Source organism: Pseudoalteromonas sp. 0303 (assembly GCF_013349995.1).
Classification (GTDB): Bacteria; Pseudomonadota; Gammaproteobacteria; order Enterobacterales; family Alteromonadaceae; genus Pseudoalteromonas.
This window is the reverse complement of record NZ_JABVXF010000025.1, coordinates 1-57,671: the sequence shown is the minus strand read 5'-3', so window position 1 is coordinate 57,671 and position 57,671 is coordinate 1. Positions and strand designations below refer to the sequence as shown.

The 57,671-nt window shown below is 42.1% G+C and carries 53 protein-coding genes (1 of these 53 running past the window's edge); 18 read left to right on the top strand and 35 right to left on the bottom strand.

Annotated elements, in window-relative coordinates:
- The 10 genes from HUS62_RS15770 to glyA form a co-directional block, all read right to left on the bottom strand.
- On the bottom strand, positions 1-890 hold the beginning of the coding sequence (locus tag HUS62_RS15770) for a ligand-binding sensor domain-containing diguanylate cyclase (RefSeq protein WP_175080284.1). It extends 2,197 nt beyond the left edge of the window; the window shows 890 of its 3,087 coding nt (coding positions 1-890); the start codon lies at positions 888-890; its stop codon lies off the left edge, out of view.
- Positions 891-923: 33 nt separating this feature from the next.
- On the bottom strand, positions 924-1,409 hold the full coding sequence (locus HUS62_RS15765) for a phosphatidylglycerophosphatase A (RefSeq protein ID WP_054562659.1): 486 nt from the start codon (positions 1,407-1,409) through the stop codon (positions 924-926).
- Positions 1,406-2,380, bottom strand: coding sequence for a thiamine-phosphate kinase (gene thiL, locus HUS62_RS15760; protein ID WP_175080283.1), 975 nt, complete (start codon positions 2,378-2,380; stop codon positions 1,406-1,408). Before thiL ends, HUS62_RS15765 begins: the two co-directional genes overlap by 4 nt.
- Before the next feature lie 44 nt (positions 2,381-2,424).
- A complete protein-coding gene (gene nusB / locus HUS62_RS15755; RefSeq protein ID WP_054552571.1) occupies positions 2,425-2,835 on the bottom strand; it encodes a transcription antitermination factor NusB in 411 nt (136 codons plus the stop codon).
- Between the two features lie 15 nt (positions 2,836-2,850).
- Positions 2,851-3,315 (bottom strand): 6,7-dimethyl-8-ribityllumazine synthase, encoded by a 465-nt coding sequence (gene ribE, locus HUS62_RS15750; RefSeq protein ID WP_054562661.1) that lies wholly within the window; start codon positions 3,313-3,315, stop codon positions 2,851-2,853.
- Positions 3,316-3,420: 105 nt separating this feature from the next.
- A complete protein-coding gene (gene ribBA, locus HUS62_RS15745; RefSeq protein WP_175080281.1) occupies positions 3,421-4,536 on the bottom strand; it encodes a bifunctional 3,4-dihydroxy-2-butanone-4-phosphate synthase/GTP cyclohydrolase II in 1,116 nt (371 codons plus the stop codon).
- Positions 4,537-4,578: 42 nt separating this feature from the next.
- Positions 4,579-5,232: a riboflavin synthase gene (locus HUS62_RS15740; protein ID WP_054562663.1), complete on the bottom strand. Its 654-nt coding sequence runs from the start codon at positions 5,230-5,232 to the stop codon at positions 4,579-4,581.
- A gap of 4 nt (positions 5,233-5,236) precedes the next feature.
- A complete protein-coding gene (gene ribD, locus HUS62_RS15735) occupies positions 5,237-6,376 on the bottom strand; it encodes a bifunctional diaminohydroxyphosphoribosylaminopyrimidine deaminase/5-amino-6-(5-phosphoribosylamino)uracil reductase RibD (protein WP_175080279.1) in 1,140 nt (379 codons plus the stop codon).
- 2 nt (positions 6,377-6,378) lie between these two features.
- The gene (gene nrdR / locus HUS62_RS15730) at positions 6,379-6,828 is read right to left on the bottom strand and encodes a transcriptional regulator NrdR (protein ID WP_054552576.1); all 450 of its coding nucleotides are present in this window, start codon (positions 6,826-6,828) and stop codon (positions 6,379-6,381) included.
- A gap of 107 nt (positions 6,829-6,935) precedes the next feature.
- The gene (glyA, locus tag HUS62_RS15725; protein ID WP_054562665.1) at positions 6,936-8,192 is read right to left on the bottom strand and encodes a serine hydroxymethyltransferase; all 1,257 of its coding nucleotides are present in this window, start codon (positions 8,190-8,192) and stop codon (positions 6,936-6,938) included.
- Between the two features lie 291 nt (positions 8,193-8,483).
- Between glyA and HUS62_RS15720 the strand changes: the two genes are divergently transcribed.
- Positions 8,484-8,852: a hypothetical protein gene (locus HUS62_RS15720; protein ID WP_175080277.1), complete on the top strand. Its 369-nt coding sequence runs from the start codon at positions 8,484-8,486 to the stop codon at positions 8,850-8,852.
- Between the two features lie 56 nt (positions 8,853-8,908).
- Here HUS62_RS15720 and thrC read toward each other — a convergent pair whose 3' ends face one another.
- The 4 genes from thrC to HUS62_RS15700 all read right to left on the bottom strand — a co-directional run bounded on the left by thrC (position 8,909) and on the right by HUS62_RS15700 (position 14,166).
- Positions 8,909-10,192 (bottom strand): threonine synthase, encoded by a 1,284-nt coding sequence (thrC, locus tag HUS62_RS15715; protein WP_175080275.1) that lies wholly within the window; start codon positions 10,190-10,192, stop codon positions 8,909-8,911.
- 18 nt (positions 10,193-10,210) lie between these two features.
- The gene (gene thrB / locus HUS62_RS15710; protein WP_058586208.1) at positions 10,211-11,137 is read right to left on the bottom strand and encodes a homoserine kinase; all 927 of its coding nucleotides are present in this window, start codon (positions 11,135-11,137) and stop codon (positions 10,211-10,213) included.
- 9 nt (positions 11,138-11,146) lie between these two features.
- Entirely contained in the window at positions 11,147-13,564 is a 2,418-nt protein-coding gene (gene thrA, locus HUS62_RS15705; protein WP_175080274.1) for a bifunctional aspartate kinase/homoserine dehydrogenase I, read from the bottom strand.
- Between the two features lie 227 nt (positions 13,565-13,791).
- Positions 13,792-14,166 (bottom strand): response regulator, encoded by a 375-nt coding sequence (locus tag HUS62_RS15700; protein WP_054562669.1) that lies wholly within the window; start codon positions 14,164-14,166, stop codon positions 13,792-13,794.
- Positions 14,167-14,403: 237 nt separating this feature from the next.
- On the opposite strand from HUS62_RS15700, the gene HUS62_RS15695 reads away from it, so the two are divergent.
- Complete coding sequence (locus tag HUS62_RS15695) at positions 14,404-16,167, top strand: sensor histidine kinase (protein WP_054562670.1); 1,764 nt, start codon at positions 14,404-14,406, stop codon at positions 16,165-16,167.
- A gap of 90 nt (positions 16,168-16,257) precedes the next feature.
- Positions 16,258-17,166 carry a recombination-associated protein RdgC gene (gene rdgC / locus HUS62_RS15690; protein WP_175080272.1) on the top strand — a complete coding sequence of 303 codons (909 nt, stop codon included), beginning with the start codon at positions 16,258-16,260 and terminating at the stop codon, positions 17,164-17,166.
- Positions 17,167-17,224: 58 nt separating this feature from the next.
- On the opposite strand, the gene HUS62_RS15685 is transcribed toward rdgC, so the two are convergent.
- Positions 17,225-18,067, bottom strand: coding sequence for an HDOD domain-containing protein (locus HUS62_RS15685; RefSeq protein WP_175080270.1), 843 nt, complete (start codon positions 18,065-18,067; stop codon positions 17,225-17,227).
- A gap of 532 nt (positions 18,068-18,599) precedes the next feature.
- Here HUS62_RS15685 and HUS62_RS15680 point away from each other — a divergent pair.
- A complete protein-coding gene (locus HUS62_RS15680) occupies positions 18,600-20,300 on the top strand; it encodes a dipeptidyl-peptidase 3 family protein (RefSeq protein WP_175080268.1) in 1,701 nt (566 codons plus the stop codon).
- Positions 20,301-20,372: 72 nt separating this feature from the next.
- Here the strand turns inward: HUS62_RS15680 and HUS62_RS15675 are convergent, their stop codons facing one another.
- Entirely contained in the window at positions 20,373-21,122 is a 750-nt protein-coding gene (locus tag HUS62_RS15675; RefSeq protein WP_175080266.1) for an ABC transporter substrate-binding protein, read from the bottom strand.
- Positions 21,123-21,185: 63 nt separating this feature from the next.
- A complete protein-coding gene (locus HUS62_RS15670; RefSeq protein ID WP_175080265.1) occupies positions 21,186-21,590 on the bottom strand; it encodes an HIT domain-containing protein in 405 nt (134 codons plus the stop codon).
- Between the two features lie 112 nt (positions 21,591-21,702).
- Here HUS62_RS15670 and HUS62_RS15665 point away from each other — a divergent pair, with 112 nt between their 5' ends.
- Entirely contained in the window at positions 21,703-23,928 is a 2,226-nt protein-coding gene (locus HUS62_RS15665; RefSeq protein WP_175080264.1) for a S9 family peptidase, read from the top strand.
- A 149-nt stretch (positions 23,929-24,077) separates the two neighbouring features.
- The gene (locus HUS62_RS15660; RefSeq protein ID WP_175080263.1) at positions 24,078-25,712 is read left to right on the top strand and encodes a methyl-accepting chemotaxis protein; all 1,635 of its coding nucleotides are present in this window, start codon (positions 24,078-24,080) and stop codon (positions 25,710-25,712) included.
- A gap of 63 nt (positions 25,713-25,775) precedes the next feature.
- On the opposite strand, the gene HUS62_RS15655 is transcribed toward HUS62_RS15660, so the two are convergent.
- From HUS62_RS15655 to HUS62_RS15640, 4 genes are all read right to left on the bottom strand, one after another.
- A complete protein-coding gene (locus HUS62_RS15655) occupies positions 25,776-27,299 on the bottom strand; it encodes a leucyl aminopeptidase family protein (RefSeq protein ID WP_175080262.1) in 1,524 nt (507 codons plus the stop codon).
- Between the two features lie 103 nt (positions 27,300-27,402).
- Positions 27,403-29,085 carry a carbon starvation protein A gene (locus HUS62_RS15650; protein ID WP_063529047.1) on the bottom strand — a complete coding sequence of 561 codons (1,683 nt, stop codon included), beginning with the start codon at positions 29,083-29,085 and terminating at the stop codon, positions 27,403-27,405.
- A 106-nt stretch (positions 29,086-29,191) separates the two neighbouring features.
- Positions 29,192-30,244: a DNA polymerase IV gene (gene dinB, locus HUS62_RS15645; protein WP_054552593.1), complete on the bottom strand. Its 1,053-nt coding sequence runs from the start codon at positions 30,242-30,244 to the stop codon at positions 29,192-29,194.
- Positions 30,245-30,305: 61 nt separating this feature from the next.
- Complete coding sequence (locus tag HUS62_RS15640) at positions 30,306-30,512, bottom strand: hypothetical protein (protein ID WP_054562678.1); 207 nt, start codon at positions 30,510-30,512, stop codon at positions 30,306-30,308.
- A 153-nt stretch (positions 30,513-30,665) separates the two neighbouring features.
- Between HUS62_RS15640 and HUS62_RS15635 the strand changes: the two genes are divergently transcribed.
- The 3 genes from HUS62_RS15635 (at position 30,666) to HUS62_RS15625 (ending at position 33,222) form a co-directional block, all read left to right on the top strand.
- Complete coding sequence (locus HUS62_RS15635) at positions 30,666-31,094, top strand: thioesterase family protein (protein WP_175080260.1); 429 nt, start codon at positions 30,666-30,668, stop codon at positions 31,092-31,094.
- A 12-nt stretch (positions 31,095-31,106) separates the two neighbouring features.
- Entirely contained in the window at positions 31,107-32,159 is a 1,053-nt protein-coding gene (locus tag HUS62_RS15630) for an aldo/keto reductase (protein ID WP_175080259.1), read from the top strand.
- Positions 32,160-32,295: 136 nt separating this feature from the next.
- The gene (locus HUS62_RS15625) at positions 32,296-33,222 is read left to right on the top strand and encodes an ABC transporter substrate-binding protein (RefSeq protein WP_175080257.1); all 927 of its coding nucleotides are present in this window, start codon (positions 32,296-32,298) and stop codon (positions 33,220-33,222) included.
- Here the strand turns inward: HUS62_RS15625 and HUS62_RS15620 are convergent.
- From HUS62_RS15620 to HUS62_RS15610, 3 genes are all read right to left on the bottom strand, one after another.
- A complete protein-coding gene (locus tag HUS62_RS15620; RefSeq protein ID WP_175080255.1) occupies positions 33,173-33,784 on the bottom strand; it encodes a fumarylacetoacetate hydrolase family protein in 612 nt (203 codons plus the stop codon). The two genes, HUS62_RS15625 and HUS62_RS15620, sit on opposite strands and share 50 nt — an antisense overlap.
- Before the next feature lie 105 nt (positions 33,785-33,889).
- Complete coding sequence (locus tag HUS62_RS15615) at positions 33,890-36,406, bottom strand: exo 1,3/1,4-beta-D-glucan glucohydrolase (RefSeq protein ID WP_175080254.1); 2,517 nt, start codon at positions 36,404-36,406, stop codon at positions 33,890-33,892.
- Between the two features lie 8 nt (positions 36,407-36,414).
- Positions 36,415-37,683 (bottom strand): sugar MFS transporter, encoded by a 1,269-nt coding sequence (locus HUS62_RS15610; RefSeq protein WP_175080252.1) that lies wholly within the window; start codon positions 37,681-37,683, stop codon positions 36,415-36,417.
- Between the two features lie 230 nt (positions 37,684-37,913).
- On the opposite strand from HUS62_RS15610, the gene HUS62_RS15605 reads away from it, so the two are divergent.
- The 3 genes from HUS62_RS15605 to HUS62_RS15595 are packed head-to-tail and all read left to right on the top strand — an operon-like array spanning position 37,914 to position 41,642.
- A complete protein-coding gene (locus HUS62_RS15605) occupies positions 37,914-39,242 on the top strand; it encodes a GH1 family beta-glucosidase (RefSeq protein WP_175080251.1) in 1,329 nt (442 codons plus the stop codon).
- A gap of 24 nt (positions 39,243-39,266) precedes the next feature.
- Positions 39,267-40,598, top strand: a complete 1,332-nt coding sequence (locus tag HUS62_RS15600) for a glycoside-pentoside-hexuronide (GPH):cation symporter (protein WP_175080250.1) — start codon at positions 39,267-39,269, stop codon at positions 40,596-40,598.
- 21 nt (positions 40,599-40,619) lie between these two features.
- Positions 40,620-41,642 carry a LacI family DNA-binding transcriptional regulator gene (locus tag HUS62_RS15595; RefSeq protein WP_175080249.1) on the top strand — a complete coding sequence of 341 codons (1,023 nt, stop codon included), beginning with the start codon at positions 40,620-40,622 and terminating at the stop codon, positions 41,640-41,642.
- Here HUS62_RS15595 and HUS62_RS15590 read toward each other — a convergent pair.
- Genes HUS62_RS15590 through HUS62_RS15570 form a run of 5 tightly spaced genes read right to left on the bottom strand, consistent with a single transcriptional unit; the run spans position 41,605 to position 47,145 of the window.
- Positions 41,605-43,572, bottom strand: a complete 1,968-nt coding sequence (locus HUS62_RS15590) for a response regulator (protein WP_175080248.1) — start codon at positions 43,570-43,572, stop codon at positions 41,605-41,607. The genes HUS62_RS15595 and HUS62_RS15590 overlap by 38 nt on opposite strands.
- Before the next feature lie 50 nt (positions 43,573-43,622).
- The gene (locus HUS62_RS15585; RefSeq protein ID WP_062566100.1) at positions 43,623-44,084 is read right to left on the bottom strand and encodes a response regulator; all 462 of its coding nucleotides are present in this window, start codon (positions 44,082-44,084) and stop codon (positions 43,623-43,625) included.
- Positions 44,084-45,562 (bottom strand): ATP-binding protein, encoded by a 1,479-nt coding sequence (locus HUS62_RS15580; protein WP_175080247.1) that lies wholly within the window; start codon positions 45,560-45,562, stop codon positions 44,084-44,086. Before HUS62_RS15580 ends, HUS62_RS15585 begins: the two co-directional genes overlap by 1 nt.
- A gap of 22 nt (positions 45,563-45,584) precedes the next feature.
- Positions 45,585-45,794, bottom strand: a complete 210-nt coding sequence (locus HUS62_RS15575; RefSeq protein ID WP_175080246.1) for a histidine kinase — start codon at positions 45,792-45,794, stop codon at positions 45,585-45,587.
- Between the two features lie 10 nt (positions 45,795-45,804).
- Positions 45,805-47,145: a sigma-54 dependent transcriptional regulator gene (locus tag HUS62_RS15570; RefSeq protein ID WP_175080245.1), complete on the bottom strand. Its 1,341-nt coding sequence runs from the start codon at positions 47,143-47,145 to the stop codon at positions 45,805-45,807.
- 216 nt (positions 47,146-47,361) lie between these two features.
- Between HUS62_RS15570 and HUS62_RS15565 the strand changes: the two genes are divergently transcribed.
- Both HUS62_RS15565 and HUS62_RS15560 read left to right on the top strand, forming a co-directional pair.
- Positions 47,362-47,874 carry an NUDIX hydrolase gene (locus tag HUS62_RS15565; RefSeq protein WP_175080244.1) on the top strand — a complete coding sequence of 171 codons (513 nt, stop codon included), beginning with the start codon at positions 47,362-47,364 and terminating at the stop codon, positions 47,872-47,874.
- Complete coding sequence (locus HUS62_RS15560; protein WP_258536793.1) at positions 47,871-48,248, top strand: cytochrome b; 378 nt, start codon at positions 47,871-47,873, stop codon at positions 48,246-48,248. The genes HUS62_RS15565 and HUS62_RS15560 overlap by 4 nt, the downstream gene beginning before the upstream one ends.
- A gap of 7 nt (positions 48,249-48,255) precedes the next feature.
- On the opposite strand, the gene HUS62_RS15555 is transcribed toward HUS62_RS15560, so the two are convergent.
- From HUS62_RS15555 to HUS62_RS15545, 3 genes are read right to left on the bottom strand one after another with little or no spacing between them, the layout of a single operon-like run.
- The gene (locus HUS62_RS15555; RefSeq protein WP_175080242.1) at positions 48,256-48,750 is read right to left on the bottom strand and encodes a YgjV family protein; all 495 of its coding nucleotides are present in this window, start codon (positions 48,748-48,750) and stop codon (positions 48,256-48,258) included.
- A 49-nt stretch (positions 48,751-48,799) separates the two neighbouring features.
- Complete coding sequence (locus HUS62_RS15550) at positions 48,800-49,366, bottom strand: Crp/Fnr family transcriptional regulator (RefSeq protein ID WP_175080241.1); 567 nt, start codon at positions 49,364-49,366, stop codon at positions 48,800-48,802.
- Positions 49,363-50,400 carry a nitronate monooxygenase family protein gene (locus tag HUS62_RS15545; protein WP_175080239.1) on the bottom strand — a complete coding sequence of 346 codons (1,038 nt, stop codon included), beginning with the start codon at positions 50,398-50,400 and terminating at the stop codon, positions 49,363-49,365. Before HUS62_RS15545 ends, HUS62_RS15550 begins: the two co-directional genes overlap by 4 nt.
- Positions 50,401-50,566: 166 nt before the next feature.
- Here HUS62_RS15545 and HUS62_RS15540 point away from each other — a divergent pair, with 166 nt between their 5' ends.
- Entirely contained in the window at positions 50,567-51,943 is a 1,377-nt protein-coding gene (locus HUS62_RS15540) for an NAD-dependent succinate-semialdehyde dehydrogenase (RefSeq protein WP_175080237.1), read from the top strand.
- Positions 51,944-52,005: 62 nt separating this feature from the next.
- Here HUS62_RS15540 and HUS62_RS15535 read toward each other — a convergent pair whose 3' ends face one another.
- The 3 genes from HUS62_RS15535 to HUS62_RS15525 all read right to left on the bottom strand — a co-directional run bounded on the left by HUS62_RS15535 (position 52,006) and on the right by HUS62_RS15525 (position 53,950).
- Positions 52,006-53,079: an endonuclease/exonuclease/phosphatase family protein gene (locus tag HUS62_RS15535; RefSeq protein ID WP_175080289.1), complete on the bottom strand. Its 1,074-nt coding sequence runs from the start codon at positions 53,077-53,079 to the stop codon at positions 52,006-52,008.
- Between the two features lie 17 nt (positions 53,080-53,096).
- Entirely contained in the window at positions 53,097-53,417 is a 321-nt protein-coding gene (locus HUS62_RS15530; RefSeq protein ID WP_062566111.1) for a hypothetical protein, read from the bottom strand.
- Positions 53,418-53,515: 98 nt separating this feature from the next.
- On the bottom strand, positions 53,516-53,950 hold the full coding sequence (locus tag HUS62_RS15525) for a hypothetical protein (protein WP_175080235.1): 435 nt from the start codon (positions 53,948-53,950) through the stop codon (positions 53,516-53,518).
- Positions 53,951-54,091: 141 nt separating this feature from the next.
- Between HUS62_RS15525 and HUS62_RS15520 the strand changes: the two genes are divergently transcribed.
- The 3 genes from HUS62_RS15520 (at position 54,092) to HUS62_RS15510 (ending at position 57,611) form a co-directional block, all read left to right on the top strand.
- Positions 54,092-54,229 carry a hypothetical protein gene (locus tag HUS62_RS15520; protein WP_175080233.1) on the top strand — a complete coding sequence of 46 codons (138 nt, stop codon included), beginning with the start codon at positions 54,092-54,094 and terminating at the stop codon, positions 54,227-54,229.
- A gap of 88 nt (positions 54,230-54,317) precedes the next feature.
- Complete coding sequence (locus HUS62_RS15515; protein ID WP_175080231.1) at positions 54,318-56,375, top strand: TonB-dependent receptor; 2,058 nt, start codon at positions 54,318-54,320, stop codon at positions 56,373-56,375.
- A gap of 96 nt (positions 56,376-56,471) precedes the next feature.
- Positions 56,472-57,611, top strand: a complete 1,140-nt coding sequence (locus HUS62_RS15510; protein WP_175080230.1) for an MFS transporter — start codon at positions 56,472-56,474, stop codon at positions 57,609-57,611.
- Positions 57,612-57,671 lie beyond the last annotated feature (60 nt).

Here is a 57,671-nt window from a genome sequence, read left to right as displayed (position 1 = left end):
TGGCTTGGCTCAACCCATTGCCAATCTCCTGAGTTATCACGAAATAACAGCCGGCCATAGGTCGAAATCCAAAGCGCACCATCTGAGTCGCTCATAAACTTATAAACGGCAGAATTACTGGCATTTGGCAGTGGGAATGGACGCAGCTCGTCATCTAAATCAAGAAAGTAAGCACCCAGCTCTGAAGCAAGGTATAAATTCCCTTCAAGCCAAGCCATGTCATGAATAATGGTTTGTGCTAAACGCTCAGGTAATGAAACTTTGGCAGTCAGCTCTAATCGTAACTTTGCAAAGTCAGAAGAGGTATTGGTTAAACGCAATAAGTGACGCTCATTGACCAGCCAAATGCCTTCTGGCGACAACGCCATTTGGCTCACTGAACCCACAATTTGCGTAATAGCAGTGGCATTAGATACCGGTACAATTAACGCGGAGTTTTGGTTTAGTGTGACTTGATTTCGAGCAACATAATAAAGACCATTCGCTGCAATCCAAATACTGCCTTTGGAATCTTCAAGAATATCGCGAACCGGACCTTTAACGTTAAAGGTTTGCGACATCATGGTTTTAGGGTCAAGTGTTACCAATCCATTTTTGGTACCAACCCAAAGTAACCCAGTACTATCAACTAATAGCTTATTAATACCATTACTTGGTAGGAAATCGCTGTTTTGCGTATTGAAGTTAGTGAAGGTGTTACCATCAAAGCGGCTTAAGCCAAACTGAGTGCCCAGCCACATATAGCCTTGCTCATCTTGAGCAATGCTTTTTAAAGATTGCGATGGCAAGCCATTTTGGATGTTCCACTGTTTGACGACATAGTCAGTAATAGATGCAAACGCAGGCGTACTGCAAAGCATCAACAAACAGACAACTAGAAATCGCATCATATACTTGCCACCAAGTAACACTTAACTCATCGTTTAAAAAGGCAAATAGCCTGCTTTAAACAAGGCTTGAACACAAATTAATGAAAATATACCAGCTAAAATATCATCAGCCATGATGCCCAAGCCACCGTGTAAACGTCTATCGAGAATTCGGATAGGGCCTGGTTTAGCGATATCAAAAAAGCGGAACAATAAAAAACCAACCAACAGTGACTGCCAACTCAGTGCAGCACCAATCATGGTGATATAATAACCAGCAACTTCATCCCAAACAATGGCTGGATGATCATGTACCCCTAAGTCATCTGCTGTTTTACCACATGCCCAAATACCAAATACACTGATCACGATGGCAAACACAATCTGTAACCACAGTGGAAAGTACATAGTAGTAAAAATAAATGGCAAGGCAGCAAAGGTACCAAAGGTGCCAGGTGCTTTAGGGGCAAGGCCTAAGCCAAAACCCAAACCAAAAAATTGGTGTGGGCGTTTTAAATTGAATAATCGGTTACTGCTCAAACCGGCTCCTTCGTAAAGTGCTGAAAGCCCTTACCTTGATAATTAAATTGCTCACCATCAAGTAATAGCTCAATCTCACCTTCACCACTTTTAATTTGACCCACACAACTTGCTTCAACACCATATTGGCGTAGCTTCATATCAACCATGCTTTTATTGCTTTCTGGCACGATAAACAGCAGCTCGTAGTCGTCACCATAATTTAAAATGTAGTCAAATTGCTCTGCACGTGGAATCGACGAATTTAATGCATCTGAAACAGGCACTTTATCAACATTGATCACCGCACTAACTTGCGATAGCGCTAAAATATGGCCCAAGTCAGCTAATAAGCCATCGGAAATATCAATTGCTGCAGAGGCAGCGCCTCGCAAAACCTGACCAGCTGCAACACGTGGAGTCGGATAATCAAAACGATTATTTAAATAGCTTAAGTGTTCTGGGGCGATATCGAGGCCTTGTTTACGAGCTTCAATGGCTACACCAGCATCACCTAACGGACCTGTTACATAAATCCAATCGCCAACTTTAGCACCGCTACGGCGCAGTGCTTTGCCTTCAGGCACGATGCCTTTAGCGCAAATCGTAATAGTTAAAGGGCCTTGAGTGGTATCACCACCAATGATTTGCACATTGAAGTACTCTGCAATTTCATGCATGCCTTCAGTGAACTCTTCAAGCCACTCTATATTTGCTTCAGGCAAAGTTAGGCCTACCGAAATCCACGTAGGTTCAGCACCCATTGCCGCAAGATCACTTAAGTTAACAGCTAAAGCTCGATGCCCAAGGGCACGCGCAGAGATGTCATCAAAAAAGTGTACGCCCGCAACTAAGGTGTCTGTTGTTACCGCCAATTGACAGTTTTCAGGCACAGTTACTAAGGCACAATCGTCACCAATACCTAGGTTCACATCACGGCGAATAATGCCACGCCCCTTAAAGTAACGATTGATTAGTTCAAATTCCTTCATACACAAAAAAGCCGGCCCAAGCCGGCTCTCCTTTACGGGGTTACTTACTTACGCAGTTCTTTCACTGCTTTATCAAGTACACCGTTGACAAACTTATGGCTGTCTTCAGCACCAAACATCTTAGCAAGCTCAATGCCTTCATTGATTGCCACTTTGTAAGGTACGTCTTCACGGAATTTCAGCTCATAGCCAGACAGACGTAAAATTGCTTTTTCGACCATGTCTAACTCATCAGCTGGGCGTGCTAAATGTGGTGCAACGATTTCATCTAATTGCTTACAGTTAACAACAACACCGCGTGCTAGGTCTTTGAAATATTCGACGTCGATCTTAGTCACATCATTTTCAATTAACATTTGCTGTTCAATATCAGCAATTGGGTTACCGCTTAACTGCCAAGAGTATACGGCTTGAAGTGCTAAGATACGTGCTTTACGTCTTGCTGCTGGTTTCACAGAGATTCCTTAAACTTAAATTTTGTCTAACACATTAACCATTTCAAGCGCACCTAAAGCAGCTTCGCCGCCTTTGTTACCCATTTTGGTACCTGCGCGCTCAATTGCTTGCTCAATGCTTTCAGTGGTTAATACGCCAAATGCAACCGGGATATCATACTCAAGAGATACTTGCGCAAGACCTTTGTTTGATTCGCCAGCGACTAAATCAAAGTGTGGTGTACCACCTCTGATCACTACGCCTAAAGCGATGATTGCATCGTGTTCTTTCTTTGCCGCAACGCGTTTCGCTGCTAAAGGTAATTCAACGGCACCTGGTACGTAAACAACTGTAATGTCGTCTTCAGATACGCCACCTGTGCGCTTAAGCTCATCAACAGCACCTGCTAATAGGCTGCTACCAATAAAGTCATTAAAGCGAGAAATGACAATGGCAAATTTTTTGCCCGGTGCGTATTTGTTACCTTCAATAATTTTCATTTAATAACCCTAAAAAATAAGTTTAAGCGGTTGCGATTGCGCAAAAATTACGGCGCATAATACCACAAAAATATAAAAGTAGCCTAGTAAATCTGTTTTCCCTAACTAAGACTGTGGCTCAACATAGTCAACCACTTCTAAGTGGAAACCAGATAACGCATGGTACTTCTTAGGACGGCTCATTAAGCGCATCTTTTCAATACCTAAATCAGCCAAAATTTGCGAGCCCACACCCACAGTACGCGATGTACCTTGGAATTTACGATGACTCACATTTTCGCCAGCATCTTCAGCGGCAAAGGCTTTAACGGTTGCTTCTAGGTCTTCAGTTGACTCTTGTTTACCCAAGATAACCAGCACACCGTTGTGCTCAGCGATATAAGCCATAGCATCTGATAAGCCCCAGCTACGATCAGCACTTCTATCTGATAATAGAATATCGTTAAAGGTACTTTGTAAGTGAACACGTACTAACGTTGGTTCATCTTTCGATACTTCACCTTTTTGTAAAACATAGTGAAGCTGACCATCAATGGTGTCTTTGTAGGTCACTAAATCAAACTCACCGTGATCTGTTGGCAGTTTACATTTAGCAACGCGCTCAATGGTGGTTTCGTTTAGGTTTCGGTATTCGATTAAATCTGCAATGGTGCCAATCTTTAAGTCATGCTCTTTAGCAAATACTTCAAGATCAGGGCGACGCGCCATGGTGCCATCTGGGTTTAAGATTTCAACAATCACAGATGAAGGCTCAAGACCTGCTAAACGCGCTAAATCACAACCTGCTTCAGTATGACCTGCACGTGTTAAAACGCCACCAGGCTGCGCCATAATTGGAAAAATATGCCCTGGCTGTACGATATCGCTCGGCACGGCACCTTTAGCGATTGCAGCTTGAACGGTACGGGCGCGGTCGGCCGCTGAAATACCTGTAGTTACACCTTTCGCCGCTTCAATTGACATTGTGAAGTTAGTTGAAAAAGCAGCACCGTTATTTTTCACCATAAGTGGTAATTCTAACTGCTGACAACGCTCTTGTGTCATTGTTAAACAAATTAAACCACGGCCATGTGTTGCCATAAAGTTGATAGCATCAGCACTAATGTGCTCTGCTGCGATGATTAAATCGCCTTCGTTTTCTCGGTCTTCATCGTCCATTAAAATAACCATTTTACCGGCTTTAATGTCATCGATAATTTCTTGCGCGCTGTGTAAATTCATAATGTGCCCATGAGAGTATGATTAATAGTGACGTATCTGTGCTTATTTAATAAAGCCAGCTTGTGCTAGCAAGCTCATTGATATGTCTGAACGGGAAGGTTGTTCAGCCCCTTTAATTAGGCGCTCTAAATAGCGAGCAATCTGGTCAACTTCTAAGTTCACCTGAGTCCCCACCTGAAATTCTGCAATCGTTGTTTGCTCTGCAGTATGCGGAACAATCGTCAGCTTAAAGCGATTTTGCTCAACCTCGTTAACGGTTAAGCTAATGCCATCAATACACACCGAACCTTTGTACGGAATGTACTTCATTAAATCATTGTCTGTGCTTAACCAGTACTCAGTTGCACGAGCATTAGGACTAATACTTTCGACAGTCGCAATACCATCAACATGCCCTGACACTAAGTGCCCACCTAAGCGAGAAACCGGTTGCATGGCTTTTTCAAGGTTAACTGTTTGACCTTTTTTATAATGTGCAAACCCAGTTAAGCTAATTGTTTCGTTTGATAAGTCAGCACTAAAACCATCGCTATGTTTAGCGACAACCGTTAAACACACACCATTGGTGGCAATACTGTCACCGAGCTTGACGTCTTTCATATCCAAATTAGGGCTTTGAATACGAATAGCTAGATCACCTTGCTTTTGTGTTAGTTCAACAATTTTACCTGTTGCTTCAATAATTCCAGTAAACATAGTGCTACTCTTTATTTTCAATGTCTGTGGCTTGCTTTGCTTTTATCGCTGTTAAGCGAATATCATCGCCAATCATCACTGTATCAGTAAAGGTCAGTTCAGTGATATCACTCATCATGGTGACTTCTGCAAAGTTTAGTAAGCTTTTGCCCATATCACCTATTAACTTAGGGGCAATATAAACAATGTATTCGTCAATTAAATCTTGCTCTGCGAACACCCCAGCAAGGGTTGCACCCGCTTCGAGCCAAATATGATTAAATTGTAGTTCAGCAAGACGCTTTAAAACCGCCGATAAATCAACTTTATTGTTAATTGCTGGTACTACTTCGTGTTTAACAAAGTGAGGCCATTTGGTGTGATTATCAAGCGAAGTGGTAAAAATTATCACCGGGCTCTCGATGCTGAATAACGCAAGCTCAGGCGTTAACCTGTTTTGTGAGTCAATAATGATTCGGGTTGGTTGGCGCAAAGGCAACGATGTTGGCATGGTAAATGGCAACTCATCAACACGAACATTAAGTTTGGCATTATCAGTAATAACGGTGTCTGCACCGGTTAAGATAGCACAGCTTTCGGCACGAAATGCTTGCACATCTTGGCGCGCTTTAGGGCCTGTTATCCATTTACTTTGGCCGTTATTTAGCGCGGTTTTACCATCTAAACTACATGCCATTTTACAAGTCACATATGGCAATCCAGATTCCATACGCTTTAAAAAACCTTTATTTAAATCGCGCGCTTGTTGTTCAAGTAAACCAGATGCAACGCTAATACCGGCGTCGGCTAAAATTTGTAGGCCGCGTCCACTCACCGCAGGGTTTGAGTCAACCATAGCGGCAATCACCTTGCTTACACCCGCGGCTTTTAAACCTTCGGCACAAGGTGGAGTGCGTCCATAATGACTACAAGGCTCTAAAGTCACATATGCAGTGGCGCCTTTCGCGTTGTCGCCAGCTACAGCCAAGGCATTCACTTCAGCATGGCCCTGCCCTGCTAATTGATGAAACCCTTCACCGACTATTTCGCCATCTTTAACCAAAACACAGCCAACATTCGGGTTTGGTGTCGTAGTAAAACGACCTAGTTTAGCAAGCTCAATGGCACGCGCCATATAAGCCGTATCAAGCTCTGTAAACGACATGATTAATCACCTAAACGAGCGATTTCTTCACCAAACTCGCGAATATCTTCAAATGAACGATAAACCGATGCAAAGCGCACATAGGCTACTTTGTCGAGTTTCTTTAGTGACTCCATGATGCATTCGCCAATTAAATGGCTAGAGATTTCACGCTCACCCGTAGCACGAAGTTGAGATTTAATGATGTTAACGACTTCGTCGACCTGCTCAGTGCTCACTGGGCGTTTCTCTAAAGCGCGATGCAAGCCATTCAGTAACTTGTCTTCATTGAATGGTTCACGGCTACCGTCTTGCTTGATGACTCTTGGCATCACAAGTTCAGCGCCTTCAAAGGTGGTAAAGCGCTCATGGCATTCGTTACATTCACGTCGACGTCTCACTTGGTGACCACCGCCAACAAGTCGAGAATCAATTACTTTAGTATCTTTTGCGGTGCAAAAAGGGCAATGCATAGGGTTCAACTTCCGTTTATAAAAACAAAAAAAGGCCGCTTAGTAAGCGGCCTTTATAATAGCAAAAAACAACGCTATTGTTATCTTAATTACGGTTTAACTAGTAATTAAGCGTAAACTGGTAATTTTTTACAGATAGCTTTAACTTTCTCTTTTACTTCTGCTTGTACAGACTCATCGTTGATGTTGTCTAGTACGTCACAGATCCAGCCAGCAAGCTCTTTTGACTCAGCTTCTTTGAAACCACGGCGAGTAATAGCCGGAGAACCAATACGAAGACCAGACGTTACAAACGGTGAACGTGGATCGTTTGGTACTGAGTTTTTGTTTACAGTGATGTTTGCGTTACCTAGTGCAGCGTCAGCATCTTTACCTGTGATATCTTTATCGATTAGGTCAAGAAGGAATAAGTGGTTGTCTGTTTTACCAGAAACAACTTTATAGCCACGCTCTTGCAGTACTTCAACCATTGCTTGTGCGTTCTTAACAACTTGTGCTTGGTACGCTTTGAATTCTGGTTGTAATGCTTCTTTGAAAGCAACCGCTTTAGCAGCGATGATGTGGCATAAAGGACCACCTTGACCGCCAGGGAAAACAGCGCTGTTTAGCTTTTTGTAGATCTCTTCATCACCACATGCAGAAACGATTAGACCGCCACGAGGACCTGCTAATGTTTTGTGAGTTGTTGTTGTAACAACGTGTGCGTGAGGGATTGGGCTTGGGTATACACCAGCCGCGATAAGACCAGCAACGTGAGCCATATCTACGAATAAGTATGCACCTACTTTATCAGCGATTTCACGGAATTTAGCCCAGTCAACAACGCCTGAGTATGCAGAGAAACCAGCGATGATCATTTTTGGCTTGTGCTCTAATGCAAGTGCTTCAACTTGAGCGTAATCAATTTCGCCTGTTTCGTCGTTTAGGCCGTATTGAATTGCATTGTACGTTTTACCAGAAAAGTTAACGTGTGAGCCGTGAGTTAAGTGACCACCATGAGCTAAGCTCATACCTAGTACTGTATCGTGTGGCTGAAGAAGTGCTTGGAAAACAGCTGCGTTTGCTTGTGAACCCGCATGTGGTTGAACGTTAGCGTAATCTGTGCCGAATAATTCGTTTGCACGGTCAATTGCTAATTGCTCAACAACGTCAACATGCTCACAACCGCCATAGTAACGTTTGCCTGGGTAACCTTCAGCATATTTGTTGGTAAGCTGAGAACCCTGCGCTTCAAGTACGCGTGGGCTACAGTAGTTTTCAGACGCGATCAGTTCGATGTGCTCTTCTTGACGAGCCGTCTCTTTATTGATGGCTGCAAATAACTCTGGATCGAAATCCGAAATATTCATGCTACGTTCTAACATGGGGTCTCCTAAGGCAACGTGTATGGTGTTTTTTAAAGGCTGTATTGTACGCTTAAAACGCACTTTTGCCTATCTTGTAAAGATGAACATATTTAAACAGGGATTGAATTTATTTCACAGTGTTTTAATAATGATATTTTTTTATTGATACATAATAAAAATTTATAAATTTAAAATATTACATAGATTTTTAAAATGTCACTCTTCATGAAATTGTTTACGATTTATTGCGTTTTCATTGAGGCGAACTAAGCTTATAGAATTGCTCAATATCAAGGATGGTATAACTTCATGCTAGCTAAACCAATATACGAATTAGTCCCCTACGCATACTTCTCTCTTGGTATCAGCTGTATCACTTTAGCCAATGATTATGTGCCAACTTTGATCGGCGTGGTCTTATTCTTATTAGGCGCTAACATTTGGCGGATGCGCTCAGAAGCCAGAAGAACCGATCATTCAAGCCAGCGTGTTAAACAAAAAAAACGTCGCTATTACTATGAATTTAAACCCTTTATTATTTTTATTTCGGCATTCACTTTGATGCAATGGACGCAAAATGAACTCATCTCGGTGATCAGCATTTTGCTGTGTATCTCGGCAGGGGTCATTCTAAGCATGCGGATTTTAAACCGTCATAGCCATTCGTTACTTCATTGAGAGCTTTATTAAAAGACAGCATAAAAAAGAGCGGCTTAGCCGCTCTATAATCAGGGTTATGCTAATTTATTTAACAGCTCAGTTCGAAGCAATTGATAATCAAACTTAATATCTTCAGCCAAACACTCATTTGCTAGCGCATCAGCGAGCGGTTTCGGCATAGGTAGTTCGATGTCTAAAATTTCTTCTACACTGTCTTTAAATTTAGCTGGGTGTGCAGTCGCTAAAAAGATACCTGCACTGCCATCAGCTAGATTTTCTTTCAAGCCTTGATAAGCAATTGCAGTATGAGGCTCTGCGATGTAACCCGTTTGATGAATTATTTTCATCACCTCTTTTGTTTCTTCTTCACCAACACAGCTTGAATAAAAGTCATCATAGCTAAACCATTTGTTATCCAACATAAACTGAACACGTGGCCAGTTATTCGGTTTACTCACATCCATAGCGTTCGATAACGATTCAAGCGTGTCATTCGGTGCCCACTCTTTGCTTTGTAAGAAACGTGGCACAGTGTCGTTTTGGTTAGTTGTAGCACTTAGTTTCGCTACTGGCATACCAAGCACAGCACCGATCATCGCAGCGCACACATTACCAAAGTTACCACTTGGTACTGAGATATGCGCTTTACTACGCTGCTCTTTAGGTAATTGAGCAATGGCTTCAAAGTAATAGCAAACCTGTGCAACTAAACGACTGATGTTGATTGAATTAGCAGAATTTAGACCTAGCTTTTGTTTAACTTCATCGTCTAAGAAAGCTTGCTTTACCATGCTTTGGCAATCATCAAAGCTACCATCAACAGCATAGCAATGAATGTTATTGCCTAACGTTGTAAATAGCTTTTGCTGCGCTAGTGAAATTTTACCTTTCGGGTATAAAATCACGACATCGATATTTGGCTTATTATAAAATGCATGAGCAACTGCAGCCCCTGTGTCGCCTGATGTTGCTGTTAAAATAGTGACTTTTTCGCCTTGGTTAAATTGTGCAAGACACTCAGCCATAAAACGGCCACCAAAGTCTTTAAACGCAAGTGTTGGACCATGAAATAGCTCTAAACAATAAATATCTTTTTCTACTTCAACCAGTTTCACATCAAAGTTAAAGGCATTTTGTACCATCTGTGCAACGGTATCGGCAGGTAGTTCATCGCCAATTAGGTGCGATAAAATCTTGCTGCTACGACTAACAAAGTCTAAATCAAGTAACGCATCAATGTCTTGAATTGGCGTTAGGCTTTCAGGGAAGAACACCCCTTGGTTGCGCCCTAACCCTGTTTTTACCGCTTCAACAAACGACACCTGTTGTGTTTCATCTTTTAAATTATGTAATTGCATGTTTATTCCTTAAAATCTTTAAAGCTGTCGTGTGCCAAGCTGATCAAGTTTACAGATATGGCTGAAACCTTGTTCATTTACGTAATTATCATTAAGCCAAGCTGCACACTTTTGAGCAGCTTCAAGACTCTTACACACGGTAAATAATGTTGGGCCAGCACCAGAAATACTGACAATCTCTGCGCCAAGCTCTGGCAAGGCACTTTTAGCTTCGGCAAAACCTTGGATTAATGGTGCGCGATGTGGCTCAGCGATTTCATCTGTCATAATTGATAACGCAGCATCAAAACGACCTGTTAGCAATAAGCTGCTAAATGCAGACAGTCGCTGTGCAAACTCAACACTGTCGTGCATTGATAATTGCGTTGGCAATACCGAACGCGCTTTTGCAGTATTCAGTGAAAAACCTGGAAAAGCCGCTACGTAATACCATTGATTATCAACGGGTAACGAAATTGACTTGTTCGGAATCAGTTCACCAGTTAATTGCAAACCACCTAAATAACAGGGTGTGATGTTATCGTAATGACGGCCGCCACTAACAATGGCTTCAAAATCAGCCATCAACTCGATAAGTTGCTCTTGAGATAAGTTGGTTTCGGCAAATTTATCAAGGGCAGCAAATGCTGCCACCACAGAACAAGCACTTGAACCTAAACCTGAGCCAATTGGTAGGTTCTTTTTAAGCTCAAGTTTTACCGCTGGCATAGCTGGCGCAACGTGTTCTTTAAAATGAATTAAACATTGATAAGCCAAGTTTTCTTCAGCATTAGCAGGCAGTTTATGGGCATAGTCGCCAGAGCATACAAAAGTATCTTGCTCAGCGGCACTCACCTCTACAACATCACCTAATAACGTACCATCGATAGGTGCCAGCGCGGCACCTAGCGCATCAAAGCCGACAGCAAAATTCCCGATTGAAGCGGGTGCATATACACGGATCATCACCAGCTCCTAACGTGTTAACGTTTTTAAGATATCAGCAAATACGCCTGCAGCCGTTACTTCAGCACCTGCGCCATAACCACGAATCACAAACGGACGTGGTTGATAATATTGACTTAAGATTGCCAATGCATTTTCACCGTCACGGATATCGTAAAGAGCATGGCTACTATCTACGGCTTCAATGCCTACTTTACATTGACCGTTTTCAATAGTGCCCACATAACGAAGTACTTTACCTTCACTTGCAGCGCTTTGAATGCGGTCGTTAAACTGTGCATCAAGAGATGGTAGTTTTGCCATGAAATCTGCTACAGAATCATCTTCTGCAAACCCTTTTGGTAAAACTGATTCAACTTCAATATCGCTAAGTTCTAACTCAAGACCCGACTCACGAGCAATGATCAGTAGTTTTCGGGCAACATCAGTGCCTGATAAATCATCACGCGGATCTGGTTCTGTAAATCCACTTTCTTTTGCTTTTAATGTTGCTTCGCTAAGTGATAAACCATCTTGCAGTGCACCAAACATATACGATAATGAACCCGATAAGATACCGCTGAACTTAATAAGCTCATCACCGGCACCAAATAATGATTTCAAGTTATCAAGAACCGGCAGGCCTGCACCTACGTTTGTTTCGTATAAAAACTTACGGTTATTCTTTTGTGTTGCTGCTACTAAATCTTGGTAGTAAGCATACGAGCTAGTATTGGCTTTTTTGTTTGCCGCAACCACATGGAAACCGGCATTCAAGAAATCAACATATTGCGCAGCAAGCTTATCGGCTGAGCTACAATCTACAATCACAGGGTTAATTAAATGGTTTTGTTTAACAAATTGCTCAACCAGATTTAAATCAAATGCCTGCTCTGACTCGGCTAGCTTGTCTTGCCAGCCATCAAAAGCAATACCTTCACTATCTAGATAAAGCTGTCTTGAGTTAGCAACACCGTACAAGTTCAGCTTGATGTTACGTTTTTCAAGCCATGCTTGCTGACGCTTTAACTGCTGGATAAGTTCTTGGCCCACTAAGCCACAGCCAAGCAAAAACACATCGATTGAAGGAATGTGAGTAAAGAAGTTCTCATGGCACACTTTTACTGCGTCGTTGCACAGTTCACCGTCGATAACCGCTGAAATGGCGCTTTCAGTCGAATCTTGTGCAATAGCAACAATGTTAACCTGCGCTTGAGCTAATGAAGCAAAGAACTTAGCCGCTAAACCTTTGTGCGCACGCATGTTATCGCCAACTAGAGTAACAATCGCAAGGTTACGCTGTACTTGTACTGGTTCGATTAAACCGGCTTGTGATTCTAATTCGAAAGCAGTTTGTAATGCTTCTAAAGCAAGAGATAGGTCACTCTCATGCACACAGAAACTGATGCTAAATTCACACGAAGATTGAGTGATCAGCACAATTGAAACATTGTCGTGCGCCAGTGCATTAAATACTTTTGACGCCATGCCAACTTTACCTTTCATGCCTGGGCCAGACACCGTTAACATAGCGAGGTTTTGTAAACTTGATAACGCTTTAACTGGATCATTCGACACACTGTCGTTACTGATCACTGAGCCTTCTGCACGTGGGTTATGAGTATTTTTGATCTCGCACGGCACGCCTGCTTTAGCACAAGGTAAAATCGTTTTCGGGTGCAATACTTTCGCACCAAAGTAAGAAAGCTCCATTGCTTCTTTATAAGATAACGAATCAACCTTAGATGCTTTTTTGATATAACGCGGGTCAGCATTGTAAACACCGTCAACATCAGTCCAGATCTGGCATACATCAGCTTCTAGGCATGCTGCTGCAATGGCTGCTGAGTAATCTGAACCATTACGACCAAGTGTTGTTAGCTCACCTTGCTCATTGGCAGCAGTGAAACCCGGCATGATATAAATTGTGCTCGGTGCCGCTTTTAATGCTGCTTGAAAACGTAACTTACTTGCATTCAAGTCAGCTTCAGCATCAATGTAGCCACCCACTGAAGCTATACAATCTGTCGCTTCTAAATAACGAGCATTACTGTCTTTAAGCATACACTCCATCAAGGCAACACTTACGCGCTCACCAAAACTGATTGCATAAGCACGTACTTGGTCTGGGCAACACTTTAAAAGTGCAACACCATCTAGTTTATTCTTAAGCTCGCTCAGATCAGGCCAATTTGCTGTCTGACCAAAGTCAGCTTCGACAGCAGCTTTTAGTTGTTCACAGCGTGCAACCAAAGCTTGCCATAACTCACTAAAATCTTGCCCCTGCTCAGCAGCGCTTGCTAATGCTACTAATGAATCTGTCATGCCACCCGGCGCTGACAGCACTAACAACATTTCATCGCGTAATTCTTCTTTGACTAACTGAGCTACCTGTTGCAAACATGCGTAGTCGGCCAAGGACGACCCACCAAATTTTAATACTCGCATTATTTATGTTTCCTCATTCCATAAACGAAAAAGGCCTGTGTTCTAGTGAACACAGGCCTATAATTTTGTTGCACCGACCTATGCCACTATCCCGTAAGGATGATGGTTGTAATAATAATGGTCGTTGTGTGATTAAATGTTTTCATAGACTGTAGACTGCCTTAAATGTAGCCAGCCTGTCAACCCTTAAAGAAAAGATAAATTATGCGTTTGTGTTATATAAAAGATTAGTGAATACCAAATTTATGCAAAGTAGCTTTTAGTCGCACAAGATCTATCGGTTTATCAATGAAGTCAATAGCACCCAATTTTACTACTCTTTGTTTCATTTCAGCCTGAATATCAGCCGAAATCACTATAACAAAGCACTCTATTTTCTCTGCTTTGATTGTTTCGAGCACTGCAACACCATCCAATTCTGGCATGGTTAAATCTAAGCACAATAGATCAAAGTTTTGCTCGCGCAATAAGGCAAGAGCTTCGCGGCCATTAGTGGCTTGTTGAACATCTGCATCCAAGCAATCCCCTAAACAGCGTACTACCTGCTTTCGGGCAATATTTGAATCATCACAGACCAGTACTGAAAAATTAGGATTATTCATGAAATAAAAATCTTCGCTGTAGCAAATACAACATCAAAAAAGGCTAAATTAAAGATGGAATAAATTTATAACACACTTTTTCAAGCGCAGTAAGGGCAAGTTTTTTTTAAAATTTACTAACAATTTATAAATGTTCCAGTAAAAAAGGATATATTTATTTCTTTTTAACCATTTATTAGCTAACTTTAGAACTAGCTGAATGTATTACAATTGTCACCAAGGAGCTATGGATATTCCATGCTACAAAAAAGCCTGTCTAAAGAATTATTAACAAATGTACTCTCAGTCTACTTTTTACTTACTTTTGTAGTGACCTGTGGACAAGTTATTGCTGAGTACGTTAATACCAAAGATTACATTCGCGACGAATTAACGACTTTACAAAAAACATTTAGCCGTAGTTTAACCCGCGCTATTTGGGAACTGAACGATAAACAAACCATCACTACGGCTGAAGGCTTGCTGGCAATCCCTATGATCGAGGGTATTATTGTGCGTGATGATAGCGGCGAGGTACTCTCTCAGTTAGGTCGTTCGTTAGATATTCACGAGCTATATAGTCAACAGTTAGTGCAAGAAGAAGCGATTATCGAAGATACGCCATCAGGCTTATTCGGTTACACATTCCCACTCATTTTTGAATTTTCAGGTAAAACAACCCAAGTAGGTGATGTAACCCTGTTTTCAAGTCGTGAAGTGGTATTTAGCCGCATCATGATTTCTATCTACTTTTTAATTGGTAATGCAATGATCAAAACCACCTTTTTGATCATTCTTTTCCTACTTGCATTTAGAAAGCGCTTAACCGAGCCATTGGCACAATTCACAGAACAAATTGAAGATCTTGAACTAAACGACCTAGAAGGCCGCCATATCGAGATCAAAACCGTTGAGCACAACGAATTAAAAGTAATGGAAGAGTCTTTCAACCGCTTAATTGATAAGGTAGTACTTTACCGTGAAGAGCTTGAACATACGCAAAAAGAGCTTTTAATAAGCAACGAAAAGCTCGACCAACATAACTTACAGTTAGAGCAAGAAGTAGCACGCAAAACATCAAACTTAAGCCAAGCGATGATGGACTTGCAGCAACAAAAATACGAGCTAGAAAAACAAAAGCTGACACTGACTGAAGAAATTGATTTACGTAAACAAACTGAACAAGAACTCATAACCAAGCAAACTGAGTTACAACGCTACCTTGATGAACTAAATATGGCGCAAGAGCGCTTAGTTGGCTCAGAAAAAATGGCTGCTTTAGGTGGCTTAGTGGCGGGTATTACTCATGATGTTAATACACCTATTGGGATTGGTGTTACCGCAACGTCATTTTTACAAGAACGCTTGGACCAAATTGAAGCGGCATATAAAGAAAAAACCCTATCGCCAAAAGCGCTTGAAGAGTTTATTAATGACGCCAAGCAAAGTACTAGCCTACTCACTAGTAACCTAGACCGAGCTTCTGAGCTGGTTGCAAGCTTTAAGCAAATTGCAGTAGACCAAGCCAGTGAAGCCGTACGTACCATTAACTTTAAAGAGTATTTAGGTGAGGTGATCCGCTCACTCCATCCAAAGCTTAAGAAAACATCGCATCATATTAATTTAGATTGCCCTGATGATTTAACACTTAACCTGCCTGCGGGTGCGATTAGTCAAATTTTCACAAACTTGATTATGAACTCACTCATTCATGGTTTCGAAGGGATTGAAAGTGGCATCATTGATATTGTTATTAAAGAAGAAGATGACGAAGTCGTTATCGACTTTAAAGACAATGGTAATGGCGTATCAAAAGAGCAGTTAGAAAAGCTATTCGACCCATTCTTTACAACCAAGCGCGACCAAGGCGGCAGTGGCTTAGGCACACATATTACTTTTAACCTCGTTAAACAAACCCTAAGTGGCGATATTGAGGTATCAAGCGAAGTCGGTAAAGGCTTGCACTACCATATTAGTTTTCCGAAAAACATGCCAAAACCACTTTCAATGTTTAACTCATAAGCAATTAGCGCTGATGCCGAAATGATTCATTTCGGCATCAGTTTTTTATTGCTATGATTGGGCAAATTTATTGAAAGGATTAGCCTAATTATGTGGTTTAGTAACCTTATCTGTTACCGTTTTAAACAAGACGTTTCATACTCTCAAGAAGACTTCGACAAAGCCCTAGAACAAGACTTGTTCCGCTCATGTACAGGCCAAGAGCTTTCAACTTTCGGTTGGACAAAAGCCTTTGGTAAACATGGTCAAACCCTATCTCATTTCTCTCAAGACAGCATTTTAGTCTGTGCTAAACGTGAAGAAAAAGTACTGCCAGCTGCCGTTATCAACGAATTGGTTGCAGAGAAAGTAGAGCAAATCGAAGCTGAAGAAAACCGCCCAGTAAAGAAAAAAGAAAAAGACGAACTAAAAGAAAATATTCTACACACTTTACTGCCACAAGCTTTCAAAAAATCGAGCCTACAGTTTGCGTTTATTGATCAAAAGAATGGCTGGGTTGTGGTTAACAGCGCAAGCTTTAATAAGGCAGAAGAGCTTTTAGCCCTATTACGTAAATCACTTGGCACGTTACCTGTCGTACCTGCATTTGCGAATTACGATTTAGATGTATTTTTAACTGACTGGTTAACTAATTTCAGTACCCCTGAAGGCTTTTCTATCGGTAATGATGCAGAGCTTGAAGAAGCCGATGACAGTGGCGCTCAGGTTAAATTAAAAGGCCATGATTTATCGTGCGACGAAGTAAAGTCACACTTAGAAAATGGGAAGCGCGTAACTAAGCTGGCTCTTGATTGGCAAGAACGCATTAAGTTCATGCTACAAAACGATGGTTCAATTAAGCGTTTAAGCTACTCAGAAACATTAAAAGAAGAAAACGCCGACATTCCAAAAGAAGATATGGCGGTCAAACTTGATGCTGACTTTATCTTAGCGTCAGAAGAAATTAAGCAATTGCTAGAAGAGCTGACTCAAGGCTTAGGCGACGCAGAAGATTTATAAAATTAATCTGAGAGTTAATTAATTTAAAAGCGCGACTAAGTCGCGCTTTTTGTTGCTGTTATTCAGTAAAAATTGCTTTTACTTCATTAAGCATATCGTTATATTCATCGTCACTGAACATATCTAGTGATTCAATCACGCCTTTGTCCATGTAAGTTTGCAATGCCGCAGACTTATCAGACACCTGTAAGATGCCTTCTAAAATCGCGCCAATACGAATAAAATCAACATAGCAAATATGCTCTGGACGATAGTTTGGATTTGCCCAGCTTTCAGCTACTTCTACAAACTCATCAGTAAAGCCCCAAGCACGCATAATTGCGCCACCTACTTTACCACCCAGCTTTTGAATGGCATGAGCAAGGAAACTTGGGTTTGCGAACACCTCAGGGTGCTTTTCAGCTTCTGTTAAAATGGGCAGTACGCCAATGTTATAAACTAATGCCGCTAAGGTAATTGTGTCGCGATTAAGCGAGGTTTGCTTATTTCTGCGTAAGAAGAAATCCATTAAGGTAATTGAGTGACACGCAACTTTAAGCGTTTTTTGCCATGCCTTGTCCATATAGCCCTTGATCAGCTCATTATGCGATACAAAAAGCTGCTCCATTGCCATTGCAGTTGCAATGTTCTTTATTTGACGCAGACCAATTCGTGTTACAGCTTGGTGTAGGTTTGTGACTTTAACTGAGCGCCCCATAAATGCACTATTAGCGACTTTGATCATCCGTGCCGACAATGCCGGATCATGAGAGATGACATCTGCCATATCCATCAAGTTTACCTCGGGGTTATCCGCGGCTTGCCTTACCTTCACTGCAACTTCTGGTAAGGTAGGTAACACTAAAGTGTCATTATTTATTCTGTCGACCAATATGGTCAGTAATGCATTTTCTGTTGACATATGCGCGCCATCCTCTTGGGTTAGCCCGCCCAAACAAAGACAGACTAATGACTGACATTATTAGATTAGTTATAGTTTTAGTATTGTCTAACTTAGCGCTAAAGTTAAGAAATTCACAGAAATTATCTATTTTTTATATTTTTTAACTAACTAGGGCGTGTTGACCTTTTGTGATTAATTTTGCAGCAGTGTGTTTGGTATTTAGGCAAGGCAGAGCCTATGTAGTGTGGTTGTTCCACATAAATAGGCGATAACGCAGCATCAATGCCAAACACGCGCTGCCCTTCAGGTTCTTCCTAGGGGCGATTAACTCTTTGTTGCTCGATTTTTACTTAGCCCACTAGGTTACAAATCTCGCGCCGCGATTAAATCGCCCCTAGAGTGAACAAATTTTAATCCACAAAGGTCAACACGCCCTAATAAATATTGCTTCTAGTGCTGTAAACTTGCCATATATATGTCAGGTTTGCTTTAATGCATAGACTTTTTGTTTTCTAAGCAATGACTCTCACTTTTTTTAACGGGCAAAAAAATGACATTAAATAAAATTAGCCAAGCACTTATCTTATCAGGTGCTGTTTTCCTTGGTGCATGTTCTGACGAGCAAGCCACCACTTCTCAAACTAAGCCTGCTGCAGAGCAAACAAAGCAAACTACTGAACAAAACAACCCACAACTTATCAATGCTGAGAAAAGTCGCTTAGACATTTACACTGACTTTACGCTTACTTCTGATCTTAGCCACTTAAGCGATAACCAGAAGCAAATGATTGGCAAGTTAATCGATGCCTCAAAAATCATGGATGAGCTATTTTGGCGCCAAGCATTTGGTGAGAGCAAAGACGCTTTCTTAGCAAAAATTAATGATGAAAAAGTTCAGAAGTTTGCAGATATTAACTATGGCCCTTGGGATCGCTTAAACGGTGACCAGGTTTTCTTATCGGGTTATGAAGAAAAGCCACTAGGCGCTGAGTTTTACCCAAGCGATATCACTAAAGAAGAATTAAACAACGCAGTCGTGGATGACAAAACCGGTCTTTACTCGGTGATCAAGCGCGATGAAAAAGGTCTTCTTTATAGCGTGGCTTACTCAGTTGAGTATGCACAAGAACTAGAAAAAGCAGCTAATTTATTACGCGAAGCAAGTAAACTGGCTGATGATAAAGAGTTTGCTAACTACCTAAGCATGCGCGCAGACGCACTAGTAAGTGATGACTTCCAACCATCTGATTTTGCATGGATGGATATGAAAAATAACCCTATTGACGTGGTTATTGGCCCTATCGAAACCTATGAAGATCAATTATTTGGTTATCGTGCAGCGTATGAATCTTATGTACTAATTAAAGATTTAGCATGGAGCGAGCGTTTAGCTAAATTTGCTGCTTTCTTACCTGAGCTACAAAAAGGTTTACCTGTAGACGAAAAGTACAAGCAAGAAGTTCCAGGCTCTGATGCTGACCTAAATGCTTACGATGTTGTTTATTACGCAGGTCACTCAAATGCAGGTAGTAAAACAATTGCTATCAACCTGCCAAATGATGAGCAAGTACAACTAGAAAAAGGCACTCGTCGTTTACAGCTTAAAAATGCAATGCGCGCTAAATTCGATAAAATCTTAGTGCCAATTTCAGAGCAGCTAATTGTTCCTGAGCAGCGTAAACACATTACCTTTGATGCTTTCTTCGCAAACACTATGTTCCACGAAGTAGCGCACGGTTTAGGTATTAAAAACACCATTACTGGTAAAGGAACTGTTCGCCAATCATTGCAAGAGCATGCAAGTGCCCTTGAAGAAGGTAAAGCGGATATCTTAGGCCTTTACATGGTTGAGCAATTACTTAAGAAAGGCGAGATCACTGACGGTACGTTAGAAGATTACTACATCACCTTTATGGCTGGTATCTTCCGCTCAGTGCGTTTTGGTGCATCAAGCGCACACGGTAAAGCGAACATGATCCGCTTTAACTTCTTCGCTGAAGAAGGTGCATTCTCTAAAAATGCTGACGGCTTATACAGCGTTAACATGGAGAAAATGAGCCAAGCAATGGAGAAACTATCTAACCTAATCCTTACTATTCAAGGTGACGGTGATTACCAAAAAGTTGATCAGCTAATCGCAACTCATGGCGAAATCAAAGCTGAACTAGCTAAAGACTTAGAAAAACTAAGCCAAGCTAATATCCCTGTTGATGTTACTTTCAAACAAGGTAAAGAAGTATTAGGCCTTTAAGCCTTATTCTCCTCTAATAAAAAACGCTGCAATTGCAGCGTTTTTTATTGCCTGAAATCGAGTAAAACACGACTAGTGTGCAACGAAGTTCAAACCATATTTGGAGTTTAGTTCTACAATATCCCCGTTGATCAGCATTTTTTGAAACTCGGCATTAAAAGCATCAATAAATTCATCGAGTTCGCGTTGTTTACTAAAGCCATAGTAGCCCTGATTAACCGTCACCGGCGGCGATAACATAATCACTTTATCTGCTATATCTAAACTGTCGATCACAGGCTTTGCAGCCCGAGGATGGGTAAGAATTAAGTCAACTCGGTTATGCATCAATTGTAAAAAGCTAGCCCGCACATTACCCACTTCAGATAGCGATAAATTTGCCTCGTTACGCTTAAATTCAGGACCATAGTTCCAACCTCGAATTGTACCAATAATATCTTTACGAAGGCTGGCAAAGTTTCCAACCCAAGTCACATCATTGTTCTTTTTGGTATATAAAACAATCGGGTCTTCGTAAAAGGGCAAGTCACTAAATTGCATATACTGCTGACGTATAATGGATTTGTAAGGACCAATAATGGCATCAGCCTGACCTTGCTCTACCATTTTTAGAGCGCGTTTTAGTGGCATGATATCAATTACCAACTCATGCCCAAAACGCCTGCAAATTTCGTGAGCAATATCGGCACCTAAGCCAACCGCAGTGCCTTGTTGATCTTGCTCTAAAATGGCAGGAAAGTGGCTACCAACAAAGTAATAGCTTTTTGCAAAACAAGAAAAAGAGCTCAGAATAAGCAACACGGCAAACACTGTGTGTTTCATTTATTCTGTCTCCCTTCGTGCATCATCCATTTAGCTTAGTCCAACCTTGCTAGAACAAACAGTTTAAAAGTGAGCTTTTAATGCGGCAATTTGTTCGTCGCTATAAGGTACTGCAGGTAACTTACCCCAAATTGGTGTTGGCCAAGCTGCATCAGTTGTGAAACGCGCGATATGATGAACATGTAGTTGCGGTACCATATTTCCCAGTGCTGCTACATTGAGTTTGTCTGGGTTGAACACCTGTTGTAATAGTTTACTCAGTTTGCCCGACTCTTGTAATAAGGTAATTTGTAGCTCTTCAGAAAGGTCGATAATCTCTTTAACACCAGCGACGCGTGGCACTAAAATAAACCAAGGGTATTGGCTATCATTCATCAGCAATACTTTACACAGTGGCCAATCCACAAGCTCTATGCAGTCGCGTTGTAGTTCTGGGGCCAGAGAAAACGGCGTATCAGTATTTTTCATCAATAAATCCTTTGATATTGGGTAAACATCCCCTACTTTATAGCATTTTGTTGCAGTTGCCTAAGCTTACCATTACCATCGTGGCAGTTTTTATTCGAGCGAAGGTACTCCTGTGCTAAAAAAAATTAAATCTCTCTCACTTGCTTTGCCAGTGGTGGCAACAGCATTCAGTGTGACCGCTGAACCACTCACTCTTGAGCGTATTTTTGACGATCCAAGCTTAGCAGGTAAAGCGCCTGTACAACTTAAATTCTCTCCAGACGGAAGTCGTGTAACTTACCTGCAAGGTAAAACCGATGATTACAATCGCTACGACTTATGGGAATACAACTTAAAAGATAACAAAAACCGCCTATTAGTTGACTCTGCTGCGCTATTTTCTGGTCCAGAAAACTTATCTGATGAAGAAAAAGCACGCCGTGAGCGCCAGCGTATTTTTGGTAAAGGGATTTTAGAATATAAATGGTCAAAAGACGGTAAAGCGCTTTTATTCCCACTTAATGGCGACCTTTACTATTATGAGCTTGCTTCAGCTAAAAGCCGTAAATTAACCGACACAGAAGCATTTGAAACCGATGCACGTTTCTCACCTAAAGGCCATTATGTGTCGTTTATTCGCGAGCAAAACCTATATGCACTTAACTTAAAAACGGGTCAAGAAATCCAATTAAGTAAAGATGGCGGCGGCGTTATTAAAAATGGCATGGCCGAGTTTGTTGCGCAAGAAGAAATGGGCCGTATGACTGGCTACTGGTGGTCTGGTGATGAATCTAAAATCGCTTATACCCGTGTTGATGAAAGCCCAGTAAAAGAAGCTATCCGTAATGAAATTTACGCCGATGAAGTAAAGCTATTTAATCAACGCTACCCGTTTACAGGTACCGACAACGTTAAAATTCAGTTAGGTGTTGTAAGCATCAACAATCAAAAAACTGACTGGGTTGATTTAGGCGACGATCAAGATATTTATATCGCTCGCGCAAAATGGTTAAAAGATAACAAAACACTTTCTTATCAGTGGCAAGACCGCTCGCAACATAACTTAGAGTTACGTTTTTATAATAGCGACACTAAAAAACAAACCGTTGCCCTAACAGAAACCAGTGATACTTGGATTAACCTGCACTTTGATTTGCAGTTCTTAAACGATAAAAAACATTTCGTTTGGGCATCTGAGCGCGACGGTTTTAAACACCTTTATTTATACCGCACAAACGGTGAAATGATCCGTCAAATCACCCAAGGTGAATGGGTTGTTGATAGCTTAAAAGGTATCGATGAGAAAAAAGGCATCGTTTATTTTGCAGGTCGCAAAGATACAGCACTTGAGAGCCACCTTTACAGCGTACCGCTATTCAAAAAAGGCGAAATTAAACGCGTAACTGAGCTAGGTGCTTACCATAATGTGGTGATTGCTAAAGATAACAAAACCTTTATCGATAACAGCTCATCAGTGAATAAGCCTGGCTCTGCAGCATTACGTAAAATTAATGGCGAATTTATCACTTGGCTTGAAGAAAACAAGTTAGATAAGTCACATCCATTAACGCCTTACCTAGCTGATTTGATCACGCCAGAATACGGCACGTTAAAGGCTGAAGACGGACAAACCATGCATTACCGTTTATTCAAGCCAACTAATTACCAAGATGGTAAAAAGCACCCAGTTATTGTTAACGTTTATGGCGGCCCTCATGCTCAGCGCGTAACGAACAGCTGGCGTAGTAAAAACTTATACTTCCAGTACATGGCACAACAAGGCTATGTTATTTTCCAACTTGATAACCGTGGTTCATACAACCGTGGTAAAAAGTTTGAAGACGTGATTTATAAGCACTTAGGTGTTGCTGAAGTAGCAGACCAAATCAAAGGTGTCGAGTTCTTACGTACCCTTGATTACGTTGACCCTGAACGTATTGGTATTTATGGCCACAGCTACGGTGGTTATATGGCGCTTATGACTATGTTTAAAGCGGGCGACTACTTCAAAGCTGGTGTTTCTGGTGCGCCAGTAACTGATTGGGCACTTTACGACACTCACTACACTGAGCGTTATGTAGGTCACCCTGCAACTAACGCGAAAGGTTACGAAGCAAGTGCAGTTTTCCCATATGCCGAAGGCTTAAAAGGCCCACTGATGATTTACCACGGTATGGCAGATGATAACGTGTTATTCACTCACGCCACTAAGTTATTCAAACAACTGCAAGATCAGGAAAAGCAGTTCGAAATGATGACTTACCCGGGTTCAAAACATAGTTTACGTGGCAAGAGCGTACAAACGCACCTACACCAAACCATCACAAGTTTCTTTAACCGACACTTTAACGTTGAGTAATCACGTTTAATTTCGGTAACTTAGACTAAAGGCTGATTGTTAAATCAGCCTTTTTTTTGTCTCAATGTATTCTACTATTTAACTAGATTTTCGACCTATTTTAGCTACGCTTAATACATTGCTCCTATGGGCATGACGAAGGAATACACATGAATTTACGCCGTTTTACAATTTTTCAGCGCCTCGCCATGTTAGTGAGTGTGGTCGTGATAGGGCTGATATTTTTGAGCGTCTCGAGTTTAACGCAGCAATACAGCTCGCTAAAGCAAGAGCAATACATAAAAACCCAAAACCTTGTTGAGTCTGCTTACTCTATTATTGAGCATAACTATGAATTGTTTGAGCAAGGTAAGATGAGTGAGCAACAAGCCAAACAAGCAGCCCTCGAAACAATTTCTGCACTACGTTATGACAACAGCAATTACTTTTGGATCAACGACTATCAACCCGTGATGGTCATGCACCCATTTAAGCCCGAATTAAATGGTAAATCGCTAGCGGGCAGTAAAGATCCAGATGGCGTGTTGTTATTTGTCGATATGGTTAATATCGTCAAAAAACAAGGTGAAGGCTTTATTCCCTACAAGTGGCCAAAGCCAGGTAAAGATAAGCCGGTTGATAAAATTGCCTACGTAAAAGGTTTTGATAAATGGCAATGGATTGTAGGCTCTGGTGTCTACATTGATACCATTGAAGAGGCATTCTCTTCGCTTCGTACTCATGTCATTATCACCGCAGTGGTGATCATTGCCCTACTGGTTGCGCTAAGCTACCTAATTGCTAATAGTATTCTTCGCCCGACCCAACTTGCCGCCGACATGATGAAAGACATCTCGCAAGGTGAAGGCGATTTGACCCAAAAGCTTGATGAAAATGGCAATGACGAAGTGTCTCGTTTGTCGCGCTACTTTAACTTGTACACCGCAAAAATGCGTGAGTCACTGAAACATGTTGCCCACAATGCCGAGCAAGTAAATCAGTTTGCCCATAGCGTTGATGATGCCAGTAAAACCAATCACTCCTTTATTGAGCTACAAAACGATAGCTCAACTCAAGTAGCAACCGCAATGGAACAAATGACTCATCAAATTCACGATGTTAGTCAAAATGCCGACCAAGCTGAACATGCCGCTAATGAAGCAGCGCAAAATGCTGAAGCGGGCAAGCAGGTTCTTAACAAGACTATCACCGCCATTGAAACCCTGTCGCATAATATTGAACAAGTGAGTAAGGTAACGGCGGATCTTGCTGCAGAGAGTAACAACATTGGCTCAGTACTTGATGTTATCCGAAGTATTGCTGAGCAAACCAACTTACTGGCTCTCAATGCTGCCATTGAAGCGGCCCGTGCTGGTGAACAAGGTCGAGGCTTTGCCGTAGTGGCTGACGAAGTGCGTACATTAGCAAGTCGCACAGGTAAAAGTACTGATGAAATTCAAGCCATGATCAGTAAACTACAAACAGGCGCACAAGCTGCTGTTGATGCAGTTTCGGCAAGCCAACAGTTATCAACTGAAACGGTTTCACAAGCAGGTGAAGCAAATAGTTCATTGAGTGAGATTGAGCGACTTGTCTCTATTATTAAAGATATGAACAGCCAAATCGCCCGCGCTACCGAGCAACAAACCAGCGCCGCAGATGAGGTTAATTTACGGATTAATGAGCTTTCACAATCAACCGAACAATCATTGTCGAATACCGAAGGACTCTCGAACGCCAGTGAAAACTTAAAGCAAAGCTCACAAGCGTTAAGTGATGTCGTTAACCGCTTCAAGCTCGACTAACACCAAAAAAAGCCCCGCACTGCAGTGCGGGGCTTTTAAAACTAAAAACTTATAGCTTTTAGCTTATAAACAATAACGAGCGAATAAGCTGCTTACTGTTGCTGCGGTAGGCTTACCATGTTGCCAATCACCGCCTTCTACGCCGCTACCTGCGATGTCCATATGAACATACGGTAATGGCTTTGCAGATTCAGTCCCATGTTTATCTAAACCACCAACAATCGCTAAGAATGCCATTGGGAACTGGTGACCACGAGCTGTCACTGCAGAAGCGGCATTGTTACTTGATAATACATCGTCAGCTAACGTGCGAGGACGAATAAAGTCATAATCTTCACGGCGGCTACGAGATACTTCGGCGCCATCTGCCCATAAATCGCCTAAGTCAGCAATTTGGCGTGAAATTTTCGCTGCGCGAGCTGGACCATTTTCAACATACGCACTGTAAGGACCCATCGCACGAGCTGCGTGGCCTGTTAGTGTTGCAACAGTGAATAGCTCTGGATTTACTTCGTTTAAAGCACGATCTTTCATTTCGCTTAATAGGTCACCCATTGCTAAACGGCCTTCAGCATCTGTGTTACCGATACGAACACGCACACCTTCACGGCTGGTAATGATTTCATCAGGAACAAAACAATCAGAACCAATTGAGTTACGAACTACGGCTAAGTAAGCAATCACTTTTACGCCTTTTGGTGCAAAGTCAGCCACTGATTTCATAAAGCCAGCAACCGAAGCTGCACCGCCTTTATCGCGGCTCATACCTGCCATAAAGCCACCCACTTTAAGGTCTGCACCACCGGTATCGTAAACTAAACCTTTACCAACAAACATTAAGGTACGCTCAACGTCGCCTTCAGGCACGTATTCTAGTTTTACAACACGTGGGTGATGACGCTCAACAGCGTAAGATGCGCGCGCTACGGTGCTCATCATTGGGTAATCTTTATCGATAGTGTTGATATCTGAAATCACTTCAACAGACACCTTACTATCAGCAAATAACTCAACGCAGTAATCAGCAAAACGTGGTGGTGCCATACGCTCAGGTTCTGTACCACATAAATCACGTGCAGCATATTGACCTGCAGCAATAGCATTAAGCGCTTTGCTCATTGTCTCGTCTGCACCCACTAGGCTAATTTGGCTAATTGGTTCAATCGCTTGGCCGTGAAACTCACGTGCCTCAAGTGGTTGCCAAAGCGCTTGGCAAGCACCTAAATAAGCCACTTCAAGGGCATGCTTGTAACGGCTATCTTGATTTACGTTAGCAAGTAAAATTGCAGGCTGAGTGCTACCCGATGCTTTCGCCTCTAGTACACCTTGCTTCGCTGCATCAAAGTAACGACGTACATCATCATAATCACGATTTAGAGGGCCTGTAGGCGCTAAAATAACGCGTTTAGAGTCAATAACAAGTAATGTCACTTGTTTGCCAATACGTGCGTCTACAGCTTGTTGAGCGCTAATAGCTTGGCTTAAGCTTGCATCTGCTAAAGAAGAAAAATCATCACCGATAATAATCAATGCATCGTGATTTGCATCCGCTAATTGCGGGGCTGCAACTGCATGAGGGTATGCCATAAAAAAGGTCCTGCTGTTAGAAACATAGGACCTTATTATCATTGATTTAGAGCGCTATTGCCAGCCAAGTAAGACAGCTTACGATATGGCTGGCAAGCTAAGTTTACTGCTCTGTAATGTGTGCTGAGTCTTTACGATGCTTAACAATTACAGACCAAGCTTCAAGCATAACCAGTACGCTCACAACCAGTACTAACAAATCAAGTGTCACTAGTAACCAGTTACCTTGTTGGTAGTACTCGCCCAGTTTAATAACCCCAGCAAAGAACGCCATAACTAGTACAAAGCTCATTGGGATCAAGGTGTATTTAGCCGGGCGATTCGCTTTAATAAGCATTACCGAGATAACCAGTAGGGTTAAGCTGGCTAAGATCTGGTTAGTCGAACCGAATAATGGCCAAATGATCATACCGCCGCTACCGTCAGCGCCACCAGCACCAAAAGCAAGCAGTAAACAGCTAAGTACTGCAATGAGTGTAGCTACAATACCATTACGAATGATGCTGATATTATAAATATCACCCCACTCTTGAATGATATAACGCTGCAGGCGCACGCCAGAGTCCATCGTAGTCCCCGCAAACAAGACCACCATTACGGCAAGTAAAGTTGATGCCACCTCTTGCGAGATACCCCAACCACTTTCAATTAAGTTTGCGCCACCATTAATAAAGGCACTCACACTACCGGCGCCTAAGTGACTGTAAATTTCGTGCCATTCTTCAGGTGATACTGCAAGTGCAACACCACTTACTGCAACTAGTGTAATAAGCGCAAGCATACCTTCGCCTACTGCACCTAAGTAACCCACAAAGCGACCATCGGTTTCTTTGTTCAACTGCTTAGAGCTGGTACCTGAAGACACAATACCGTGGAAACCCGATACCGCACCACAAGCTATGGTCACAAATAGCAATGGAATAATACTTGGTGTATCAACCGCCGTTTGAGTATTAAACGCAGGCGCTGTGATATCCGGCATTGACACAAAAACCGCACCATATAGTAATACTAAACCAACCAATAACTGCATACCGTTAATGAAGTCGCGTGGCTGTAAAAGCATCCATACTGGCAATAATGAAGCAATGGCTGCATAGATAAATAAGATGATGATCCAGTTCGCATTCGCACTTAAGCCAAACATTTCATCAGGTAATGAAATCGGCATGCCACTACCAAGGTAAATGGTGTAATAAAGAATTCCCACACCAATTAAACAAAGCGGAATTAACGACACTTTACGGCGTAGCAACTGACCAATAACTAAGGCCACGACAATCGCTGACCAAGCTGGGAATACCGCGTTGGGTTGCGATACAAATGACTTGGCAATCACCACACCAAATACCGCATTCACCATCAGTAGTACTAAGAACACCACAATCATAAATAATGCACGGGTGCGTTTACCAATTACGCTTTCAGATAAAGCGCCCATTGATTTGCCTTTGTTACGCGCACTGGCCCATAGAGCGCCCATGTCGTGAACACCAGCAAAAAAGATAGTACCAAATACTACCCACAGTACCGCAGGCACCCAGCCCCAGTATACGGCAATGGCAGGGCCAACAATTGGCGCAGCACCTGCGACAGAGGTGAAATGGTGGCCCCATAACACAACTTTGTTAGTTGGCACATAATCCACACCATCCTCAAGTTCATGAGCTGGTGTGACAAAATTATCATCCATTTTAAATATTTTTTCGGCGATGAATTTCGAATAAAAGAACCATCCGAACAACATACCGACTATTCCGAGCAGCACGATTACGACCGATTGCATAGTCATCTCTCTTATTAAGTTATAATGTTGTCTAAGGTGTTGAACTAGGCAGGCCTAGCACCCCAACTAGACACTAACAAACTTTCAAGCACCAAGGTGTTAACCTTTAGTCTAATATACTCAGCTGAAAATGCTCGTGAGCCTGACTCTTTATTCCGACACCTATTCCTAACAGGCGTACTGGCTGGTTGTTACCTCGCTCATAAGCTTTACTCATTAACTCAGCAAAAATGCGTTCGTCTAATTGATGGTGGCTTTGATCGGCACTGGTCACGACAAAATTGGCAAACTTGACCTTCACCGATAACTTATTGATGCGGTTGTTTAATTGTTGTTTATCAAGACGACGAGTTAATTCATCCATCAAGCGGGGTAACTGACTTAGACACTCATCTAAATTATTTTTGTTGTATTCATAGGTGTGCTCAACACTGAGCGACTTTCGTACTCGCTCAGTTGACACTTTGCCAACGTACTCGCCTGCACACTTTTGATATAAAGACACGCCAAAATTACCAATGTGCTGCTGCATCCAATTAACCCCTTTCGCGCGCACATCAGCCCCTGTGTAAAGCCCTTTAAGTTGCAGTTTTTCTAATGTCACCTTGCCTACGCCAGGGATTTTACCAAGCGGTAAACTCGCCAAAAAGTCATCAACTTGATCGGGCAATACCACAAACTGACCATTAGGCTTGTTTTCATCGCTGGCAATTTTGGCAATAAACTTAATTGGCGCGACGCCCGCTGAGGCCGTTAGTCCGGTGGTGTCATAGATTTCTTGGCGGATTTGCTGAGCCATGAGTGTTGCACTGCCTTTGCACGCAGTACTGTCGGTTACATCAAGGTAGGCTTCATCTAACGATAACGGCTCAATAAGGTCGGTGTACTTTGCAAAAATGGCGCGAATTTGCGTGGAGATTTCTTTATAAACCTGCATTCGTCCGGGCACGATAACCAGATCGGGGCACAGTTGTTTGGCGTGATAGTTCGACATCGCCGAGCGCACACCATATTTACGGGCAATATAATTAGCAGTTGAAAGCACCCCGCGACGACTATTACCACCTATAGCCAGTGGCACATTGGCAAGCGCGGGGTTATCACGCATCTCAACGGCTGCATAAAAGCAGTCCATATCGATGTGAATGAATTTTTTCATCAGGAATACAACAACTGTTTATATATACAGTTATTATATTTAAACTTCCTGAGAGTGCAAGCTAAGAGGTTTGGCTTGTTTGTTGGTTTGGTTTTTTACGGCTAATAAGCCGTGAACCAAATAACCAAAACGCGGCTTCTAATAACAAGCCCACGACAATTAAAGCGATAAATCCTGACATTGTGCCCATGCTATAACAGAGCAAAGCTAGAGCTAGCAAGATGAAAAGTGCAATCCACTTTATCACCCTCAAGGTTAGTTGCTGCATAATTAAGGTCCTTTAATGTGTGTTCATTTTGCTCACACTTTACGTAAGCGTGAACTTATAAATCTAGCACAATCTACTGAGTTTTCTAATTTCCTTGAGCTAAAAGCAGCATATTGCTAACCTAAGATTTCTCACAATCAACGAAGATTTACTATGCAGTCGTTTATAGAACAACACCCTATCAGAACAAAAATTAATGTTGCATGGGGCGAAATGGATGCCCTGCAGCACGTCAATAATGTGGTGTATTTTCGCTACTTTGAAACAGCCCGTATCGATTTTTTTACTCAACTCGGCTTTCTTAAAGATTTACAAGTAACAGGTGTAGGTCCGGTGATCAGCGAAAACAACGCCCGCTATAAACGCCCGGTGACATTTCCTGATACTGTGCATGTTGGTGTAAAGATTAGTGACATTGAACAAGATCGTTTTATGATGCATTACACTGTATTTAGTGAAAGCCAAGACGCAGTAACAACCATTGGCTCATCACAGGTGGTTATGTTTAATTTTAAAACGGGTAAAAAAGCGCAGTTAAATGATAAGTTATTAACTGCACTTAAAGCCCATTCTAGCGATTAACAAGGATCTATTATGCTTTATAGCCCACTTGGTCGAAGTGGTATTGATGTATCTCGTGTTTGCTTAGGTAGCATGACATGGGGTATGCAAAACAACCAAGCCGATGCCGATGAACAAATCGCCTATGCATTAGATAAAGGCGTTAACTTTATTGATACCGCCGAAATGTATGCCGTACCACCTTCTCCAGACACCTACGGTAAAACAGAAGAGATCATTGGTAATTGGTTAGCGCGTAATAAAGACAAACGCGATGATCTTGTCATTGCCACTAAAATTGCGGGTAACGGCTTACCTTGGGTACGCGATGCAGGCGATATTACTCGCCAAGCCATTGTTGAAGCCGTTGATGCATCTCTTAAACGCTTACAAACTGAGGTTATCGATTTATACCAATTACATTGGCCAAACCGTACATCACCGCACTTTGGTAAACAATGGCCAGGTAAAGTGTGCTTCTCAGAGGCTGACACTGAACAAAATATCGCGGGTATGTTAGATATTCTTGAAGGGCTGAATGACTGTATCAAGGCTGGTAAAATTAAGCACTGTGGTTTATCAGACGATACACCTTGGGGCATCAGCCAGTACTTACGCTTAAGTGAGCAGCATAACCTTCCGCGCATGGTATCGATTCAAAACGAATTTAGTTTATTGCACGCCAAAGATTGGCCGTATTTAATTGAACAATGTATTCATGAAGATATTGCTTACCTACCTTGGTCACCACTAGGTGGCGGCATGCTAAGTGGTAAGTACTTAAATGGTGCTCGCCCTGAAGGTAGTCGTTGGACGCTAGTGCAACGTAATGGCTTATTTAGAGACACAGCACAATCACGGGCTGCGATTGCTGAATATGTTGAAATTGCTAACGCCTTTAATTTAACTCCTTCACAACTTGCATTGGCTTGGTGTGATCAAGTGGATGGCGTAAGCTCAACGATTATAGGTGCAACATCAATGGCGCAGTTAAAAGAAAATATCGATGCTTTCTCGGTGCAATTAAGCGATGAAGCTAACGATAAAATCGCTGATGTATTTACCCGCTATCCTATGCCTTTCTAAGCAATTATTTGCATTAGTATAAGCCTGTTACCTGACAGGCTTATTAATACTTATTCATCATTTTTATACTCTACCTACAACTTTACCCATACTTTAGTGTATAGTTATTCATAGTGTTTCACTATGTAGGTTGTTAATGAGTAAATACATAAAACAAGTAGTATGCGTAGTTGCAGGGGTATTACTTGCTCCCATCACTCATGCCTCCGACAAGCTCTCTATTACCTGGCTTGAAACTGATAACAAACCTTTTTTTCTTGATAAATCAGAGCAATATCCTTTTGGTGGCTTATGTAACAATATAACCGACCAGCTGATTGAAGCGATGCCAAACTTTAAGCACCAAAAATCACTATTACCACCAAAACGTTTGAGCAAATATCTCGACGAAGGACATCTTGCCTGCTATGCCTGCATGATCCATCGTGATAAAAAAACCAACCGTGCTACTTACTCAATCCCAACCACAGTGTACCCACCCTTTAGTGTATTAAGTACCAAAGAAAAAGCACTAAAAATTAAGCAAAAACACGGTAACCCAGTGTCATTAATCTCATTATTGACTGATGCAAATTTTATGTTTGGGCAAAATGATGCGCGAAAGTTTGGCAGTAAGCTTGATACTATAGCGAAAAATACCAAGCTTTATGAAAGTGCAGCATTAAGTGGCACTGGCAGCCATGCAAACCAAGCGCTACTATCGCAGTTAGAACATGGCTACATTGATTACACGATTGATTACCCATTTGTTGCTGATTATTACAATCAACAAAACCAACAGAATATTCAAAAACTCAACATTGTTAATCCGGCTCAGAATGTGGTTTTTGGCGCCATTGGTTGCTCAACGAATGCACCTAATAATTATGCCGAAAAAGTGCTTACAGAAATTAATGAGGCACTGAAAAACAAGGTATTGCCAAGCGAGAGATATCAGCAAAGTCAACGAGTTTGGCTCGAACAAAGCTTTCCTGAGTTTTCAACATATTATCAGCGCTACATTATAGAACCGCTTAAAGAGCCTGCCACTGATGAGATAGCAACGCCTGCTGACCATCCATAAGTGTTACCACAAAGGTTGAATTAGCGACAACCTTCCCTACACCTTCAGGCGTGCCTGTCATAATGATGTCGCCATCTTCTAAGTCCATAAATTCAATGATTTCAGCTAAGATTTGCTCTGCGTTATGCAGCATTAACTTTGTATCGCCTAGTTGAGTGTCTTTATCATCAATCTTTAGACTAAATTGATAATGTAAGTTGGAATTAACAGCAACAAACTCAGTAAAAAGCGCTGAACCATTAAATGCTTTTGCGCGCTCCCAGGGGAGGCCTTTTTCTTTAAGCGTGCTTTGTAGGTCTCGCTTGGTTAAATCAAGCCCAAGCCCAACCGCAGCCAGTTGCTTATTTTTAACTAAAAAACAAAGCTCTGTTTCGTAATGTAAAGTCTCACCTAAGTGTTCACTATTGAGGGAATCGGTGATCGCACTATTTGGTTTTGCAAACAGCACCATATTTGTAGGCGTTTCGTTGTTAAGCTCTGCAATATGCGCTGCATAATTGCGGCCAACACAAATGATTTTACTAGGTAAAAACGTTTTATCTGCAAATCTAACCTTATGCATTATTCCTCCGTTAAGTAATTTATACCAAATAATGGCTTTACATAAAAAAGGCTAACAGATGCGACAGCAACTGTTAGCCATGAGGAACATTAAGGGAGAAAAAAGTTAGTTGCAAGAAATAGCAGTATCGTTTTTCTTCGAGGTTGTCACATTCAATTTAGCAATCGATACCTGCCATGCACCTTCAGTGGCTAGCTGCCAAGGTGAGAACACTTGTCCAAGTTGCACACCTTGCTCAGCAAAGCAGCTCAAATCGATTGTCAGGGTTTGCCAATCACTTGCTGCTTTAACCTGTTTGCTAATATCAAATTGACCGTCACAGTTTTCACCACATTGCATACCCAGCATCAGCGGCGCATCAGCAGCTTGGTCTACCTTAATTTGCATTTCTAACTGCCCCGCTTTTTCAACGTATGAACGAAGATCCGACGGGAACGCCGCCATTAAACGAACCGCAGCTTCTTCTTTACCGTTAAAGGTGATTGCACGCGCATCTTCTTGCACGTCTTTATCAAAGGTTTTTACGCTAACAGCGTTAAGTGCTGCACGACTACTAGTCATGGCTTGGAGCTCAGAACCACTTTGTAGTTGCAGTGACCATGGTGCTTTTACGGCGCGCTCAAATAGTACTAAGTCTTCTAATTTAGCGGCGACTTGTGATTTTTCGCTTAAGTCATCTGCTAATGTGTTTTTATCTTGGTAAGTTAAACCAAAGCCATAAGGCAGCAGTGGCGCGTAATCTTTATCGCCACGGTTTTGGTTACCTACAGGGTTGTTTGGCCATGAGAACGATAACTTACCTTTAAAGTCATGATTGATAGAACCATCTTGCTTTTTAAAGATAACATCGCTGATTGCATCACCTTCACTACCTGGTAACCAAGTTGCGACAAAGGCATCACTGGCATTGAGCTCTGCATTCACCCACATTGGGCGGCCACTAATAAATAGCGACACCACAGGAATACCGGCATCTTTTAGCTTTTTAAGTAAGGCTAAATCAGTTTTATTACCGCGTTGGTATTCAAGGTTATCTAAATCACCATTACCTTCTGCATACGGTTGCTCACCAAATACAACAATCGCAACATCTGGCTTAGCTTCAAATTCGCCATTTATATTGTATTGAACCTGACCACCGGCTTGCTCAACCGTATTTTTGATGCCATCAAAAATTGAAGAACCACCCGGGAAGTCGCTATTCTCGTTACCTGTACCCTGCCATGTGATTGTCCAACCACCTGACTGCATACCAATGTTATCAGCGCCCTGACCGGCAACTAATACGTTTGAGCTTGGTGCGAGCGGTAACAATTGTTGTTTATTTTTCAGAAGAACCAGTGATTCACGCACTGCCTGCTTTGCAACTGCGCGATGCTCCGCACTGCCAATGATCTCTGTTTTACCTGAAAGCGGACGCTTAGCAGGGCTTGGCTTATCAAACAAACCTGCGCGCATTTTCACACGTAAAATACGTGTTACAGCATCATCGATGCGACTTTGCGCAATTTCGCCACTTTTAACTTGTTTGATAAGGTTTTCGTAAAGAGGTTTCCATGCATCTGTTGGCACCATGTACACATCAAGACCAGCATTTGCTGCTTGTGCACAGTTGCCATTAGTACAACCTGGAATTTGGCCGTGACCGTTCCAATCACCAACTACAAAACCATCAAAGCCCATTTTGCCTTTTAGTACGTCAGTAAGTAGGTATTTGCTACCGTGAATTTTTTCACCATTCCAGCTATTAAATGACGCCATTACAGTTTGTGCGCCAGCACCTAAGCCGCCCACATACCCTTGCGCATGAATATCAAATAACTCTTGCTCAGATGCTGTGTTATTACCTTGGTCATCACCGCCTTCGGTACCGCCATCACCTAAAAAGTGTTTAACGGTACTGATCACGCGCTTATCTGATAAAAAGTCGTCATCAACCGCACCTTGCAACCCTTTAACAATGGCTGCTGAATATGCTTTCACAATTTCAGGATCTTCAGAATAACCTTCATAAGTACGGCCCCAACGGTCGTCACGAACAACTGCGACTGTTGGCGCGAATACCCAATCGATGCCTGTTACCATCACTTCTTGCGCGGTAGCGGCGGCAATTTTTTCGATTAACTCAGGGTTGTTTGTTGCACCTAAACCAATGTTATGAGGGAATAGTGTCGCACCAATAACATTATTGTGACCATGCACGGCATCGGTGCCCCACATAGTCGGAATTGAGCTGCCATCAAGCGAGTCATCAATTGAGGCTTGATACATTTTTTCAGCAAGATCAATCCAATCTGCGGCACTGGCATGTTTATCATTATTTGGGAATGCACCACCGCCATTAAGGTAAGAACCAAAGCCGTATTTGCGCATATCTTCAACGGTAATATCGCGAATTTCTGGCTGGATCATTTGCGCAATTTTTTGCTCAAGGGTCATATTTGCCAGCATTTTCGCAATTTTTGCTTCCATTTCTGGATTTGCAGCAATGCCCGTTTCGATGTTTGGCCAAATTTCTTGCTCAGCGCTCACGTTTGCCACCTTATCTTGCCCAGTGCAAGCTGTCATGCTGGCGCCTGCCATCATTAACGAGAAGAGTGTGAATGTTTTTTTCAATTTCATTTTTACACCTATGAAGATTGCTGAGTCTGAGTCGATACTTTTGAGCCAACCAGCGCAAAGTAAGTAATGTATAAATAACATGCGATAGGTAAAAACAACGCCATTTGCACGCCAATAGAATCTGCTAACACACCTTGTAGTAATGGAATAATCGCACCACCTACAATCGCTAAACATAAAATGCCTGAGCCTTTTGATGTATACTTACCAAGGCCATGTAGAGCAAGGCTGAAAATGGTTGGGAACATAATAGAGTTACATAACCCCACAAGTAAAATTGCCCACATAGCAAGGCTTCCCTCACCTGTCATGGCAATAACAACCAGCAGTACTGCTAATAAGCCGTGGCACGCCAGTACCTTACCGGCATTAAACTTTTGCATTACAGCAGCACCAATGAAACGGCCAACCATAGCACCTGCAAAATAGTAGCTAATATAATGCGCTGCTTCATTTTCAGGTAAACCAGCAATGTTATCTAGGGTCAAAAAGCCTACTAAGAAGCTGCCAATCGCTACCTCTGCGCCTACATACACAAAGATACCTACAGCACCTAAAATAAGGTGGCGGTAACGCCAAACACTGCCTAAATCAACAAAGTCTTCTAAGTCTTGATGTGCCGCTTCGCTATCACTTTCTTTACCTAGTTTTGGCAGTTTTAAAAATGCAAAGATAACCGCAAGTACCAATAAGCTTAACGATAACATTAAATAAGGGAGTTTCACTTCTTCTGCCGTTGCTTGGCTAATTTCAGATAGAATTAACCAACCACCAAAAATTGGCGCGACTGTTGTTCCTAAAGAATTAAACGCTTGTGTCATAGTCAAACGCGAAGACGCTGTTTTTTGTGGACCAAGAACACTTACATAAGGGTTGGCAGATACTTGTAAAATAGTGATGCCCGAGGCCAGTACAAACAAGGCCAGTAAGAATAACTCATACACATGAGCAACCGCAGCTGGGTAAAACAGCGCACAACCAATGGCTGCAACCACTAAGCCAACAACAATACCAAACTGGTAACCAATACGACTGACCAACTTGCCTGCCGGAATCGACATCACAAAATACGCACCAAAGAAGCAAAACTGTATGAGCATAGCCTGCGTATAGTTAAGTGAAAACATGCCTTTTAAGTAAGGGATTAATATGTCATTAAGACAAGTGATGAATCCCCACATAAAAAATAATGTGGTCAATGATGCCAGCGCAAAATGCTGCTTTGGCATATCTGCTTGGCCTGCTGCAGCCGAAACAGGAGTTGATACATGAGCCATAATTTTCTTCTCTAGTTAATTATATTTATCAGTTTGTTACAGCAAACTCTGGTACTTAATCACTAACAACAAATAGCGAAAAATGTTGCAACATTAAATGTAAGCGCTTACATTTATAACATATAAATCATATTTAGCAATTTATTTGCAGAAAAAATGTAAGCGCTTACAGCCGAGTCAAAGCTCTAAATATTCAAGCCTTACACTAACCCAAAGGACGAGTATTAACTGTGTATAAATCAATCTCACTGTTACCAGATTCGGCTTTGCTCAAGCCCGAATTCACTTTTGGGGTGGCAACAGCCTCATTTCAGATTGAAGGGGCACGCGATAAGCGCCTCGATTGTATTTGGGATACATTTTGCGAAAAGCATGGCACCATTGCAGATAACAGCCATGGCGATGTAGCTTGTGATCATGTTGCACGCTGGCAGCAAGATATCGAGATGATTGCAGATTTGGCTGTCGATGCTTACCGCTTATCTATTTCGTGGCCGAGAGTCATGCAACAAGATAGCTCGGTTAACGAGCAAGGTATGGCGTTTTATGTTCAGCTATTATCGGCGTTAAAAGCACGTAATATTAAGACCTACGTCACCTTATATCACTGGGATTTACCCCAATACCTTGAAGATAATGGCGGTTGGTTAAATCGCGAGACAGCCTATAAATTTAAAGACTATGCCGAACTTGTTACTCAACACCTTGGTCACTTAGTTGATTCATTCGCCACCTTGAACGAGCCATTTTGTAGTGCCTACTTAGGTTATGAAGTGGGTGTACATGCACCTGGCATTAAATCGCAACAAGCTGGCCGACAAGCTGCGCACCACTTACTGCTTGCCCACGGTCTTGCAATGCAAGTATTACGTAAAAACTGCCCGGATACAGAAGCGGGTATCGTATTAAACTTCAGCCCGACCTACCCTTTAACCGCCGATGATAAAAAAGCCGCTGAGCTTGCTGATCAATACCATAATCAATGGTATATCAAAGCGGTTTTAGAAGGTGCTTACCCATCTTTACTGGATGATTTAGCTGATGCAGTTAAGCCAGCTATTATTGCTGGCGATATGGCGGTTATTAGCCAAGCTGTCGACTTTATTGGCGTTAACTACTATACCCGCATACACTACAGAAATACCGCTGATAACTGGTTTGAAGAAGCAAACCTTACAGATATTCGTGTTACCGATATGGGCTGGGAAGTTTACCCACAAGGTTTAACTGAACTTTTGGTATCACTTCATCAGCAATATGATTTGCCAAAAATGTATATTACCGAAAATGGCGCAGCCATGGCCGACACACTAGAAAACGGTGAAGTGAACGACATCGAGCGGGTAGATTATTATCATACTCATTTAAATGCAGTGTGTGATGCAATTCGCCAAGGCGTTGATATTCAAGGCTACTTTGCATGGAGCTTAATGGACAACTTTGAATGGGCGTATGGCTACGAAAAGCGCTTTGGGTTAGTTTATATTGATTATCAAAGCCAACAACGCATTTTAAAAGAAAGCGCAAAACAATATCGCGCGCTACTCAAACAGCGATAAAAATAACAACAATCGAGAACACACATGCTGACAAAAAGAGAAAAAATAGCCTACGGATTAGGCGATACAGCAAGTAATATCATCTTTCAAACGGTGATGTTATTTTTAACTTTTTTCTATACTGATATCTTTGGTATTTCACCCGCTATTGTTGGCACCTTGTTTTTGGTGGTGAGAATCGTTGATGCAATTACCGACCCATTAATGGGAGCTTTAACTGATTCAACCCGCACAAAATGGGGAAGCTATCGCCCCTATTTACTTTGGCTTGCTATACCATTTGGGGTGATTAGCATGATCACCTTCACCACACCAGACCTACCAGAGTCAGGCAAAGTGATTTATGCCTTTGTCACTTATACTTTGCTAATGCTGGTTTATACCGCGATTAATATTCCTTACTCAGCGTTAGGTGGGGTATTAAGTGGCGACCCGAAAGAGCGAGTATCAATTCAATCTTATCGATTTGTGTTTGGTATGCTGGGCGGCTTAATTGTCAGTGCCTGTACTTTGCCTTTGGTAAACTGGCTTGGCAAAGGTGATAACGCTACCGGCTACCAACTCACTATGGCTTTAATGAGTGGCTTTGGTGTGATCTTATTTTTGATTTGTTTTCGCTTTACCAAAGAGCGTGTTACAGCTCATAACAGCTCATCGTTGAACTGGAAAACCCGCATGAACACACTATGGCAAAATGGTCCATTTAAAGTGTTGTGCTTTGCCGCATTTATGTTGTTAACCAGTATGGTACTGCGCACCACCCTTGCCATTTACTATGTAAAATATGTACTTGGTGAAGCAGAGCTAGTCACCTACTTTGTTACCATCGGCATGATAGGTAATATTTTGGGCTGTGCCTGTGCAAACCCACTCAGCAAACGCGTTGATAAGAAAACCGCCTATATTCGTTTGCAATATATCTCTGCAGCTATTAGTTGCGTGGCATTTTGGTTGCCGGGCGAACAGCTGATACTTGCCTTTGCGGTGTATTTTTTATGGTGTTTCTTCACGCAAATGGCAACCCCGCTACTGTGGGCAAAAATGGCCGACACCATAGATTACGGGCAGTGGAAAACTGGTGAGAGACTAACAGGCTTAGTCTACGCAAGCGTGGTCTTCTTTATAAAGCTTGGTCTTGCCCTTGGCGGTGCCATTGCAGGTTGGTTACTGGCATTTTATGGCTATGAAGCTAACACCGAACTCAGTGAACACACGCTTTCAGGTATCTTAATTTCGTTTACCCTTTACCCAGCAATAGGTAGTATGCTTGTCGCTTTAATAATGAAAAGGTATATTCTGGATAACCAAACAGTTGAGCAGATCAGTGCCGATTTATCGTTAAAGCAGCATCCATAATTTTGTATAAAAAGGAATAATATGGCCACCATTTACGAGGTGTCGAAACTAGCAGGTGTTTCTCTTGCAACCGTTTCACGAGTAATGAACAACAATGCAAATGTCAGTGATGCAACTCGTAAAAAGGTCACTGCCGCAATGGATGAGCTTGGCTATAGACCTAACTCAATTGCTCAATCATTAGCATCAAATTGCTCGAACAGTGTTGGCCTACTGGTCTCTGAATTACAGGGTCCGTTTTACGGGCCTATGATGAGTGGTATTGAAAATACCTTTCGGAATCAAGGCAAGCATTTGATTATTGCTGCAGGCCACAGTGATGAAGAGCGTGAAAAACAAGGAATTGAGTTTTTGATTAGCCGTAACTGCGATGGCCTTATTTTACATGTGGAAGCGGTCAGCGACGATTACCTTATAAAACTCAGTAAAGGCCGTACGCCATTTGTATTGATCAACCGCTATATCAGTGAACTCAGTGATCGCTGTATTTTACTTAACAATATTAAAGGCGGTTACTTAGCTGCGAAACATGTTTTAGAACAAGGTCATAAAGATATTGCCTACATCAGCGGGCCGCTATGGAAACGAGATGCTAAAGACCGCTTAGAAGGTCATAAACAGGCTCTTGCTGAGTTTAATCTTGAGTTTGATGAAAACCTCTTATTCCAAGGTGACTTCATGGAAGCGAGTGGTTATGAAGGTTTAAAAGCGCTTCATCAACAAACGCACCCATTCACTGCGCTTATCTGTGCCAATGATGAAATGGCAGTAGGTGCCATGGCTAGCGCGCGCGATTTAGGGTTAACTTTACCTAAGCAATTGTCGATTATGGGTTACGATAACGTATTTTTCACCCGTCACGTTTACCCACAATTGAGCACCGTTAATTACCCAATAGATGAGATGGGTCGCATGGCAGCAGATTGGGTGTTAAATCATGTTTATCAAAAACAAACCCCACCACTACAAACGCTATTTGAACCGGAACTGGTAGTTCGGCATTCAATTAGCCGCCAATCAGCTCAGATAACAAGCCAAGGTTAATTGGCTTTAATAGCACTTGTTCAATCTCAAGTTGTTCAATTTTTTCAGGCTCTGGCTCTGCGCCACTAACAATGACTAGATTTAAGTCAGGGTGGCGCTGTTTAATTTCGCGAGCTAAATCAAGCCCTTCGCCATCCGGCAAGTGCATATCAAGTAACACTTTAGCAAAATTTTGATCGTCACTCAGTGTCGCAAGACACGCAGCACAACTTGGTGCTATAACAGTTTCAACACCTAAACTTTCAAGCAATAATTGAGTGATTTGCGCTGCATCACCGTCGTCCTCAACCAATAAATAGCGCGTACTCTGTAAGGTCACTTCAGGGCTGTCGTCTTGCTCAACTACTGGTTCTGTATTGCCTTCGCAAATGTAATGATTGAGAACTTGGTAAAGCAACCCAGAATCAACCGGTTTTGCAATCATATCGTTAAAGCCAAGCGCACTTAACTCAGTTTTCACCCCTTTCATGGTGGCAGCTGTAAGCGCGATAATTGGCCCTTGATAGCCCATTTTACGAAGCTCAATGGTAGCCTCTTTGCCGCCCATAACCGGCATATGCAAATCAATAAATACAATATCAAAAGGCTTACCCGCTTGCTCTGCATTAGCTACTTTTTCAATTGCTTGTTTACCGTGTTCTGCATAATCCACTTCTGCGCCAGTACTGGTGATCATATGACCAACGAGATTACGTAAATCTTTTAGGTCGTCGACCACTAATACTCGCCCAGTGGTTTTTAACGTTGCTAGTTTTTGCTGGCAATCGGGGTTTGAATCAAAGCGCAGCACTTGGCGCTCAACATCGCGAATGTTGCCAGGGTAAATCGAAAGGGTAAATTCAGAACCCACACCTTGGGTTGATTCAAGCTCAATAGAACCTTGCATACGACTAAGTAACTCTGAACAAATAGCAAGGCCCAACCCTGCTCCACCGACATCTCGTGATTCTACATCAGCAATTTGTTCAAATGGTTTAAAGATCAAAGCTTGTTTTTCAGCTGGAATACCAAGGCCTGTGTCTTTAATACTAAAAAACAGCATTTCTCGTTCATTAATCCAAGCAGTCCAAGCTCGCACTGTGATCTCGCCTTGGTTGGTAAACTTGATTGCGTTGTTGATGATGTTAATTAGGATTTGGCGTAACCGAGTAGCGTCTGTGTTTATAACTAAAGGCAGAGCTTGCTGCGACTCAAACTTAAGCGATAAGCCTTTATCAAGCGCAGAAACGCGCATTAAGGTATAAACGTCAGCCATTAGGCTATCTAAGTTAATATCACTGCAATTGAGCTCCAGTTTATCGGCAGCAATCTTTGATAGGTCGAGCACATCATTAAGCAAACTCAGTAAGTGTTTACCATTTCGGTAAATCACACCCAACTCATTTTGAGCATGGTGATTTTTATCACTTTGCATGAGTAACTCTGTGTAACCCAAGATAGAAGACAGAGGTGTGCGTAACTCATGACTCAAATGGGCCAAAAAGCGGTCTTTAGAGCGGTTTTCAGCTTCTGCTTTTAAACGCTCAACACGTTCATCTTCAACATCTCGGCGAGCTAAAGCGTAGCGTATAGCACGGGCAAAGCGGCTAGAGTTCATCTCGCTTTTAACCAGATAATCAACCGCACCGGCATCGAGCGCTGCAGAATCGAGAGCTTCATCTGATTGCCCGGTTAGCATGATAATCGGGCCGCGAAAGCCATTTGCCACAGCCCGTTTTAGTACTTCGAGGCCATCTGATGCGCCTAAGCGATAATCTAACAAACAAATATCATGTTTGTTTTCGCTAAGCTCACTAATGGCCTTTTCAGGGCAACTTAACCACTCAACATCGAATGTATGGGAACCTAATTGGTCTAGGTAGTCGCAAGTAAGAATATAATCGTCTTCGTCGTCTTCTACTAAGAGTAATCGGGTTACCTTGTCTAACATTCTTATTCCTTATTCCAATTTGCTTAATTAAGTATTTATGCGAATTGGACTTAATCGTTTTGTGATGTTGGCAGCTCTACAAACTCTACCCAGTATTTCCCTAGTGTTTGCATTAACTCAACTAAACCTTCAAAAGTAACCGGTTTAGTGATGTATGATGCAGCGCCCAAGTCGTAGCCTTTAACCATATCTTCTTCTTGTTTTGATGTGGTTAAAATCACAACCGGTATGCCCTTCAAGTTAGGGTTGGCTTTGATGGCTTGTAAAGCTTCTCGGCCATCCATACGCGGCATGTTTAAATCAAGTAGAATCAAGCCCGGACGAGGCGAGTTTTCTTTTTCACTAAATTTGCCTTTACGCTCAAGGTATTCAAGCAGTTCTACACCGTCTTCAACAAAAAACAGCTCGTTTAATACACGGCTTTCGGCCAATGCATCTTGGGTTAATAAACGATCATCTTCGTCGTCATCGGCCATTAAAATGGTAATTGGTTTAACTTTATTAAGTGGCATTACGCCTCTCCTTGTAATGTGAAAAGCGATGTTTCCACGGGTAATTTAAGAGTGAAGCTTGCACCCTCACCAACGCGACTACTTGCAGTTATTTCTCCGCCATGACGTTCAACAATACGCCGACAAACCGATAATCCTATGCCTGTGCCTTTATATTGTGAACGACCATGTAACCGCTGGAACGGAACAAATATTTTTTCGAGGTACTCTTCAGAAAAACCTATGCCGTTATCTGAAATTGTAATAACTTCCCACTCCACATCGCTATTGTGAGTTTCGCTAAATTCTGACGTTCGCTGGTATGTAATATCAATCACAGGCGCAACATCCTCACGCCTAAACTTCACAGCATTAGAAAGAATATTTAAGAACAATTGCAGCATTTGGCTTGGATCGGCTTGAATATGCGGTAAAGTGTCGAGATTAACCGTGGTCTCAGATTCTTTTATCGCAATTTCAAGAGCATCAAGAACTTCTGCAACAACTTCATTTAAATCAGTATCAATAAAGTCTTTACCACGGGTGGTTACACGTGAGAATTCGAGTAGGTCATTAATCAAATTAGACATACGCTGAGCAGCATTTTTCATGCGGCTAATATAATCAACGCCTTTTTCACCAAGCTCATCTTTAAACATCTTTTCGAGGCGGTCACTAAAAGCTTGAATCTTACGCAGTGGCTCTTGTAAATCATGGCTTGCAACAAAAGCAAAGTCTTCTAACTCTCTGTTAGAGCGGCTTAACTCGTCTGAATATATGGTTAGCTCTTGGGTGCGCTCTGCGACTTTTGCCGCTAGATTCTCATTTTGGCTTTCAAGTTCAGCTCTATATTTAGCTTGGTTACGTTGGTTAATACGAGTTAATACAAACATACCTATAATCAATAAGGTACTGGTCACAGCCGTAATCGCAAATGTTAGCTTAGCTTCATTTCTAATCTCAGAAAGCTTTGCAAACTGCTCTATTTTAAAGTTCAGTTCACGCATTTGAATTTCATCAACTGCAGCGCGGATATCTTTATATAAATCGCGACCTTGGTCAGTTAATAACAAGCGGCGAGCTTTAACGTCTTTATTTGCAAGGGCCAGATCGGTGGTTTTAGTCATCACTGCCACTTTGTCGTTTACTAAATATATTAAACGAGCAATGCGGTCTGCTTGACCTTCAATTTCAGAATGCAAACTTTTCACAAGCATGATCTGCGCCTGCATTGAAGCGATTGCATCATTGTAAGGCAGTAAATAATCTTCTCGGTCAGTAAGTAGATAACCACGCTGACCTGACTCAGCTTGCACTACAGATAAATGCAAACGCTCAATCGCTGTGTTAAGCGAGTTGGTGTTATCAAGACTACTTTGTGTTTCTGTGAGTGAGCGAATGCTATTAAGGGCTAAAAACGCATTAGCCACCACGATACACAGAACCACGGCAATAAAGCCAGCCCAACTGACTGCTATTTTTCCTTTTTGTTTTTGCATTTGCTTCCCAGTTTTTAAGTGCTTAATCAGCTGCGTGAGTGTCGCTTATTTCCTGTAATTGCTCACTACACTGCTGACAATTAGCTATTATTTTATTTAATGCCTCTAGTGCTTTTTGTTTTGGCATATCATTTTCTAATACGAGCTTAACTAACTCTGCATTCATTGAAATACGGTTCAGCGGCGCACGGGCATCGTGCACCATTTTTCGTAAAGACTCGTTATTATTCATAGCTATCCTTTTATTTGTATTCGCCAATGCCTCCATAAGCATTTAAACGGTTATAAAGTGTTTTCGTACTGATCCCCAGCATTTGTGCTGCAATCGTCTTATTACCTTGTACTTTATCTAAAGTAGCGTGGATCAATTCTTTTTCAACTTCTTCAATGGTTTGCCCTGCAACAACTTGGTTTGCTTGGCTCTCTTTATTCACTTTAGAAAATGGCGACTCTAGCGATTCAGGTAAGGTAATAGCAGTGCCTTTAGGGTCACTCATAATAAAGGCGCGGTGAATAGCGTGACGAAGTTCACGTACGTTCCCTGGCCAATCATGGGCTTCAAGCTCTTTGATTTGCGCCGCTTGCCATTTAAAGTCAGTGCCGTTTTCTTCATTAAGTTGCTCTAAAAAGGCGCTTGCAAGCAGTGGAATATCTTCTTTTCGCTCACGAAGCGGTGGAATATCAATTGGGAATACCGCTAAACGAAAGTAAATATCTTCACGGATAACATTGTTTTGCGCAAGATCGGTCAAGGTGCGGTTGGTTGCAGAAATAACACGGCAATTCACTGCTTGCTCTTTGGTGCCCCCCACGCGGGTTACTTTTTTGCTTTCAAGCACGCGTAGTAAGTTTGGCTGCATATCAATTGGCATTTCGGTCACTTCATCTAAAAACAAAGTACCGCCAGCAGCTTGCTCAAACACACCCTCTTTACGCGCAATAGCCCCTGTAAACGCGCCCTTTTCATGACCAAAAAGCTCGCTACCAATCAGCTCTTTTGAAAATGCACCACAGTTGGTTGCCACTAGCGGACCATCACAGTCAGTCGCATTGTGTATCGCCTGCGCCACCACTTCTTTACCTGCCCCACTTTCACCCATCAACATTACATTGGCTGAGGTCGCGGCAACGCGTTCGATCATAGTGTAAAGCTTTTGCATCACCTCAGATTCACCAATTAAGGTGCCGAAGTGGCGTTTAATCGCTGGCGTTGCTTTTTTCTTAGGACTTGCTTTTTTAGGGTTAAGTACACGCTCAATGTCTTCGTGTTGCAGTGGCTTAACTAGGTGGCCTACATTTGGTTCACACATTTCAGCCAGCTTACCTTTAACTGAAGGGTGCCCTGAAATTAACGTAACACGAGGCGATTGACCGATAGCTTTTAAATGTTCAAGTAAATGAAGGCCGCTGCCATCAGGCAACATGAAATCTAAAAAAACATGGTCAAACGTATTGTTTTCAAACCATTGCTCCGCTTCAGCAAGGTTCGCTGCGGTATTTATATTGTGCCCGAGGAACTCAACAATGTGACAAACTACATCACTAAATTCACTGTCATCATCAACCAAAAGTACGTTTAACATATTCATTCCCTAAGCTTTTTTAATCATTCTACGCACAGTTATAAGCAAATGAAAACTATATGCGCTAGATACCTAAATAGTTCTTAATTCCAGTTATATTACCTTATTAGTTTCAATTTGGGGTAAGCATAATGAATTAAATGCGGAAAAAAGGTTATTATGGCACGTTCAATATTAAGCTAAGCTGTACTCGCATTAATTTAAAGTTGTAATTCTATGAAGTTATTAAGAAAAGTAATTCACCCAAGTTTAAGTAATGACTATGGCACGGTGTTTATTCGTAACACTGCCCGCGCCATTGTTTTAAAAGGTGAACAAATACTACTTTTATACACCGCCCGTTATGATGACTATAGCCTACCAGGTGGTGGCGTTGATGAAGGCGAAAGCATTGAACAAGGACTTCTACGAGAGTTACATGAAGAAACAGGCGCATTACAAATTCAAATAAAGCAGCCACTAGGATTATATGAAGAAGTTAGGCCTTGGTATAAAGACGACTTTAATTGTGTTCATATCAAATCCTATTGCTACTACTGTGAAATTAGCGATGAATTTGCAGACCCAAAAATGGAGCATTACGAAGTGCAAAATGGCATGCACCCTAAGTGGGTGAATATTTTTGATGCCATCGCGCATAACGAAACCACCATGGCAATGAGTGAAAAGCAGGGCCTATCGATTCAGCGCGAAACCTTTTTATTAAAACTCATTGCTGACACTCTTTGAGTTACTTTACATTACTTTACGCAACCCTTATTTGGCGTATTAAAGAAGGTGCATTACCTGCAACATCTGCAATGTCTAAATGGCAAACAGCAGTTGCTCACCTCACTCATGGCTTATTGTTACTTGCTACTCTGGCTATGCCGCTTTCTGGCTTTATCATGAGCTATGCGGGCGGTCGTGCAATTAGCTTCTTTGAGTTTGAGCTATTGAGTGCACCAGAGAAAACACCTTGGCTTGCTGATGCAGGCAGCTTTGTACACCACAGTTCAGTGCTAATCATTGTGGTGATTTTAGCCTTGCACATTGCCGCAGCACTTAAACACCAGTTTGTTGACAAAGATGGCATGCTTAGTCGCATGCTAGGTAAGTCTTAAATCAAATTTAAGCGGGCTTAGGGTGAACATAAAAGCGCCATAAGCCCACTAAATTACTTACTAAAAATACCGTTTCCATTACCACTGCTAGTGGTGAAAAAACCAAAGCGTTATGGGCTATCCAACCAATCGTGCCAACAATCATCAGTATGCGTAAGGTAAAATCTTTGCCTTGGAATGAAGCATAAGTTTGCAGTAATGTTGCCGACAACGCGATAAAGCTAACCCAGCTTTGCCAAGTAAATAGTACTGCGCTAATACTCAAAAGCATAAAAGCTATCATCACCCAGCTTTTGCGGGCAAAAATACAATAGCCATAACGTAGTGCTGCAATCAGCATTAAGCTAGCTGCACTAAAGTTATCGAGCAGCATAAAGTGCACAGATGTCAGTAGAACCGAGCTAAACAAACAAGCTAAAATTGCCTGCCTTTGTTTAAACTGAAATGAAGCCAAATCGAGTAATGTGGCAATGGCAACTAAGCACTGAGATAAAATAAACATAACGACTCCTGAAAAATCAGCAGTGTAATGTTCACTATTTTGCTGCGCCTTAACTTAAGTTAAGACGCCGTCTAATTCGCGATAAAGAAATCGCAGAGATCCCTAAATACATAGCAACCTCGTTTAAACTCAGTTGTTCAAGCCAATGCGGCTTTTGTTCTAGTAAATATTGGTAACGCTGCTCAGGAGTATTGAGTAATAAAAACGCTTCTTTTGCTTCTTTAAACAATAATTGCTGACTAATTAGTTTATGTTTTATTACTTGCCAGTCGGTACTATCAAATAAAACCAAAGGCACCTTAATAAGCTCAGCATCACGTATTACTTTTAGCTGATAAAGCGCTGGAGCTTTAGTTAACCAGTTACCATAAAGTAATACAAATTCATCTTGAAAGTAAAACTCTTTACACTTTTGCGCCCCCTGCGAGGATGCATGTAACGCCCCAAGCACCCCAGATATAATTAAGTAACCTGCATCTTGTTCGTCGCCTTGCTGCAATAAAACATCACCTTTAGCGTACCGCTTTATAGCGCATTGCCTTGCAAGTTTGTTACGAAATTCACAGGCTAGCTGATGATAACTATCACCTAGTGGAAGTAACTGGGTATCTGTCAAGATTGCCAACCTTGCATTAGTAATTCAGTAATTTGCAGGGCGTTAATACCTTCTCGAGCCACAAAGCGCTCACCACACCAAAGCGGTGAAAAACCACTGTCGCCTTTAGCCTCTGCTTTTGCACGTAATGCCGTCATCGCAATCGATGCATACGGAAAAGGCGGCGCCTGCTCTGGCATCGCGCCTAACTCTTGCATCACTCTGTTGCGTATTCCTCGGGCCGGTCGGCCAGAGAATAAGGTTGTCAATTCAGTTGAATTTGGCTTAACCGTTTTTAATACTTCACGATGTAAAGCACTTGTTGTCGCTTCTTCGCAAAGTAAGTAAGCGCTCCCTACCTGCACAGCAGATACACCTAATGCTTGGTACTGAGCTACATCTTCCGCTGTGCAAATTCCACCTGCTGCAATTACGGGAATATCAAGCTTTACACACTCTCGTACTAATTGCACAGTGGTTGGTTGTAGCGATAAATCCATCGATAAAAAATGGCCTCGATGACCACCAGCTTCAATCCCTTGTGCAATAACCGCATCGGCACCATTTGCTTGTAGCCAGCGAGCTTCATCTAATGTTGTGGCTGATGAAAGAACCGTCCCGCCCCAGGCTTTAATCTGAGAAACAATCTCTTTACTTGGCAGACCAAAGTGAAAACTCACAACGGCAGGCTTATAAGGGGCGATAATATCGATCACTTGCTGATTAATAGGCTGACGTGAAGCGTTACGGGTAAATTGTGAGGCATCGACAGCAAACTCATCAAAATAAGGCTCAAGTACATTATGCCATGCAGTTTGCTGAGCCTGTGTATAGTCAGGTGTTTGATGACAAAAGAAATTAAGGTTATACGGCTTGTCCGTATGCTGACTAATGTAATCAAGCTCTGAGACTAGTTGCTCAGCCGAGAGCATAGCGCAAGGTAACGAGCCAAGCCCCCCAGCTTCACAAACAGCCACTGTCAGTTTGGCGTTTTGCACACCCGCCATTGGCGCTTGAATAATCGCAAGCTTGGTATTTAACACAGAATTTGTCATTACGTATTCCTTGTAAGTTTTGCAGCCTGTTGCAGTTTTTACAGAAAAAAAGTGCCCAGCTAAGATTAAATTAAAATAAAAGGCAATTAAATCAAATAGCTAGAACAGCGAAAAATTAGGTATTAGCCTTGCAAACCTTTTCCTACAATTTTGTAAGGAGATAATGATGACTGATACTGTTACTACAATCAATCCAGCCAATGAGCAAACCTTAAATACGTATAATTTATTGTCGCTGCAACAAGCACAGAGTGAAGTTGACCAATGTCATCAAGCTTTTTTAAAGTGGCGCACCACATCCCATGAGCAGCGCGCTAAATTACTCAATCAACTTGCACAAGTAATTGAGTCTAATCAACAAGAGTTAGCCCAATTAATGACCGATGAAATGGGCAAGTTATATCAACAAGGCCTACAAGAAGTTGAGCTTTGCGCTGCAATTTGTCGCTATACCGCAGAGCAAGGGCCACAAGTGCTTGCTGATAAAAGCCGTGATATGCAAGACGGCCGTGCAATTATTAGCTACCAACCAATCGGTGTCGTTTTAGGTATCCAACCTTGGAACTTCCCGCTTTATCAAGTCATTCGCTATGCTTGTGCAAATATCATGGCGGGTAATACCACGGTGCTAAAACATGCTGGCAATGTATTTGGCATGGCGGAAAAAATTGAGCAATTATTTACTCAAGCTGGCTTTGATGACTATTGCTTTAAAAACCTACTGATTGACGGCAAAACCGCAAGCAAACTTATTGAGCACTCAGCTATCCGAGGTGTGACATTTACTGGTAGCGACGAAACAGGCAAAAAAGTGGCTGAGCTTGCAGGTAAACAGGTTAAGAAAACGGTACTTGAGCTTGGCAGTAACGATGCCTATGTTGTACTCGATGATGCTGACTTAAATACCGCGATTACCGCATGTACACAAGGGCGCTTGATCAATAACGGGCAAACCTGTGTTGCTGCAAAACGCTTTATTGTTGTTGATGCTTTATACGATGATTTTAAAGCCTTAATTAAAGAGCAATTTGAACAAGTTGTTCTTGGTGATCCGAATGATGAAAAAACCACGCTCGGTCCAATGGCCCGTAAAGATCTGCGCGATAAACTTCATCAGCAAGTGACTGAATCAGTAAATGCGGGTGCGAGCATTGTTACCGGCGGTAACGTTGCTGAGCACACAGGCTTTTATTACACCCCGACTCTGCTTGAAAACATTAAACCGGGCATGCCCGCCTATGATGATGAATTATTTGGCCCTGTAGCATCGCTTATCAGAGCAAAAGATAATGATGAGGCTATGCAAATTGCTAATGACTCTCGCTATGGTCTTGGTGGCGGTATTTTCTCAAAAGACGAACAAGCAGCCATTGAGCTTGCAAAGCACCATTTTGATACCGGCATGGTTAATATTAATGGCTATGGTCTTGCGCAGCCGAACTTACCATTTGGTGGTGTAAAAGACAGTGGCTATGGCCGTGAACACGGCGGCTTTGGACTACGAGAATTTGTTAATATCAAAACCATTATGATCAACGACTAACTACAAAAAAGGGCTCGTTAGAGCCCTTTCTTATATCTAATTGTCCGCCCTGAATAAGGTTATCACTTTTCAAACATTGGCACTTGCTGCTTAGACGCTGCTGGCATTTTTAACTCATCCACTGCTTTTTCTTTATCAATCTGCGCTTGTTGTTTTTGATTGTCAGAATCGGGGTTATAAACAAGTTCAGTAAGTAGTGCAAAATGGTCTGAGCCATACTTAGCCAAACGCTCAATACGCTTAACACTAAACTCATTACTATGAAAAAGGTGATCAAGTGGCCAGCGCATAAAGAAATAACTGGCATGAAACGTATTAAAAAAGCCTCTCCCTTTACGTGGGTCTAACAAACCACTAATACGCATAAACAAGCGGGTACTACGCGACCATGCAACATCATTTAGATCACCGGCAACAATACAAGGTCGCTGTCTGTTTTTAAGTGCTTTCGCTAAAATTATCAGCTCAGTATCACGGGGTCGTGAACTGTCTTCTTCTGTGGGGCTCGGAGGAGCAGGGTGAATAAAGTGCCCTTGTACTTCTACGCCATCGGCATCTTCAAACAAAATATGGATTGAGGGGATATCGCTTTCTATAAGCTCACAAACTTGCTGTTGTTTGATTTTAAACTTACTGTACAAGTGCATGCCATAACGATTATCTTTTGGGCAGTAAACACGATATGGGTACTCTTGTTCTAAACTGCTCAGTTCATTTTGCCAAGTTTGATCAGACTCTAACGTAATGAGGAAATCAGGTTGGTGCGTTTTAACTAAGCCAATGAGTTTGTCATATTCATTGTTCGACATCAGTACATTTGCCGACATTATACGAATACTGTGCTTATCGCTTTTATTACTTGAGGCAACTTCTTTGTTAGCGAGCCTTGTGTAAGGATAAATCCAGCCAACTTGTAAAAGCAGCACGATGATACTCGCCAGAGCGCAACCAATATAAAACACAGAGCCCGTTCGACTGATTAAATAGCTTGCAGTAATTAAACTCGCACAAGCAAGGTAAGCCACTTGTAAGCGTACAAAGTCACAACTGCGAATTAAGTAATGTTGGGAGTATGAAAATGGCAAGATTGAGACCACTAGCAACATGGCCAATAGTGAACTCAATCCATAAGTCATGATCGATTCAAGCAAAATTAGCGGCTCAGAATAGAAATAATTTCTCGGGTATCTTCCACTAAACGCACGACAGTATCGTCAACTTGAATTGAAATTAGACCATCTCTGTCTCGTGATTTAATCACTTTACCGCGGCGGTAAATATCACGGTCAAGAATATCGCCTTTACGTAATTTTTTTTGCCAACCAGGTGGTAAATCGCCACCATTATCAAGTTTCTTTTCTAGGCCAGGTGGCAGGCTTTTACCTTTGTCTTTATCCTTGTCTTTATCTTTCGCAAGTGCGCCAGCCGTCACTAAGCTCAAACCTATTACTGCAACTGTTAACAATGCTTTCATACGAGTGCTCCTTTTGTTAGTTCCAATTAAGCGTAGCAAGTTTTTCTGAACTGGGTATGAAACAGCTAAAAAAAGCCGCTAAGCGGCTTTTGGCAGGATTAACGATGGCGAGTAACAATTGATAAAATCTCTCGCGTATCGTGTACTAGATGAATAAGGCGGTCATCGATTTCGATGGCAATAATCCCATTTCGGTCGCGACGTTTAATCACTCGCCCATGACGATATATATCACGGTCAAGAATATCACCATGGTGATAACGCTTATACCAACCTGGTGGTAAGCCACCACCATGCCCTACTTTTTTGTATAAACCAGGTGGTAAATCACGGTAGCTGTAACGGTCGTATCTATCGTAACGATCATGTCTGTCATGATGGTGATGTTTGTGGTGTTTTTTATGCTTTTTATGCTTTTTACGTTCGTGCTTATGTTCATATCTATCATGGTCACGATCATGTTTCGCGTTTGCTTCCATAGGCATCAAACTCAAACCTAAAATGGCAACTGAGATAGTAAGTAATTTATTCATAATAGAGACCCTCAACGTTTGCTCTTGATAAAAAGCCTAACGTTTTAGCCTGAATCATAGATGAAGGGTTACAATTTAAAAACGCAACTGCTTATATATCAACTCATTAGAAAGCCAATCTTTACATTTCTTTAAACTTCTTTGGCACTATTTACGAAAACCCGCGTTAAAGAAGAAAAAGTAGCTAATGTCACGCACAGAAATGGTACTGGCGGCAGTAGCTTATTTTGGTTAGTTGCAGTACTGGCAGGTTTTGCCGTACATCGCCGTAGCGCATAACAGACAAAGTTATTAATCGCGAAAGCTTTTACCCATCCTAAAAAGCAGTTACCCTTTGGTTTTTGTTGTACCTAACCAAAGGGTTTTCATGAAGTTGTCGATACTCTCAGTGCTTGTGAGCACCTCATTATTTAACCATCAAGCTTTCGCTAATAATGAGCTAGAACATATTACAACAACCGCCTCGCGCAGCGAAGTGTTGGCAGATCCATTGCCAGTTGTGGTCAGCAGTATTTCACAAAAGCAACTAGCCCTAATCGCTCCTACCCATATTGAACAAGCCCTTAAGCAAGTGGCCGGTGCTAATCTTCAACACGGTAACGGCCAAGAGTATTTACCCGCTCTACGTTCGCCTGTACTTTCTGGTGCTGGTGCCTGCGGTGGCTTACTTACCGCTGAAGATGGTATTCCACTTCGCGCAGCTGGTTTTTGCAACATCAATGAATTATTCGAAGCCCACACAGAAATGGCTGAACGTATCGAAGTACTGAAAGGCCCGGGCTCTGCCCTTTATGGTTCAAATGCAGTGCATGGTGTAGTCAACGTGATCACGCCAGATACGACCTATGACCACAACCAACTTGGTTTTGATTATGGCTCGTTTGGCTACACTCGCTACAAACTTGGTACGGGGCGTGACTTTGGCCAGCAAGGTTTAGGCATTAATGCCACGCTCACCCGAGATACCGGTTATCGTGATGACGAAAGTGTTGATCAAGAAAAACTTTCGCTACGCCACCGTTTTGATGGCGAAAAATTAAGTGTAAGTACAGGCCTGACTTACACCCATTTAGATCAGCAAACAGCTGGCTACATCGAGGGCTTTGAAAGCTATAAGGATGAGCAAATAGCTCAGTCTAATTTTAATCCTGATGCATTTCGTAAAGCTCGCTCTTTGCGTGTTTGGTCAAAGCTAAACTGGACACAAGATGAGGCTAACAGCTTTACCCTAACGCCTTATATCCGCGATCAAAACATGACCTTCTTTAAGCACTTTTTACCGGGTACTCCCCTTGAAGAAAATGCTCAGCAAGGTGTTGGCCTACAAACAAGCTGGCAGCATAAGTTAACAGGTTCTAGCCTGTTAACTGTTGGCTTTGATGGTGAGCTTACGGATGCTGATTTTTTACAATATCAAGATAGCCCAACTAAAGGCTCAGCATTTTTAGTCGCCACCGTGCCACAAGGCAAACATTATGATTATCAAGTAACAAGCACCCTATTAGCACCGTTTGTGAATCTTGATTGGCAACTTGATGAGTTACTTATAAGCCTTGGTGGCCGATACGAGCGTATGCGATATGACTACAACAACCATATGTTGGCTGGTCGTACAAAAGAAGATGGCACAGAATGCGCAATGGGTGGATGTCGCTATTCTCGACCAGAAAGCGGTGTAAATCGCTTTACCAACTTTTCGCCTAAGCTTGGTTTAAGCTATCAATATGCTGAAAACCAGTTTATCTACGCCAATGCTTCAGAAGGTTATCGAGCACCGCAAGCGGCAGAGCTTTATCAGTTACAGCGTGAACAAAATGTCGCAGATCTAAAATCTGAAACAGCTAAAAACCTAGAGCTTGGTTTAAAAGGTCAACAAGCACAGTTGCATTATGTAGTTAGCTTTTATGCAATGAATAAAAAGAACGTAATTTTCCGCGACAGTGATTTTTATTACGTCAATGATGGCCAAACCCAGCACCGTGGTGTTGAGCTTGAGTTAGCTTATGCCATTACGCCAAGTCTATCTATGCAGTTAGCCGCGAGCCACGCCAAACATACATACAGTTATGACCAATTACTCAGCGGGATTAATATCAATGGTAATCTCATAGATACTGCTCCACGTAACATCGCGAACTTGCAGCTACTTTGGCAAGCAAACGACATGACGCGTGTTGGTCTTGAGCTACATACCACCAGCAGCTACTTTACTGACCCTGAAAACCAGCATAGTTACCAAGGCCACTCATTAGTAAATTTACGAGCAGCGTGGCAGCTATCAGCTAACCTTAGTGTGACGGCACGAATAAACAATTTAACTGACGAGCGTTATGCAGAGCGCGCTGACTACACCACATTTAGTGGCGACCGCTACTTTCCGGGTAGACCGCGCAACGCCATGTTATCAGCAAGTTATCAGTTTTAAGTAACCGCATTATTTGGTGAGCTATCTCATAGTTCACCCACGCTGTTTAGTGTTTTGGTATGATAAATGTACCTATTGCTATAGTTCCTAAACAGCGTGTCATCTTCTCAAAATCTAATTCGTAACCTTCTTTTAGTGCTGGGCATTTTTCTTATTGCAGCTAGTTTACGTGCCCCTATCACTGGTATTGCACCGGTACTTGAACAGATCATTGAACAATTTAAGTTAAATGCATCACAAGCCGGCATGTTGACGACTTTACCTTTAATTGCATTTGCTGTTGCTTCACCTATGGCTGCAAGCCTTGCTAAAAAATGCGGCCTTGAAGTATCACTGTTTATTGCCCTGGTACTCATAGGCATAGGGGTTGTGTCTCGTGTTATTGATTCTGCCACCGTACTATTTATTGGTACCGCTGTAATTGGTGTCGGTATCGCGATTGGCAATGTGTTATTACCAAGCTTAATAAAACGTGACTTTCCACACAAAGTCGCTGTGATGACGTCTAGTTATGTTTTAGCGATGGGCATATTTGGTGGCAGCTATTCAGCACTCATCATTCCGCTGGCTGAGTATAAAGAACTTGGTTGGCAATTGGCGCTTGCCAGTTATGCCTTATTGGTTGTGCTGGCTATTGTTGTGTGGTTACCACAACTTAAGCAACATACCATGCCAAAACAGGCACATGTGTCGAACAATACACAAAGCAAAATTTGGCACTCTGCACTTGCTTGGCAAATTACGTTATTGCTTGGCTTTAACTCATTTTTCACTTATATCATGCTAGGTTGGCTACCCAGCATTTTAATAGAAGGCGGCCATAGTGCGCAGCACGCGGGTGCTTTGCAAGGCGCCTTTCAAGTAGCCTCAGCGCTACCAGGTATTGTGCTTATTCCACTACTTGCCAAATTAAAAGATCAACGCATCTTAACCCTAAGCTTGGCATTACTTGGCGCGCTTTGTTCTGTTGGATTATTAGTTGCGCCTAGTTTTGCTATGCTTTGGTCAGTCACCTTAGGGTTTTGCTCAGGTGCCTGCTTTATCTTAGGCTTATCATTTGTAAGCCTGCGTACTCATGACTCAATGCAAGCTGCGGCGTTATCGGGTATGGCGCAATGTATCGGGTATTTATTGGCTGCAACAGGCCCTATTATTGCGGGCGCCTTACATAGTTATTTTAATAACTGGGCAGGAGATGTATGGACTCCTCCCCCAAATGGGGTGAGTACGGTATAAAGAGATTGGACAATTACTTTTACCAATAAGGAATCCATACATGTCAAAATTTAACCTAAT

Bases quoted from the DNA above. Each gene is read 5' to 3' on its own strand.
- thiL (WP_175080283.1), bottom strand. From the start codon at position 2,380: ATGAAGGAATTTGAACTAATCAATCGTTACTTTAAGGGGCGTGGCATT.
- ribE (WP_054562661.1), bottom strand. From the start codon at position 3,315: ATGAAAATTATTGAAGGTAACAAATACGCACCGGGCAAAAAATTTGCC.
- ribBA (WP_175080281.1), bottom strand. From the start codon at position 4,536: ATGAATTTACACAGCGCGCAAGAAATTATCGATGACATTAAAGCCGGT.
- HUS62_RS15740 (WP_054562663.1), bottom strand. From the start codon at position 5,232: ATGTTTACTGGAATTATTGAAGCAACAGGTAAAATTGTTGAACTAACA.
- ribD (WP_175080279.1), bottom strand. From the start codon at position 6,376: ATGTCGTTTACAGAGCTTGATACGGCTTATATGGCGCGTGCCATTGAG.
- nrdR (WP_054552576.1), bottom strand. From the start codon at position 6,828: ATGCATTGCCCTTTTTGCACCGCAAAAGATACTAAAGTAATTGATTCT.
- glyA (WP_054562665.1), bottom strand. From the start codon at position 8,192: ATGTTAGAACGTAGCATGAATATTTCGGATTTCGATCCAGAGTTATTT.
- HUS62_RS15720 (WP_175080277.1), top strand. From the start codon at position 8,484: ATGCTAGCTAAACCAATATACGAATTAGTCCCCTACGCATACTTCTCT.
- thrC (WP_175080275.1), bottom strand. From the start codon at position 10,192: ATGCAATTACATAATTTAAAAGATGAAACACAACAGGTGTCGTTTGTT.
- thrB (WP_058586208.1), bottom strand. From the start codon at position 11,137: ATGATCCGTGTATATGCACCCGCTTCAATCGGGAATTTTGCTGTCGGC.
- thrA (WP_175080274.1), bottom strand. From the start codon at position 13,564: ATGCGAGTATTAAAATTTGGTGGGTCGTCCTTGGCCGACTACGCATGT.
- HUS62_RS15700 (WP_054562669.1), bottom strand. From the start codon at position 14,166: ATGAATAATCCTAATTTTTCAGTACTGGTCTGTGATGATTCAAATATT.
- HUS62_RS15695 (WP_054562670.1), top strand. From the start codon at position 14,404: ATGCTACAAAAAAGCCTGTCTAAAGAATTATTAACAAATGTACTCTCA.
- rdgC (WP_175080272.1), top strand. From the start codon at position 16,258: ATGTGGTTTAGTAACCTTATCTGTTACCGTTTTAAACAAGACGTTTCA.
- HUS62_RS15685 (WP_175080270.1), bottom strand. From the start codon at position 18,067: ATGTCAACAGAAAATGCATTACTGACCATATTGGTCGACAGAATAAAT.
- HUS62_RS15680 (WP_175080268.1), top strand. From the start codon at position 18,600: ATGACATTAAATAAAATTAGCCAAGCACTTATCTTATCAGGTGCTGTT.
- HUS62_RS15675 (WP_175080266.1), bottom strand. From the start codon at position 21,122: ATGAAACACACAGTGTTTGCCGTGTTGCTTATTCTGAGCTCTTTTTCT.
- HUS62_RS15670 (WP_175080265.1), bottom strand. From the start codon at position 21,590: ATGAAAAATACTGATACGCCGTTTTCTCTGGCCCCAGAACTACAACGC.
- HUS62_RS15660 (WP_175080263.1), top strand. From the start codon at position 24,078: ATGAATTTACGCCGTTTTACAATTTTTCAGCGCCTCGCCATGTTAGTG.
- HUS62_RS15655 (WP_175080262.1), bottom strand. From the start codon at position 27,299: ATGGCATACCCTCATGCAGTTGCAGCCCCGCAATTAGCGGATGCAAAT.
- HUS62_RS15650 (WP_063529047.1), bottom strand. From the start codon at position 29,085: ATGCAATCGGTCGTAATCGTGCTGCTCGGAATAGTCGGTATGTTGTTC.
- dinB (WP_054552593.1), bottom strand. From the start codon at position 30,244: ATGAAAAAATTCATTCACATCGATATGGACTGCTTTTATGCAGCCGTT.
- HUS62_RS15640 (WP_054562678.1), bottom strand. From the start codon at position 30,512: ATGCAGCAACTAACCTTGAGGGTGATAAAGTGGATTGCACTTTTCATC.
- HUS62_RS15635 (WP_175080260.1), top strand. From the start codon at position 30,666: ATGCAGTCGTTTATAGAACAACACCCTATCAGAACAAAAATTAATGTT.
- HUS62_RS15630 (WP_175080259.1), top strand. From the start codon at position 31,107: ATGCTTTATAGCCCACTTGGTCGAAGTGGTATTGATGTATCTCGTGTT.
- HUS62_RS15625 (WP_175080257.1), top strand. From the start codon at position 32,296: ATGAGTAAATACATAAAACAAGTAGTATGCGTAGTTGCAGGGGTATTA.
- HUS62_RS15620 (WP_175080255.1), bottom strand. From the start codon at position 33,784: ATGCATAAGGTTAGATTTGCAGATAAAACGTTTTTACCTAGTAAAATC.
- HUS62_RS15615 (WP_175080254.1), bottom strand. From the start codon at position 36,406: ATGAAATTGAAAAAAACATTCACACTCTTCTCGTTAATGATGGCAGGC.
- HUS62_RS15610 (WP_175080252.1), bottom strand. From the start codon at position 37,683: ATGGCTCATGTATCAACTCCTGTTTCGGCTGCAGCAGGCCAAGCAGAT.
- HUS62_RS15600 (WP_175080250.1), top strand. From the start codon at position 39,267: ATGCTGACAAAAAGAGAAAAAATAGCCTACGGATTAGGCGATACAGCA.
- HUS62_RS15595 (WP_175080249.1), top strand. From the start codon at position 40,620: ATGGCCACCATTTACGAGGTGTCGAAACTAGCAGGTGTTTCTCTTGCA.
- HUS62_RS15590 (WP_175080248.1), bottom strand. From the start codon at position 43,572: ATGTTAGACAAGGTAACCCGATTACTCTTAGTAGAAGACGACGAAGAC.
- HUS62_RS15585 (WP_062566100.1), bottom strand. From the start codon at position 44,084: ATGCCACTTAATAAAGTTAAACCAATTACCATTTTAATGGCCGATGAC.
- HUS62_RS15580 (WP_175080247.1), bottom strand. From the start codon at position 45,562: ATGCAAAAACAAAAAGGAAAAATAGCAGTCAGTTGGGCTGGCTTTATT.
- HUS62_RS15575 (WP_175080246.1), bottom strand. From the start codon at position 45,794: ATGAATAATAACGAGTCTTTACGAAAAATGGTGCACGATGCCCGTGCG.
- HUS62_RS15570 (WP_175080245.1), bottom strand. From the start codon at position 47,145: ATGTTAAACGTACTTTTGGTTGATGATGACAGTGAATTTAGTGATGTA.
- HUS62_RS15565 (WP_175080244.1), top strand. From the start codon at position 47,362: ATGAAGTTATTAAGAAAAGTAATTCACCCAAGTTTAAGTAATGACTAT.
- HUS62_RS15555 (WP_175080242.1), bottom strand. From the start codon at position 48,750: ATGTTTATTTTATCTCAGTGCTTAGTTGCCATTGCCACATTACTCGAT.
- HUS62_RS15545 (WP_175080239.1), bottom strand. From the start codon at position 50,400: ATGACAAATTCTGTGTTAAATACCAAGCTTGCGATTATTCAAGCGCCA.
- HUS62_RS15540 (WP_175080237.1), top strand. From the start codon at position 50,567: ATGACTGATACTGTTACTACAATCAATCCAGCCAATGAGCAAACCTTA.
- HUS62_RS15535 (WP_175080289.1), bottom strand. From the start codon at position 53,079: ATGACTTATGGATTGAGTTCACTATTGGCCATGTTGCTAGTGGTCTCA.
- HUS62_RS15530 (WP_062566111.1), bottom strand. From the start codon at position 53,417: ATGAAAGCATTGTTAACAGTTGCAGTAATAGGTTTGAGCTTAGTGACG.
- HUS62_RS15525 (WP_175080235.1), bottom strand. From the start codon at position 53,950: ATGAATAAATTACTTACTATCTCAGTTGCCATTTTAGGTTTGAGTTTG.
- HUS62_RS15515 (WP_175080231.1), top strand. From the start codon at position 54,318: ATGAAGTTGTCGATACTCTCAGTGCTTGTGAGCACCTCATTATTTAAC.